The sequence below is a fragment of the Streptococcus mitis genome (assembly GCF_001579045.1).
GTDB classification, from domain to species: Bacteria; Bacillota; Bacilli; order Lactobacillales; family Streptococcaceae; genus Streptococcus; species Streptococcus mitis_D.
On sequence record NZ_KQ970261.1, the window covers coordinates 310218 to 367888 of the forward strand.

Consider the following 57671-nt stretch of genomic DNA (forward strand, 5'->3'; position numbering starts at 1 on the left):
CGTGATTGTTTTTGTTTCTGGAACATTTTCATACAAAGTATCATAAACATAAGTCACTGTAATTTCTTCACTGTTAATAACACCTTCAACCGGAGCCGAAGTTTCTTTGACTCGCATATATCTATACGCTATGCCATTATATGTAAATTCATCAGGACGATATTCTTCTGTATCTACATTATAATCTTTTGTATAAGCTCTTTTTTCAATAGCTGTTATTGTTGGTTTAATCGTATTTCCTTGCATATCTTCATATGCAATTTTAACAGCTCCATTTTTTATATTTTCTATTTTAATAGTAACAGAAGCTACATTCGCCTCATTAAATATTTCCTCTGCATTTGTTTTTGCTGCTGCTGAAATATAAGCTACCTGTGAATCTTTTGCATCTTTAGAAATTCTTGCTGGTACTAAAAATTCATTTGATAATCCCGGATTTAATGTAGTCCCTTGATTAGAAACAAACTTAACTGCTGTAACCTTGCTCCAATCTGTCACTTGATCAGCTGTTAAAGTTGTTGCTGTAGCAACTTCATTTGCATTTCCATTAATTGGAGAAGTTGAGTAGTATGCTGTCCATCCTGCAGGAGCTATTGCTTCTCCTGTAGCTTCCACATCAAATGCAGAATTACGAGCTATACTTGTATCAACAATATTCTTGTCCCCTTGTTTAGGTAATGTCACAAGCACTTCATTATTCGATAATTTTGAATTATCTGTATTTGATAATGTAAAACGATATGTCACATCTGTTTTTGGAGCTAAATTCTGTAACGAAGTTGTGTAACCTTCTCGTTGATCATTTTTATCGGTTACATCTACGTGTAATCGTGTCGCTGATGTATTACTTACAGGAATTTCATAAGTGAAAGTTGATGTATTGATAATTGTCTTATCTCCATCAAACTCATTATTAGGATTTAACCCATGTAGGAATCTATTTTCATCCCAAACTAATGTATATTTCAAACGATACCTACCTGTTTGAACCCATTGTGCTACATTAAACTCTAAATTCGGAGTTACATTCTCACGAGTATTTGAATCCTTCGGATCAATAATCAATACCCGTTTACCAGTATTTTGATAATTATCATCTTTAGTTACAAGTGGGCTATCTCCTGCATAACTAAAGCCATCCGGCAATTCCACAATAATTTTAGGATTCTTCGCTCCAAGATAATCTAATTTTTTATCAGTAGTAGCAAGGTGTGATGTCAATGTACTATATACACGATTCCCTAAACCTGAAGGTGAGTAATCATAAGCTTCTATTCCAGAACTTAATGATTGTGTTTTATTCCCTGCTAGAACCGTTTCTATTTTCCCAGTTCTCGATGTCAGTTTTAAAGCTGTTCTAGCATCTGCTAAAATCGTTTTAGAAATACTTGTATTGACTACATCTGTATCTTGAGTTGAAACTTTTGCAGTAACAATACTCTTAGCTTCTTTGCCTTCTAAAACCATTTGTTTAGCTTTTTCTAAGCCTTTTAAGTTTTGATGTAAATAAATACCTGCCTGGCTTATTGTATTACTTGTAAAGTTCATCTCACCTTTTGGTTTTAATAAAACTCGGGTCGTACCTTCAGGTAAATCTATAGATGTTCCACCGTCTTTCTTAAAGGAAATTTCTCCAAGTTTTGTTTCTGATGTACCATTTACCGTATATACTTCAAACGTCTTACTAGTTCCTAGATTATCCGGTGCATACCAAGCTGCATATGCTCCATTATTGTTCCAGACACCATAAAATTCAATTGATCTCTTTTGATCAAAATCACTATCAATCGTTAATTCAACTTCCTTAACTTTTGTTGGAGTATCTACACTTCTCCAGAAAACAATAATTCTCTTATCATCTGTTTCCGTATTAATTCCAGGAATTGCTATATTCACTCTATTTTCATGATTTTGTTCATTAGTATAGTTATTAATTACTAATGGAGGTTGTGCTCCTGCTACATTTGGCGTTGCTCCATCTCCGTTATCTTTATATGGATTCACAGCCTTCACAACTAACGAAGTTGTCCCTTGACTTGTATTCGTTTCTCCTGATTTATCTGTATAAGTTACATTATCTGTAAAAGTAAATTCTTTTCCTTTAAGAAACTCTTCTAAGGTTCCTGTTTGACGCATGTTTAAGCTAAGTGTATCATCACTAGTATTATTTCCTTGATCAAATACAGGTTTCGCATCTGGTATTATTCTTGTATAACGAGCAATATTTCCTTCCTGTGTCCATCCTGCATTCTTAGATGTTTCTGATACTATAGCTCCTGTCGGTAAAGTAATAGCATGTTGTATTTTATTGACAGCAGCAACTTCTTTATTTAATGTCGTTAATTTTAAAACTAATTCTTTATTCTTTGTTTCATCAATAGAGTCGCCGGGTGCATTTGTGTTAAATAAAGCTAAATCTCTAGCACCACTTTCACTGTCCACATGAATACTAGCATATCCACTCTTATTTGTATTTGCTACCACTGACTTAGTAGTCTTTTCAGGTGAAATTGGATTCCCATTTTTATCCATCACTTGAGAAGTGATAGAAGTTTGAGAATTACGGCCAGTTCTATATTTATCAAATTTATAACTAATATTGAAATTACCATAAGAACCACTTGGAACTTCTCCAGTATAAATCTTATACTGTGTATCCGTTACTTTTTCCACTCTTAAAGCTGTACCAAATTGTACATCAGTAATAGGTTCATTCTCAGGTAAATTCACTAAAATATAAGAACCTTCTTCTAATTTTGAAGGAGCTGATACATCTAATCTAAATGTTGAGATGATCTGTTCTCCTACATTATATTCTGTTTGATTTCCTACTAAATGACCTTGTAAACTAACTTTATTTTCAGTTGTTGGTTGCGTTTGATTAGCAGTCGCTAATGTACTATTTGAAGTACCAGCCTCTCCTGTATTAGCTACAGATTCTGTTGTTGAACTCGGTGGATTTGTTGTAGTAACCGGTACATAAGTAATTTTATATTTATTTGTTCCAACAAGTTGTAAGCTTGTCGCAGTAAATCCAGGATAATCTTTCTTTAATTGATCAAGATTTTCTGAAAAATTTGATTTTAAAATAGCAACATCTTCTACTACTCCACCTGGTTTCTCATGAGTCACCATTACAAATTCTTGTGCGTCGACTACTCCTGAACTACCAGTTCCAGTTCTGTTGTAACCACTATCTGATACACTTGTAATCGGTATCATTTCATCAGCTTCAACATGATAACCAAAAAAGAAGCCAGCCCCGATTAAAACACTCGCAGCACCAACTTTTAATTTTTTGATCGAATATTTTTCGTATCTATTGCCACAAAAATATCGATGATCTTTTTGTTGTCTCGACAATTTAAACATTGTTTACCACCTTATATATATATATATATATGCACTCGCGAGTACAGATATATTCGTTTAATTGTATCATATTCCGACGTAATTTTTAAGTAATTTGTCTATTTTTTTCAAAATTATAAAGTTTTGTGTCCTAGGTACAGAAAAATAATATTATTAGGCTACTTCTAAGTACGCTTGAATATATATTGCATAAAAATGCAAATAAATAGGGTGATAAATCATCTTTTAAAAAATTATAATATTTTTCAATCTCGACATCAAAAAAAAGTAAAAGGCCGATAGAACCTTTTACTTTCATCTCATTATTTACGGTTTAATACGGTGCAACATACGTGGGAATGGAATGGCTTCACGGATGTGTTTTGTTCCTGCTGCGAAGGTTACCATACGCTCGATACCGATACCAAATCCTCCGTGTGGTACAGTACCGTATTTACGAAGGTCAAGGTAGAATTCGTACTCTGTACGATCCATGCCAAGTTCATCCATCTTAGCGACAAGGGCAGCGTAGTCTTCCTCACGCATAGACCCACCGATGATTTCTCCATAGCCTTCTGGAGCAAGCAAGTCTGCACAAAGCACGCGCTCTGGATTTCCAGGAACTGGTTTCATGTAGAAGGCCTTGATAGCTGCTGGATAGTTCATGACAAATGTTGGTACACCAAAGTGGTTTGAAATCCAAGTTTCGTGTGGTGAACCAAAGTCATCACCATGCTCAAGATGCTCGTAGTCAGCATCTTCATCATTTTCATGCTCTTGCAAGAGGTCGATGGCTTGATCATAAGTGATGCGTTTGAATGGCTCTGCAATATAGCGTTTCAAGAGCTCTGTATCACGTTCCAAAGTTTCCAAGGCTTGAGGCGCACGGTCAAGAACACCTTGTAAAAGAGCTTTCACATAAGCTTCTTGCAAGTCAAGTGACTCATCGTGTGTCAAGTAGGAGTACTCTGCATCCATCATCCAGAACTCAGTCAAGTGACGGCGCGTTTTTGATTTTTCAGCACGGAAAACTGGACCAAAGTCAAAGACACGACCAAGGGCCATAGCGCCTGCTTCTAGGTAAAGCTGACCTGATTGGCTCAAGTAGGCTGGCGTTCCGAAGTAATCAGTTTCAAAAAGTTCAGTTGAATCTTCTGCCGCGTTTCCTGAAAGAATTGGGCTATCAAATTTCATGAAGCCATTCTTGTCGAAGAACTCATAAGTTGCGTAGATGATAGCGTTACGGATTTGCATCACCGCTACTTGCTTACGAGAACGGAGCCACAAGTGACGGTTGTCCATCAAGAAGTCTGTTCCATGTTCTTTTGGTGTGATTGGGTAGTCTTGAGATTCACCGATCACTTCGATGTCTGTAATGTCCAACTCGTAGCCAAACTTAGAACGTTCGTCTTCTTTGACAATACCTGTCACATAGACAGACGTTTCTTGGCTCAAGCGTTTGATAACATCAAACTTTTCAAGTCCTACTTCTTCACCAAATTTTTCGACAAAGTTTGGTTTAAAGGCCACACCTTGGAAGAAGGCTGTTCCATCACGCAATTGCAAGAAGGCGATTTTCCCTTTTCCTGATTTGTTGGCAACCCAAGCGCCAATCGTCACTTCCTGACCAACATAGTCTTTTACATCAATAATCGTTACACGTTTTGTCATTATTTTTCCTTTTCTTTTTTTATTCTTTATGGCAAACCACTTCTATATTGTTCCCATCTGGATCAACCACAAAAGCAGCGTAGTAAATCGGTTGCTCACTGCGATAACCAGGAGCTCCATTGTCTCGCCCACCTGCCTCTAAACCAGCCTCATAACAAGCTTGAACCTCTTCCTTATTTTCTGCTAAAAAAGCAAAGTGAATAGGATTTTGCTTCCCCTGAGCCAGCCAAAAATCACCACCAGGATGAGGGCTGTTTGGGGCAAGAAAACTGATTAGAGAAGTGGTCTTAAAAGCCAATTTATAGCCCAAAGGAGCGAGAAAACTCCTATAAAATCCTTCTGAAATTTGTAAATCCTTTACCTTAATTTCAAAATGATCAATCATTCTCACTACCCATAAATGCTTTCAAGCGTTTAACTGCTTCTTTAAGCGTGTCTAGGTCTGTCGCATAGCTGAGGCGGACATTTTCTGGCGCTCCGAATCCTGCTCCTGTAATCAAGGCCACTTCAGCTTCTTCTAGGATAGCGGTTGTAAATTCTGTCACATCCGTATAGCCTTTCATCTCCATTGCCTTTTTAACATTTGGGAAGAGATAGAAGGCTCCTTGCGGTTTGACCACTTCAAATCCTGGCACCTCAGCAAGAAGGGGATAGATGGTGTTTAATCGTTCTTCAAAGGCCTGACGCATGTTTTCTACAGTATCTTGCTCACCTGATAGAGCCTCAACTGCTGCATACTGGGCTACTGCTGACGGGTTCGAAGTTGTTTGACCTGCAATCTTAGACATGGCAGCGATAATGTCTGCTTCTCCGACGGCATAGCCAATCCGCCAACCTGTCATAGCATAGGCCTTAGATACACCGTTGATAACAACGGTTTGCTTACGAATTGCTTCTGATAGACTTGATATTGGAACAAATTCATTTCCATTATAAACAAGGCGACCGTATATATCATCTGCTAGGATGAGAATGTCATGTTCAACTGCCCAATTTCCGATAGCCAAGAGTTCCTCGCGAGTGTAAATCATACCAGTCGGATTAGATGGCGAATTTAGCACCAAAACCTTTGTCTTATCTGTCCTAACTAGTTCTAGTTGATCCACCGTAACTTTAAAATCATTGTCTTCTTTAGCTTGAACAAAGACTGGCACACCTTCTGCCATCTTGACCTGATCTCCATAGCTGACCCAATATGGGGTTGGGATGATAACTTCATCACCTGGATTGACCACAGCCATAAAGAAAGTATAGAGTGAGAACTTAGCACCGGTAGCAAATGTGACTTCGTTGGCCGCTACGGAATAACCATAATAACGCTCAAAATAGGTATTGACTGCTGCTTTTAACTCAGGCAAACCTGAAGCTACCGTATAGAAAGAAGCACGTCCATCTCGAATGGCTACAACAGCTGCATCTTGAATATTTTTGGGAGTATGGAAATCGGGCTGACCTAAAGTTAAGAAAAGTACATCTTTTCCTTCAGCCTTTAACTTCTTTGCTCTCGCATCACTAGCTAGAGTGACACTTTCTTCCATTTCTAAAACACGGTTGGATAGTTTCATAGGCCCTCCTTATTGACCAATGCTCCTGTTTCAAAATCTACTAGATAAAAATCAGAGCCTGACTTGACTTCCCAGATTGGCTTGTCTTGATACCGACCAAAGGTAATCTTATCAATCTCGCCAGCTCCTTTTTCCTTAGAAACAGCTTCTGCTTTTTCTTGTGAAACACCTTGATTTAGCTGATAAACGTAAATCTTATGGTCATCTTTTCCAATCAGGACAGCAAGTGCTTCTTGTTTTTTATTACGACCAAGAACGCTATAATAGGATTCCAAGCCATTGTATAAGTCAACCTGATCAGCCTGCTCTAATCCTGCATACTGCTGAGCTAATTTTTCTCCTTCACTTTTAGCCGTTTGATAAGGTTTCATACTCAGAAACACTAGATACAGAAAGGAAGCACTGATAACCACAAACAAAATCGTCATCCCTAGACCATACTGCCACAGTAGATTATTTTTTGCTTTGTTTTGTCTTTTTTTCACTCGTCTATTTTACCATCTATTAAGCTTTATTACAAGTGAATGCAAGAATACTCTTCTAAAATCTCTTCAAACCACTTCAGCTTTATCTACAACCTCAAAGCTGTGCTTTGAGCAACCTGCAGCTAGCTTCCTAGTTTGCTCTTTGATTTTCATTGAGTATAAGCAACCAATTCTATTTCTCCCTCCAAAGTAAACCGATTTTTCTTAGTTAAAACCGAGCAAGAAAAGTTAAGCGAAATCAACCTATTAAAAAACCTGAGCTTGGCACTCAAGTTTTCGTAAATTTTTTTGATCTATGGAATCACTTTATCATCCATTCTTTTAGCCAATTTTCCTAAAAAGATAGGTAGTAGAAGGCCGATTATGACTAAAAAGAAGCCTAGATAAAGAAATGTTATTACAAAGCCTAAATGGTCAATCAACCAGCCTGTCAGTGGGAAGAACACAATCATACTGAGGCTAAACATCATAGAGTAGACACTCAGCATGGTTGCCCTTACTTCACTTGGGAGCCGATCTTGCAAATCGTTGTCAAAAATCGGCTGAAAAAGAGCATATAGAGCATTACTAATCAAATAAATCAAAATATAGATTAGAGGTGTTCCAAAGTAGGACAACATATAGGTGACGCCAGTCAGCAGCACAAGGATAGGGAAAAGCTTCAAAGCAGCATATTTCTTTCCAATCTTACTCGCTAGATAGACTGCGACGATATTTAAGAGACTACCAAGTAGCATAACTGCTGAAATTTGCCAACCACTTAAATCTGGTAACTGATTTTGATAGTAAAAATAAAACATGCACATGAGTGTTCCGACAATCTGAGACAAAATCATCCAGTTGAAAAGCATGGGATTTCGCTTCAACTCATCCTTAACAGTCCAAATAATCTGTTTCATGGTCACACTATCATCTTTTTCTAGCTTGACACTAGGTTCTTTCAGCATCCAAATCAGGAAAAGAACTATGATAGAAGTGACAATCATGATATAGTAGGTCAGGTGCAATTGACCATGGACAAAAAATCCCGCCAACACTGTCCCAAAAGACCGAGTTCCTTCCGACACCCCTGATAGGAAGCTTGAAATGGATAGATAACGCTCCTTTAGTCCAGCCTCTACAGCCGAGTCATAGACCATTGCTGCGCTTGTGCCTGAATCAAAATTATAAGACAAGGCACTTACCGCCATAGCCAGTGCATAAATCCAAAAATTTCCCTGCCCAGCCAACATAAGAATAGAAGACACAATCCCTGCTATACGACTTAAATAAAGGTTGGTCTTATAGGAATAGCGGTCAGCTAACATACCAGATGGAATTTCACAGAGAAGACTGGTCGCATGAAAGATACTCTCCAGAAGTCCAATCTGCCAAAGAGACATGCCGTTTTGACTGAGAAAGAGAATCCAAAAACTGGTAATCCCTAGAAATGCAAAAAACTCAACTCCAGCCATCAGGCCAATATTTTTCCGATAATTTCTTATTAACATTTTTTCTCCTTAACAAGTGTATTATTATTTCTTTTGTCCGTCACTTGTTAATCTTTGCCTTACATGATTTCCACCCCTTTTTAGAAGCATTCTTCAATGCCTTTATTGTTCCTTTAATGATTTATGAAATGATACCGGAAAATAGCTGTTCTGCGGTTTCTATTGCGAGTTTTCTTGTTTATTTTAGCACTTATGTCATCATATTACAAGAGAATATAGGAATACTCTGCGAAAACCAAATGCATTCCAGTCGCAAGTGATTAGATATTCTACAATTTTATAGTTTTAATTATCTTTGAGCAAATTTCTTGCAAGTCCTTTTCTTTTGTTGTAATATATTTCATAACAACGAGAAAGTTCTCGAAATTTAAGAAAAAGGAGACACATCATGTCTAAAAAAGTATTATTTATCGTCGGATCCCTACGTCAAGGTTCTTTTAACCACCAAATGGCTCTCGAAGCTGAGAAAGCACTTGCTGGTAAAGCGGAAGTTAGCTATCTTGATTACTCAGCCCTTCCTCTCTTCAGCCAAGATTTGGAAGTTCCAACTTATCCAGCTGTAGCTGCTGCTCGTGAAGCAGTTCTCGCTGCTGATGCCATCTGGATCTTCTCTCCAGTCTACAACTTCTCTATCCCTGGAACAGTGAAAAACTTGCTTGACTGGCTATCTCGTGCCCTTGACTTATCTGATACACGTGGCGCTTCTGCTCTTCAAGACAAGTTTGTCACCGTATCATCTGTAGCCAATGCAGGTCACGATCAACTCTTCGCTATCTATAAAGACCTCTTGCCATTTATCCGTACGCAAGTCGTTGGCGACTTTACCGCTGCACGTGTCAATGACTCTGCCTGGGCAGACGGAAAATTGGTTCTTGAAGAAACAGTCCTAAACTCCCTTGAAAAACAAGCTCAAGACTTGGTCAATGCTATCAAGTAACTAACATAATAAAAGCGAACAAGACTACTTCTCTGACACTCAGAAGACTAGCTTGTTCGCTTTTTCTCATTTATAAACTAAAATGTCTGATGATACATATTGTCAAATACAAAATATCTGATTTCTATACTTCCTTAACAAAAACCAATTCCTGTGGCTGTGACAGGTCTTCTCGGTAGTTAAATCCTGCAAAGCTTAAGCGACGAGCTTCTTCCACCGTCTGTACTTGATTTTCTATCAGGGCTGTCAGGAAGGCACCACGCGCTTTCTTGGAAATCGTTGAATGAATCTTCAACTGACCACCCCTATCTTCCATGAATTTGAAGGTCACCATTTTTTCTCTAATTTCCTTAGAAAATACAGTCTCAAACTCGGACGACAAGAGAGAGAAAATCACTTCTTCCTGCTTCAGAGCTTCATCATAGGCTACCTTCCAATGGCTCTTCAAAGTCTTACCAGCGACTTTTAATTTCATCAAAAAATCCAAACGGTGAGGGGCCATGGGTGACAAGGCTGGAACGACTCCGTACAAAGCCGAGGTAATGAAGACATGACTTTCAAGATAGGCTTGTTCTGTCTCGGTCAGTTTATCTCGCTTGATATGGCGGTACATGAGCCCATCAAAAAGTTTCAAGGCTGGATAGTGTTGGGCAGTTTGCCTTTTCAAAGCTTGGATATTTTGAAATTCTTCCGCAGACTTCTCGGCTGATACCTTGTAAAAACTCTCCAATTGACTAGCAGAATAGAGGGCCAAAGCATCCAGCACGGCCTGACTTTCTGATCTTAAAGGAGTTGCCTCGATACTTGGCAAGTCTGTGTTCATTTCTTTTGCTGTTGGGATTAAAATTTTCATATTGATAGTGTAGCATATTTTTTAGCCACAACCAAGAAATTCATCTGATACTCAATGAAAATCAAAAAGCAAACTAGGAAGCTAGCCGCAGGCTGTACTTGAGTACGGCAAGGTGAAGCTGGCGTGGTTTGAATTTGATTTTCGAAGAGTATGAAAAACCTCGGTTTAACCGAGGCTTCTCTATTTATTTGGGCCATCCTAACCAGACAGCTACGAGAACAAGGGCTATGCCAGCTAAACTTGTTAAGATAGATAAGAATTTATCTTTTTTCTCCTTGAACTGAGAAAAACCTATCTTCAAAGCGAGCAGTCCGAGTAGCATTGAAGCAAGCATCAAATAAAAACCCATTTGTTTGTCCTCCATTAGGCTTAATTTACCTTATTATAACATATATTTCTTAAATAAACCTTTTTTACTGCACTTTAAAAGTCTTGAGATAATTGTCTTTTCCTACTTGACCTTCGAAGGTTTTACCATTTTCAAGGTAAGGAAGGTCATCTGATACAGAGGCCTTGACCTTGTAAATCTTGCCATCAACTTTAAAGAAGTAGACGGTATCTCCCTTGATAACAGCTGATTTGAGGTCTGCTACTACTCCCTTGATGCTTTCTGTCGTTGCATTGTCAATTTCAAGGTCGTTTTTATTGGCATACTTGCTGAGTAGCTCTTCCACTGTCGTAGCTACGATAACGTTTTGGTACTCGACTGCGTCTACCAGAGCGTACTCTTTGACCAAGCCTGCATTGTCCTTCAAACCCATGATGTAGAGAGGCTTGTCATTGAGGTTGATGAGGATTGGGAAGGTTGCCTTGTAGGATTTCTCCTGAACAGCACCTTCGGCTGATTCACGGGCTGATTCTTCGGTCGCAGAAGCCAAGCTGTACTTAGTGATTTCTCCTGTTCGCATATTTTCAAGAATGAAACCAAGATTACTTTCATCTGCATTGGCCGATGTCACACCTGTGTAGAGGTAGATGTCATTACCGATAGACAAGTAATTATAGCCCTTGGTAGTCTGGGTCACGTTTTTCTTGGAAATCATGGCATTCCAGAAACCATCCTTGTACTTGCCGTTGTAGTTGATTTGCTCAATGGTTTCCTCAGCTGGATAAACTCTGTCCACCCATTCCGGAACATCTGCCAAGCTGTATTCCTTGGTTTCTCCATTTGTAGCATCCAAGATAATGACTGAAACAGGACGAGGAACCGCAAGTCCAAATTGCTTTTGGTAAACTGTAGCCACATAGAAAGGATTGCCCTCATCGTCCACCTCAAAAGATGGAGTCTTGAAGATTTTAGTTGGGTACTTCAAGCGTAGGTGACGTTTGACGTCACGGTTAAAATACTCCGAATCAGAATACTTGATTGGTGTCTTCAAGTCCACCAAGTCCGCATTACCAGTTACCATGTCTACCTTGATATACTCGCCGATTCCCTTGGCTTGATTGTTAAACCATTTGATAGGATCTGCGTATTCTAGTGGTGTAACCCGATAAGGTTTCCCATCAATCGTCAATTGGGTATAGGTATCTGCCGCTACGTACTGCGACACCTTATCCGTTAGGGAACCCAAGTAGCGGTCGCCAATTTTTTCAGCAGTACTTCTATCTAAGATAGGAACCTTACTAGTGTCAGTCTTAGGAAATTCAGTAAAGTCTTTTTCCGTAACCGTGACTACATTGGCATAATTTTTAGCCTGAAAAATGCTGGAAGTCACCAAGGAAACCAAGGCTGCTAAGAGAAGAATTCCTCCAATAGAAGCTAAAAGGATTTTCCCTAACCGATTGATTTTGAAACCCTCAAGATTTAAGGCAGCTTCTGCCTTGCCGTGGCGCACATGAACCGTTTTGACAAGGTTTATCCCCTTGCCAAAGCCAAATAAGATTGCTACAAGCAGCAAATGCCCACAGAGGAAAAAGAGAAATTCCCAGCTGGTTAAGTTAAGGGGCGGTAAAAAGATATACCAGGTCGTTGCGATAAAAATAAGTTCAAAGATTATCCGTTTCATTTGCTTTCCTCCTAAATGATTCGTCCTTTCAAGTGATCCAGTTCATGCTGACAAATCTGAGCTGGGAATCCTGTCAAGGTAATGGTCTGTTCCTGCCACTTGCTGTCACGATATGCAATCCTTATGGTTTCATAACGCTTAGTAGGTCTCACACCTGTCAAGGACAAACAACCTTCTTCCGTCTCATAAGGTCCTTCAGAGGACAGGAGCACTGGGTTAAACATGACCACAGGAACCAAACCAAGATTAAAGATAATCACGCGCTTCTGCACCCCAATCATATTGGCAGCCAGACCAACACAAGTTTCTCGATTTGCTAAGAGTGTATCCTGCAAATCTCTGGCAAGATACAGGTCTTCCTGACTTGCCGGCTGAGATACCTGAGATAAAAACAAAATATCCTTCACAATTTTCTTTTCCACTTCCTCACACTCCTCTTGCTTTTTACTATATTATAGCAATTATAGCACAAAAGCTGATAACTGCAAGCCCTTTCCCTCAACTGTAGCAAAAAGCCATCCGAAGATGACTTTTTTTAAATCGCATTCTTATCAAAACCGAGTTTGCGTTGAATAAACTTAACAATTTCGACGATAATAATCATTGAGAAGCTTCCGCCCATAACGATTCCCCATTGTGACAAGTCTAGTTTGGTTACGTGGAAGATTCCTTCAAGCGGTTCTACGACGATTGTTGCCATGAGAAGAATGAAGGATATCAAGATAGACCAGTTGAAGGTCTTAGACTTGAATGGGCCAACTGTCAAGATGGATTGGTAAACAGACTTGACATTGTAGGCATGGAAGAGCTGAATCAAACCAAGGGTTGCAAAGGCCATAGTAAGGGCATCTGCATGAATGGCATGATTGTCACCCACATGAACTGGGTAAGCAAGGGCAAGGCCATAAACACTCATAACAAGGGCTGCTTGGAGTACACCTTGATAGATGATAGAACTCAAAACACCACCTGAGAAGAAGCTTGCCTTGCGTCCACGTGGTTTATGGTTCATGACACCAGGCTCAGCAGGTTCAACACCTAGAGCAATTGCTGGGAAGGTATCTGTTACCAAGTTGATCCACAAAAGATGAACTGGTTGCAAAACATCCCAACCAAACAAGGTTGATAGGAAAATGGTTAATACTTCAGCAGTATTGGCAGAAAGTAGGTACTGAATAGTCTTTTGAATATTTGAGAAGACCTTACGTCCTTCTTCAACTGCAACGATAATAGTCGCAAAGTTATCATCTGCAAGAATCATGTCAGAAGCCCCCTTAGAAACCTCTGTACCAGTGATTCCCATACCGATACCGATGTCTGCTGTTTTCAGAGCTGGCGCATCATTGACACCGTCACCTGTCATGGCAACGACTTTACCTTGTTTTTGCCAAGCCTTGACGATACGAACCTTGTGTTCTGGAGACACACGGGCATAAACAGAGTATTGACCAACTACTTTTTCAAAGTCTTCATCTGACAGTTCATTGAGTTCAGCACCAGTTAAAACGTGGCCTTCTGTATCGTTTGCGTCAATGATTCCCAAACGTTTGGCAATAGCTTCTGCTGTGTCTTGATGGTCACCTGTAATCATGATTGGACGGATTCCAGCTTCCTTAGCCACACGCACAGCCTCAGCAGCTTCAGGACGTTCAGGGTCAATCATACCAATCAAACCAGTAAAGATTAAATCATTTTCAAGCTCTTCAGAAGTGAGATTTTCTGGAATGCTGTCAATAATCTTATAAGCACCTGCAAGGACACGCAAGGCTTGATGAGCCATTTCAGAGTTGTTTGTATGAATGAGATTTGTAACCTTCTCATCAATCGGAGCAATATCCCCAGCCTTATCACGAAGAAGACAACGTTTTAAGAGTTGGTCTGGCGCACCCTTGACTGCTACAAGGAAACGACCATCTGGCAATGGGTGAACTGTTGACATGAGCTTACGGTCAGAGTCAAATGGCAACTCAGCTACACGAGGATACTTCTCTAAGAAACCTTTGACATCGTAACCCTTGTCCAAGGCATATTGGATAAAGGCTGTTTCGGTTGGGTCACCAATCAGGTTGCCTTCCACATCGATTTTCGTATCATTGGCCAAGACAACTGAACGAAGAAGGGGCATTTCAAGACCTAGTTCAATATCATCAGCTGAGTCATGTAGAACCGCATCGTAGAAGACTTTTTCGACTGTCATCTTGTTCATAGTCAGCGTACCAGTCTTATCAGAAGCGATGATTTCAGTTGAACCAAGTGTTTCAACTGCTGGCAATTTACGAACGATGGAATGGCGTTTGGCCAAAACTTGAGTACCAAGGGAAAGAACGATGGTAACGATAGCAGGAAGTCCTTCTGGAATGGCTGCAACGGCAAGGGCAACAGAAGTCAACAACTCACCAAGTGGACTTTTCCCTTGAATGAAGACACCCACTACAAAAGTAACAAGGGCAATGACCAAGATAGCATAGGTCAAGACTTTAGAAAGGTTGTTCAAGTTTTGTTTAAGTGGTGTATCTGTCTCATCCGCATCTTGAAGCATACCAGCGATATGACCAACTTCAGTGTACATCCCTGTATTGACAACAACACCCATCCCACGACCATAGGTCACGTTAGAGTTTTGGAAGGCCATATTGACACGGTCACCAATACCAGCATCTACAGCAAGCTCGACTGACAAGTCTTTTTCGACTGGCACAGACTCACCTGTCAAAGCAGCTTCTTCGATTTTAAGAGAATTGGCTTCTAATAAACGAAGATCCGCTGGTACAACATCACCTGCTTCAAGAGCAACAATATCACCTGGTACCAATTCTTTAGAGTCAATCTCCGCCATATGCCCATCACGAAGAACGCGGGCAGCTGGACTAGACATGGATTTGAGGGCTTCGATCGCTTCTTCAGCTTTCCCTTCTTGGTAAACACCAAAGGCAGCATTGATGATTACCACGGCTAAGATGATAATGGCATCTGCAATATCTTCCCCACCAGAAGTCACGACTGACAAGATAGCTGCCGCAACTAGGATGATAATCATCAAATCCTTAAATTGCTCGATAAATTTGACCAAGATTGATCGTTTCTCGCCTTCTTCGAGTTCATTGTGGCCAAATTCGACAAGGCGCTTTTCCGCCTCACTTGATGACAAACCTTGCTCGGTCGCATCCACAGCCTTCAAGACCTCTTCAGGACTCTGAGTGTAAAACGCTTGGCGTTTTTGTTCTTTTGACATGTGTCTCCTCCTTGACATTGTGTGCAAAACAGACTCTCTTTTCCCCATCGTATCTTTTCACGACAAACAAAAAAGAGACCTGTTAATCATAACAAGTCTCGCTGTTTAAGATAGTGCCGGAAAGCATACTTTTCAGTATAAAATTCGGAATGACGACACTATCACAGGTTTCTGCCAGCTACTCCCTTGAGTAGTACTATTATACCAAAATTTGAAAAACTTTCAAGGATTAAAAATCCGATGAGATGCTACTCTTATCAAAAGTACGTTCACTGATAATATATCTAGGACGACGTTTCGTTTCTAGGTAAATCTTTCCAATATACTCACCAATTACTCCCAAACTAATCAATTGTACTCCACCAAGTAAACTGACTATTGCATAGGTGCTTGCCCAGCCTGCCACAACCGTACCAGCAAACTTACTCCATATGCCCCAAATAATCAATAAAAAACTAAAGAGTGACGTCAAAACACCAAGACTTGTAATCAAACGAATCGGTTTGATTGATAAACTGGTAATACCATCCATAGCCAAACCAAGCATTTTAGATAGTGGATAATGGCTCTCACCAGCAATTCGTTCATGGCGCTTATACGAAACATAAGAATATTTAAAGCCAACTAAAGGCATTAAACCACGAAGAAAAAGATTAACTTCTTGGAACCTCTCTAACTCCCGCAAAAATCTTTTTGATACCAATCTATAGTCGGCATGATTGAAAATAACTTCTGCTCCAAATAGGCGTAGCACTTTATAAAAACCTTCGGCTGTAATTCGTTTAAAAGCAGAGTCCGTATCACGATTATCACGGACACCATATACAATTTCAGAACCACTTTTATATTCTTCAACCATTTTGTCCATACAATTGATATCATCTTGTCCATCAGCATCAATGGTAATGACAATATCAGCAAACTGAATAGCCTCATACATACCGGCAAGGACACTACTTTGATGACCCCTATTACGACTTTGTGACACGCCAACTACAGAAGGGATGGTTTTAGCATAACTTTCTATCAGTTCCCAAGTCTGATCCTTACTACCATCATTTACATACATGATTTTACTAAGAGGATGGATTTCTTCTTTCTTTACTAATTGTTCAATTTTTTCAACAAACATTGGATTAGTATGTGGTAAGACTTGCTCTTCGTTATAACACGGAATAACGATATATAAAATTGGCTTTTTCCTGCTCATGCTATTCTCCTCCTTTTCTATAAATCATAGCTGTATCAATCTGTTTTTCTAAGTGATAATTTACTTTAATATAATCCTTAATAAAAGAGTCAGTCCTCTTACCATAATCCCATTCAGTATCAAATACAATATAGATAGGAGGATTTTCTTGTATAGATTTTTTAAACTCATCAATAATAACTCGATCATCTGTCACAGCTGGGATGAAGAAAAATTTTGTACTAGCTAGCCGTTCACTATACAAATAAATTGTTCCATTTTGACGGTGTGTATAAATTCGGTCATCCATCGACGTATTTTTCTCTATATAGCTAGCAACGCGTTGCTGTTTCTCAGATCTATTCAGATATCTTGTATTCATACTTTTCATGATGGATTTTACATCATTCTGGTATACAATAATAAATCCTAAGAATAAGACAAAAAATACTTGAAAAGACATTTTCTTGGATATGCTATGAAATAAATAGGAAATATATGGAATCAAAATCGGGAGCATTACTAAAATGTAATGACCATAGCTTCTTTTTGAGATAAGAGCCAGAAGTAAACAAACAATAAAAACAAAATGATAGAAGATTGATTTTATTCCAAATTTCTTCCACAGTGGTATCAAGGAAAATAACATCAATAAATTAAGACTTAAGAGATTTGTTTGAGAAATGTACCATCTGATAATCTCATACATCGAAACGTTATTAGACTCTGTAGTATAAATAAAATTAATTCCAATCGACTGGTATACCATTTCAATAAAGATGCCCTTTGATAACAGATATAGGCACAAAGGGATAGTTGGTATTAATACTCCAACGAAAAATAATCCTATCAAAGAAAACAATTCCCTATATGCTTTCTTTAGTATAAAATCAATCAATACATAAATACAAAATACTAGCCAAATCCCTATCATATTTGCTTTCGTAAAAAATACAATAGCGAAAAACGCACCTGATACTACGATGTCATTTTTACTGAAATCATTTTGTATAAATAATTTTAAAAAAATGTATAATGAATAAGACAAAAAAGGTAAAATAAAACCTTCTAAACTCCAACCGCCATCAAAAAAATACTCATAAATTATAAAGATAATTGCTAAAGTTAAAATTGTTTGCTTATTCCCAGTAAATAATCTTGAGATCTTATAGCTAGCTATAAAGAATAGAAATGTACAAAATAGGTATAAAAATTTAATTCCTAACGCACCACCAATAAGATATCCTAGGTAGTTCAGTAAAAAAACAACTGGCCCCTTATGATCAAATAAGGCTGCATACATCAATTCTCCTCGATTCATTGCATACCCAAAATATTCAAAAATACTAGCATCTGAAAACGGTATTCCTTGTTTGACATTTGTTACCATCGAGAACCAGACTAAAACAGTAAAGAGCAAAGAAATACTCATCGCTAAAATACTCATTTTTTTCAATTTTATTTACCTCAACTTTTCACTTTATCAGTCTATCATATTTCCTAAAAAAAAAAGCATTTTCTGCTTTGTATTTTCTTAGTTTTATCTGTCCTATTTGAATTTTCCCTTGAAAACCAGTATAATGGTAGAATGCTATGTGACTAGAAAGGAAGTTGAATGAAGCAATCTATCTCAAATCTCAAGTTAGCTGAGCGTGGGGCCATTATCAGCATTTCAACCTATTTGATCTTGTCTGCAGCCAAATTGGCTACTGGGCACCTCCTCCATTCATCCAGTTTGGTGGCAGATGGTTTTAATAACATATCCGATATCATCGGAAATATTGCCCTCTTGATTGGGATTCGAATGGCGCGCCAACCTGCAGACCGGGACCACCGTTTTGGTCACTGGAAGATTGAAGATTTGGCTAGCTTGATCACTTCTATCATCATGTTCTATGTCGGTTTCGATGTTCTAAGGGACACCATTCAAAAGATTCTCAGTCGGGAAGAAACGGTCATTGATCCTCTGGGTGCACTTCTAGGAATCATTTCTGCAGCGGTTATGTTTGTGGTTTATCTCTACAACACCCGTCTCAGTAAACATTCCAAATCAAAAGCACTGAAGGCAGCTGCCAAGGATAATCTTTCTGACGCTGTTACATCACTTGGCACTACCATTGCTATCCTAGCCAGTAGTTTCAATTATCCCATTGTGGATAAACTGGTTGCCATCATCATCACTTTCTTTATCTTAAAGACTGCCTATGATATCTTCATCGAGTCTTCTTTTAGTCTATCAGATGGCTTCGACGACCGTCTGCTTGAGGATTATCAAAAGGCTATCATGGAAATTCCCAAAATCAGCAAGGTTAAGTCCCAAAGAGGTCGCACCTACGGTAGCAATATTTACCTGGATATCACGCTGGAGATGAATCCCGACTTATCCGTTTATGAAAGTCACGAGATTGCGGATCAGGTCGAGTCTATGCTGGAAGAACGTTTTGGGGTTTTTGATATCGATGTCCATATTGAACCAGCGCCTATCCCTGAGGATGAAATTTTAGACAATGTCTACAAAAAATTGCTTATGCGCGAGCAATTGATTGATCAAGGAAATCAACTGGAGGAACTCTTGGCTGACGATTTTGTCTATATTCGTCAAGATGGAGAGCAGATGGATAAAGAGGCCTATAAAGCCGAAAAAGACTTGAATTCCGCTATCAAGGATATTCAGATCACTTCCATCAGTCAGAAGACCAAACTCATCTGCTATGAGTTAGATGGCATCGTCCATACCAGTATCTGGCGCCGCCACGAAACCTGGCAAAATATTTTTCATCAAGAAACCAAAAAAGAATAGAAAAATCCTGTCATGAGACGGGATTTTTCCATTCTTCTAGCTATCAAATTCACTGAGATACTCATAGCGGTCGTATTTTTCAAGGAGTGCTTCGTTTTTCTCATCTAGCTCTTTTTGGAGAGTAGCCAGCTTACCAAAGTCAGAGCCATTTGCCTGCATTTCCTCTTCAATAGCAGCGATACGATTTTCCAAGGCTTCAATATCACCTTCAATGCTTGCCCACTCCTGCTTTTCTTGGTAGGTCATGCGTTTCTTGTCTTCACGAACCTTGACCACTTTCTCCTTTTCAGCCTTTTGCACTTGATTGGCCATCTCTGTTTCAAAGGCTTTCTCATCAAGATAGTCGGTGTAATGACCAAAGAAAGGACGAATCTTGCCATCCTCAAAAGCGAGAATCTTAGTCGCTACCTTATCCAAGAAGTAGCGGTCGTGACTAACCGTCAAAACAGGTCCCGCAAAGCCTTGCAAGAAATTCTCCAAAACTGTCAAGGTTGCAATATCCAAATCATTTGTCGGTTCATCCAAGAGAAGAACATTTGGTTTTTCCAAGAGCAGTTTGAGAAGATAAAGACGTTTTTTCTCTCCCCCTGACAATTTCTCAATCAAGGTTCCATGAGTCGAACGTGGGAAGAGGAACTGCTCCAGCAACTCTGCAATCGAAGTCGTAGAACCACCGCTGGTCTTGACCTCTTCTGCCACTTCCTGCAAGTAATTGATCACTCGCTTGCTTTCATCCAAGCCCTCAATTTGTTGAGAGAAATAGGCGATGCGAACAGTTTCCCCAATCACAACTTGTCCTGCTGTCGGCTCAAGAATGCCTGCAATCAAGTTAAGGAGAGTTGATTTCCCAACACCGTTGTCCCCAACGATTCCGATACGGTCTTTAGCCTGTACCAAGAGATTAAAATCTTGCAAAATGGGCTTGTTTTCATAGGCAAAGGAAACATCCTGAAACTCGATGACTTTCTTCCCAATCCGACTGGTTTCAAAGTTCATGGTCAAGTCTGTCTCAGCACTACTGCCTGAAACTTCCTTTTTCAAGTCATGGAAGCGATTGATACGAGCCTGCTGCTTGGTCGCACGCGCCTGCGGTTGTCTGCGCATCCAGGCCAATTCTTGCTTATAAAGTTGTTCCTTTTTGTGGAGAAGAGCCGCATCGCGCTCGTCCTGTTCCGCCTTAAGGCGAACATAATCCTGATAATTTCCCTGATATTCGGTCAAGCCTGCTCGGTCCAACTCGAAAATCCGTGTTGACAAAGCGTCTAGGAAATAACGATCGTGGGTAATAAAAAGGACGGTCTTCTTGGAATTTTTCAAAAAGAGAGTCAACCACTCGATAGTCGCTATATCTAAGTGGTTGGTCGGTTCATCCAAAAGCAAGAGGTCGTGGTTGCCGAGTAAAACTTGCGCCAACTGGACCCGTCTTCTCAGACCACCTGACAATTCCCCAACAGGAGTAGATAAGTCCTGAATACCCAGCTTGCTAAGAACCGTCTTGACCTGACTCTCAATTTCCCAAGCTTGAAGAGAGTCCATTTCTGCCATGACACGTTCCAAACGCGCCTGCTTGTCCTCACTATAGTTGAGCATGATCAATTCGTACTCACGAATGAGCTGGATTTCCTTGAGGTCGCTAGATAGAACCGTATCCAAGACCGTCTTGTTATCATCAAAATCAGGATCCTGGGTCAAGTAACCAATCTGGTAATCATTTTTAGCTGAAAAAGGACTGACATCCCCATCAAAGCCAGAAACACCAGAAAGGACATCCAAAAGGGTAGTCTTGCCCGTTCCATTGACACCAATCAAACCGATTCTGTCTAGGTCATGGATGATAAAGGAAATATCCTTGAAAACGGTCTTGTCACCGACGGATTTACTTAGTTTTTCAACGATAAAATCACTCATTTTTTCTCCCTCAAGTAAGCATGGATGGCTTGTCGGTCATTTTCCAATGTTCCATCGACAATGGCATATTCAATCTCTGTTAAAATCTCTCCCAAATCTGGGCCCGGCTGATAGCCATATTCCTTAATCAAAATACCGCCATTGATCTGAATTTCTTTCTTATCATGTATAGTCAAGCTCTGGTAAGTTTCTTTGATAGCTTGTGGATTGACTTGTTTTCCTTGAGCCTGACGAAGATTTTCAGCCTGTAAAAGCAAATCCAAGTCAAAGCGGTAACAATCTCGCTTGCTCAATTCTCCTTTTTCACGCAGAGCCAAAATAGTCAGCAAATCCTGAACTTGCTTGGCAAACTGGCGTGAGGTCTTCCAAGCTTTCAAAAATGGCTGCGCATTTTCAATCTCCAAAGCCCACAGTAGAGCCGCCCAGGCTTGTTCAGAGGATTCAAAGGTAAAATCGGTCTCTAACTCAAACAGTCTGTTGAGCTTATCCTGGCTAGATGCCATATCAGGGAGATAATCATAAGCTTGGCTCTCAATCATGGAAGCCAAGCCCCTTCTCCAAAACGGAGCCAGCAAGAGTTTATCAAACTCAACAAAGGTACGCTCCACAGAAATTTTCTCCAAAAGCGGCGTCAAGGTCTTCATAGCCTTAAATGTTTCTGGCTCAAGTTCAAAACCAAGACTGGCCTGAAAACGGAAACCACGCATAATTCGCAGAGCGTCTTCGTTGAAACGTTCACTAGCCACTCCAACCGCTCGCAAAACTTGGTTTTCCAAATCCTCTAAACCATGAAACAAGTCAACAATTTCTCCTGTCTCGTCCAAGGCAAAGGCGTTGACTGTAAAATCACGGCGTTTGAGGTCTTCTTCTAGCGAACGCACAAAGGAGACTGCACTGGGTCTGCGATAGTCCACATAGACATCCTCTGTCCGAAAGGTGGTTACCTCATACTCCTCATCCCCATCTAAAACCAAGACGGTTCCATGCTCGATTCCGATATCAGCTGTTCGCGGAAAAATCTGCTTGGTCTCTTCTGGATAAGAAGACGTCGCAATATCCACATCATGGATAGGGCGATTGAGAAGGGCATCTCGAACAGAGCCCCCAACAAAATAGGCTTCAAAGCCTGCTTCTTTAATTTTTTCTAATACTGGTAAAGCCTTCTGAAATTCAGAAGGCATTTGCGTTAATCTCATAATAAGTGTTCTAATCCATAGACAAGCTCATGACGCTTGACAACTTCTTTAATTCCCAAATTGACCCCTGTCATGAAGGAGCTGCGATCATAGGAGTCATGACGGAGGGTCAATCCTTCTCCCTGATTGCCAAAGATGACTTCCTGATGAGCTACCAAGCCTGGCAAACGAACTGAGTGAATCCTCATGCCATCAAAGTCAGCACCACGAGCACCTGCAATCAATTCTTCCTCATCCGCTGCACCTTGCTGAATAGACTCTCGAACTTCTGCCATCAACTCAGCTGTTTTAATAGCTGTTCCACTCGGAGCATCCTTTTTCTTGTCATGATGGAGCTCGATAATCTCCACATTTGGGAAATATTTAGCAGCCTGCCTTGCAAATTGCATGAGTAAAACAGCACCCAAGGCAAAATTTGGAGCGATTAAACCACCCAAATCTTGGGCACGAGAAAATTCTTTTAGCTCTGCAATTTCTTCACTTGTGAAACCTGTTGTTCCAACTACTGGAGCAAAGCCATTTTCAAGAGCAAAGCGTGTATTTTCATAGGCAACGGCTGGTGTAGTAAAGTCTACCCAGACATCCGCTTCAAAGCCTGCTAAATCAGCCTTATCCTTGAAAACAGGAATACCCTGCCATTCTGACTCAGACTCAAAAGGATCCAAAACTGCTACCAAGTCCAAGTCTGGATCAGCCAAGACCATCTGGCAAGCAGCTTGGCCCATCTTGCCTTTAAAACCTGCAATAATTACTCGAATACTCATCTCTACTCCTGTCTAAGATACAAAGGACGTTAGCTGCCCATAAAAAATAGGGAATGGCGCTGACTTTCCACGAAAGGCAAGACAGACATCTTTTTTCAAGAGGCAGGTAGTCCGTGTTCAATTGCTATGATACAAAGCCTGTAGGAACACAAAGTGAAAATAGAAGTTCTAATCAAGGATTGTCTACTCCTTGGAAGAACTATCTTTTTCAAACAGGGTTCCAGGCGTGTTCATTTGCTAACTTCTTAACTAAGCTAAAAGTCCCAACTAAATCACTGGAATATAACCCAGAGCAATGCTTCCTGCTCCTAGGTGAGTTCCAATGACACTACCAAATGTAGCAAGTGAAATATCTGAACCCACTCCAGAATCAAGCAAGTGCTGACGTAATTCTTCAGCCTTTTCAGGAGCATTTCCGTGAATGACAATGACACGGTATTGGCCTGAAGCTGTGGTTTCCTTGATGATTTCAATCAAGCGCTTGGTTGCTTTCTTTTCCGTACGAACTTTTTCGTAAACCTCAATCACACCTTGGTCGTTGAAATAAAGGATTGGCTTAATGCTAAGCAAATTGCCCAAAATGGCAGCCCCATTTGAAAGACGCCCACCTTTCACCAAATGGTCCAAATCATCTACCATGATAAAGGCTGACGTACGACTGATTTGAATGGCTAGCTTATCCTGAATGATGTCAAAATCATCGCCCTGGCCACGCCAATTAAAGACGCTTTCAACCATGATACCCAGAGGAGCACTTGTAATCAAAGTGTCTGGAAAGGCAATGGTTAAACCCTCATATTCATCTATCATATACTGGATATTTTGGTAAAAACCTGAAATTCCAGAAGATAGGAAAAGCCCCAAGGCATGTGTATAACCTTGTTCTTTGAGCGAAGTTAAGATTTCATCTAACTTGGCAATACTTGGTTGACTAGTCTTAGGCAATTCAGAAGCCTGAGCCATTTTTTGGTAAAATTCCTCAGCAGTCAGATTGATACCTTCGACATACTCCTCACCATCAATATTGACAGGAATATCCAAGACATACAAATCTTCTCTTTGCAAGGTCTCTGCACTGAGATAGGCAGAAGAATCTGTGATAACAGCTAGTTTCATATTAGAACTCCAAATTGATTCCTGGTAAGTCTAATGCAATTTCAGTTACTTCGTAAGTCAAACGGTTGAGCATATTCAAACATGGACGAGCCAAAGTTTCCACTTCTTCTTGGCTCAATTCACTTGGTTCATTGACAATACGGCCATCGATGTGATTTACCTGTGAAATGGTTCCACTGATGACAAACTTATCAAATACAATCATAAAGGTCAAGATGACAATCAAGGAAGTCACTTGATTTTCTTGATCATGTTGGAGCAATTGGAAGTTCACATCCACCTTAGTTTCAGGAGCTCCATTTTCATTTTCCCATTCAAAATTACGCGCATCAAAATGATACTGACTAACAAATTCTTGTTCACGTTTAAGATTCATGTCTTTCTCCCTTGGCTACAATATTATAAGCTATTGTACCATAATTTTTTATTTTCATCTAGTTTTCTAGGATTTAGTCAATCCCGATTTCAGCTCGAACTACGTCTGCGATGGTATCAACATAGTAGTCTACTTCTTCTGTTGTAGGCGCTTCTGCCATAACACGCAAGAGGGGTTCTGTCCCACTTGGGCGAACAAGAATACGGCCGTTCCCTGCCATTTCTTCTTCCATCTTCTCGATGATAGCCTTGATAGCTGGAACTTCCATAGCCTTTTCCTTCATGGCGTTTTCCACTCGGATATTGACTAATTTTTGTGGATAGATGGTTACTTCTCCTGCCAACTCTGACAAGCTCTTACCAGTTTCCTTCATGATTTTGGTCAATTGAACAGCTGATAATTGACCATCACCTGTAGTATTGTAATCCATCAAGATAACGTGACCAGACTGTTCACCACCAAGGTTGTAGCCTGATTTTCGCATTTCTTCAACAACGTAACGATCGCCAACTGCAGTAACTGCCTTGTTAATACCTTCGCGGTCCAAGGCCTTGTGGAAACCAAGGTTAGACATAACAGTTGTCACAATTGTATTTTGGACCAATTGTCCTTTTTCAGAAAGGTATTTCCCGATGATGTACATAATCTTGTCACCATCGACGATGTCGCCATTCTCATCAACAGCAATCAAACGGTCACTGTCTCCGTCAAAGGCCAAACCGATAGCTGACCCGCTTTCTTTGACCACTTCTTGAAGGGCTTCTGGGTGGGTTGAACCAACATTAAGGTTGATGTTAAGACCATCTGGTGTTTCCCCGATAACCGTCAATTGGGCACCAAGGTCTGCAAAGATTTGACGGGCACTTGTAGAAGCTGCACCGTTTGCTGTGTCCAAGGCAACCTTCATTCCTTCAAGAGGAGTTCCAGTTGAAACAAGGTAGCCTTCATACTTACGCAAGCCTTCTGGGTAATCTACCAAGGTTCCCAAGCCTTCTGCACTTGGACGTGGCAGAGTGTCTTCTGCAGCGTCTAGCAAGGCTTCAATTTCTGCTTCTTTTTCGTCATCTAGTTTGAAGCCATCACCACCAAAGAACTTAATCCCATTATCAAGGGCTGGGTTGTGACTAGCAGAAATCATGACACCTGCACTGGCTCCCTCAGTTTTTACCAAGTAAGCTACTGCTGGTGTTGCAAGGACACCAAGTTTGTAGACGTGAATTCCCACAGACAGTAGACCTGCCACCAAGGCAGATTCTAGCATTTCCCCTGAAATACGTGTATCACGTCCTACAAAAACTTTCGGTGCTTCCGTTTCATGTTGGCTAAGAACATAGCCTCCAAAACGACCTAGTTTGAAGGCCAATTCTGGCGTTAGTTCTACGTTAGCTTCTCCACGGACTCCATCAGTCCCAAAATATTTACCCATTTTTATAAAATCCTTTTTCTATTTTTAATTCGTTTTTGAACTAGTTGCTTTCGTTGACGAAGATGTCTCCGACGAACTGCTTGTGCTTGAACTTGGTGCTACTGGTTTTGTAGTGACCTTCATTGTCGTATCAAAGGGAGTAATCACTACTGGTAAGACTACCCCGTTGCGGTCGATTGCCTGCAAAGGTACTGAGCCACTGTAATTACCTGTTATGCGTTCGCTGGTTGGTAAAAGCGCAATAACTTTGTCAATCTTCGCTAATGTTTCCTGATCTGTCGTAACCGAAACGCGTTCATTTGACACGGTTACACTATCAATTTGTAGCTTGGAATCAATCTGGCTTTGGTCAACTTGTGGCACAACAATCATCCCATCTCGCTTAACCTTCTTCCCCACTTTCACTGTGATCTTTTGAGGCGTTGCCACAGCGGTCAATCCACTTGGAAGATTTTCAATGTTCAAAGGAACTTCAATCGTTCCAATACTAGCATCTGTCAAATCCGCTGTCACCTTAAACTTACGAGTACTTTCCTGCATTTCACTGGCCAAGGTCACACGATTGGCACCTGTCAGTACAACTGAAACTTCTGATGCAAATCCGCTAATGAAATACTGGTCATCATCATAGTGAATATCGATAGGAACGTTCGTTATCGTATTGGTGTAGGTTTCTGATTTGACCTGCCTTGCGGTATTGCTATTTTGAAAGTTGGTTGACGTTGCATAAATGAATAAGACACAAGCAAAAAAGAGAGATGAAATGATATATAGACTATTTTTTCTCATATTTCCAACCTCCTAGCAAACGGTCCTTGAAACTGACTTTTTCCTCAACAGCTGGCAGAAGAATTGTTCGTAGCTCTGCTTCAAATTCTTCAATCGTCAAGTCGTGCTTGAAAACACCGTTATAGGTAATAGAAATACCACCTGTTTCCTCTGACACGATGAAGGTCAAGGCATCGGATACTTCTGATAAACCAATAGCCGCCCGGTGTCTGGTCCCAAATTCCTTGGAAATCCCTGTGCTTTCTGTCAAGGGCAGATAGGCAGAAGTTACCGCAATCCGATTTTCTCTGATAATCACAGCACCGTCATGTAGAGGAGTGTTGGGGATAAAGATATTGATGAGGAGTTCTGCCGAAATATTGGCATCCAAGTGAATCCCTGTCGCAATGTATTCTTGCAAGGTCCGAACTCGTTGGATGGCAACAAGAGCACCAATCTTACGAGGACTCATGTATTCAACTGACTTGACAAAGGCACGAATCATTTTCTCTTCTGCACTAATTTGAGTAGTAGAAAAGAAATCTGTCGCCCTTCCCAAGCGTTCCAAACCAGTCCGAATCTCTGGAGAGAAGATGACAACCGCAGCAATAACTCCATAGGTGATAATCTGATTAATCAACCAAGAAATCGTTGTTAAACCAAGGATATTGGCCACGACCTGGGCTAATACAAAAATCAAGACCCCCCGTACCAAAATCATAATCTTGGTACCAGCTATCGCTTTTGTAAAACGATATAAAATATAGGCCACAATCAAAATATCAAACAGATTGATGGCAATACTCCAAGGACTAGAAAACAAGCTAGTCCAATATTGCAGGTTGGATAATTGTTGAAAGTTCATCTGCTGTCTCCTCTCTGTCCAAACACGTTCCTTTCTATTATACCATTTTTCTGACATTTTTTTCCCTATCCTACTTCATTTTAAATTAAGGAAAAATATGATAAAATAAACTGACTAGAAAAAACAAAGGAGAAACCATGTCTCAACTCTATGATATTACCATTGTAGGTGGTGGTCCCGTCGGGCTTTTTGCAGCCTTCTATGCCCACCTACGCCAAGCCAAGGTCCAAATCATCGACTCCCTTCCCCAACTAGGTGGACAACCTGCTATTCTCTATCCTGAAAAGGAAATTTTAGACGTCCCAGGTTTCCCAAACCTGACTGGAGAAGAATTGACCAACCGTCTAATCGAGCAATTAAATGGCTTTGATACCCCTATTCATCTCAACGAAACGGTTCTTGAGATTGAAAAACAAGAAGATGGCTTTGCCATCACAACTTCTAAAGGAAGTCACCTGTCTAAAACAGTTATCATTGCTATGGGTGGCGGTGCCTTTAAACCACGTCCGCTGGAACTAGAAGGCGTTGAAGGCTATGAAAATATCCACTACCATGTTTCCAACATCCAGCAATACGCTGGTAAGAAAGTGACGATTCTTGGTGGTGGGGACTCAGCTGTGGATTGGGCTTTGGCTTTTGAAAAAATTGCGCCAACTACCCTTGTCCACCGCAGAGATAATTTCCGCGCCTTGGAACACAGTGTACAAGCCTTACAGGAATCTTCTGTAACCATCAAGACACCATTCGTCCCTAGCCAACTCCTTGGAGATGGAAAAAGGCTCGATAAACTTGAAATCACAAAAGTCAAATCTGATGAAACAGAAACGATTGACCTAGACCACCTCTTTGTCAACTATGGTTTCAAATCTTCTGTCGGTAACCTTAAAAACTGGGGTCTGGACCTCAACCGCCACAAGATTATCGTCAACAGCAAACAAGAATCTAGCCAAGCAGGTATCTATGCTATCGGTGACTGTTGCTACTATGACGGAAAAATTGATCTGATTGCGACAGGCCTCGGAGAAGCTCCAACCGCTATCAACAATGCCATCAACTATATCGACCCAGAGCAAAAAGTACAACCAAAACATTCAACCAGTTTATAAAAAAGAACCACGAGTCGCATAGGATTCGTGGTTTTATAGTTCACCGGCTATCTTGTTAGCTCATATTTCCCCCTTCTTTAACAAAAATAAAAATGCCTATCAAACTGATAAAACATGTGATATAATAGGGACGGCACTAACAATACGCCTTGGAAAAGGAGGTATTACAGATGCTAGAACTTCTCAAAATAATACTTATCGCAGTCATCGAGAGTATTATCTCATGGCTGGTGACTCGTTGGTTAGACGATCACTTCGACAAGTAACCTTCCTGGTTAGTGCTATCTAACCCAGAAAAAATCCCCTTGGTATTGCAGTACCGAGGGGATTTCTGATAGCACTAAAATGCTAGAACTTCTCAATTCCTCTTTATTATCTCACATGCTCTGTTCAATTGTCAAGAAAAAGGTGCTTTATAGCTTTATAATTCATCCGCTATTTTATTGATTTTTCTAAGTCTGTGGTTGACACCACTTTTGGTCAGAGGGGTACTGAGGCTATCTGCCAACTGTTGGATAGAGTAGTCTGGGTGATGAATCCGCAACTGCGCTACTTCCTGCAAATCCACTGGCAAATTTTCTAAACCCATGATATCTTTGATTTTACTGATATTGTTGATAGTCTTCATGCTTGCAGAAACTGTCCGAGCGATATTAGCTGTTTCGGCATTGTTGGCCCGATTGAGGTCGTTACGAGTTTCTCGTAAAATCTTAACCCGCTCAAAATCATCACGCGCCTGCATGGCCCCAATCACTATCAAGAAGTCCATAATGTCTTCTGCTCGCTGTAGATAGGTCACAGATCCCTTCTTACGCTCAAGTACCTTGGCATCCAGTAAAAACTGCTGAAGAAGGGAGGCAATTCCTTGCGCATGGTCCAAATAAACAGAACTGATTTCCAACTGGTACTTACCTGACTCAGGGTCACGAATGCTGCCATTTGCCAAGAAAGCACCACAGAGATAGGCACGACCTGCTTCCTCGTCTGATAAAATCGCCTCATCAATACCTGTTTCCAGGCCAAAGAAAGAGTCGGCCAAGTGTAAGTCACTCAATAAATCCTGCACCTTTTCATCTGTAAAAACAGTATAGACTCGATTCTTGCGAAGATTGCTCCTCTGGTGGTGGCGAATTTCCGATTTAATTTCATAGAAATGGAGAAAGGACTCATAGAGGTGACGAGCCAGCTTGGCATTTTCTGTCACTACAGATAAAGTCAAGCCTGAAGTTGAGAGACCGATACTGCCAGACATCTTGATAATGGCTGACAATTCATGCCGGCTCAGATGGTGCTGACCTAGGATTTCTTCTTTTACTGCTACTGTGAAACTCATTTTCTCACCTGTATAATCCGCATCAATTCATCCACAATCAAATCCCCATCGTGGAAGGCGCCTCCATTTTCCAGACGAAGGAAGTTGGATGAAATCACGCGCGGAACTTGCTTACAAAGACCAGTAAAATCATGTTCCACCTGCACCAAGTATTCATCAAAACGGTTGGAATTCATGTATTCCTGAGGCACTTTTTCAATATTCACCAAGACAGTATCGATAAAAGGTCGGCCAAGGTGACGATGCAAGACCTCCACATGGTCACTATCTGTAAAGTGTTCTGTCTCCCCACGTTGGGTCATGATATTGCAGACATAGGCGATTTCTGCCTTGGTTTCCAAAAGCGCCTGCCCGATTTCCTTAATCACGATATTGGGCAAAATAGATGTAAAGAGGGAACCAGGCCCGAGGACAATCATGTCACTTTCAAGAATGGTCTGCACTACTCGACGGCTAGCAAGAGGCGTATCATCGTTGAGGGTATTGGTCACATAGACATGGTCAATCATGCCTGGATGGTCTGCAATATGACTCTCTCCAGCCACTTCTGTCCCATCCTGAAAGACTGCATGAAGGGTCAAGGGATGGTCACTGGAAGGATAAATCTTCCCAGTTGTATGGAAAAATTTGCTCAATAACTGCATGGCATTATAGGTTGAACCCTGCATTTCTGACAGACCTGCAATAATGAGATTGCCCAATGGATGGCCAGCAAAGGCTCCGGAATCCTCAGAAAAACGATACTGAAAGACCTTCTCATAAAACTTAGGCATATCCGACATGGCCACAAGAACATTACGAAGATCACCTGGCGGTGTCAATTGTTGCATATTTTTTCGGAGTTCACCTGATGAACCACCATCATCTGCCACCGTTACGATAGCAGCGATTTCCACATCTTTTTCCCGCAGACTTTTTAGAATGACGGGGATTCCAGTTCCTCCACCAATCACCGTTATCTTTGGTTTTCTCATGAACGGTTTACCGTTTCCTTTCTTCGGTCTTTGTCGCGATGCCCTTCATTGACAGGCCAATTCTTGGATAAGTCCTGCGCCAAGCGTTTAGCAAAGGCCACACTACGGTGTTGTCCACCCGTACACCCCATGGCAATGGTTAGTACAGACTTCCCTTCCTTTTGGTAACTTGGCAAAATCGGCTCAATCAAGGCCAACAAATGTTGATAGAAGTCTTCTGACTCAGGATGGTTCATGACATAATCATAAACAGGTTCATCCACACCCGTTTGGTTTCGCAGCTCTGGCAGGTAATATGGATTTGGCAAGAAACGAACATCAAAGACCAAGTCCGCATCAATCGGAATTCCATATTTAAAGCCAAAAGACATGACTTCGATACGGAAAGACTGGGCTTGTTCTTGATCTGAAAACTGCTCTGCAAGGGTTTTACGCAGCTCACGAGGAGTGAGTTCAGTCGTATCCACCACATTTTGACTCATATTTTTCAAAGGTGCCAAGAGCTCACGTTCCAGCTTGATTCCATCCAAAATCCGTCCATCTGCTGCTAGTGGGTGACTCCGTCTGGTTTCCTTGTAACGCGCGACCAATTCCTTATCAGCTGCATCCAAAAAGAGAATTTTGAAGTCCAGTTCTTCCTTGTTTTCCAACTCATCCAAAACAGCTTGAATCTCTGAGAAGAAAGAACGGCTACGCATATCTACTACCAAGGCCAACTTATGGTCGTCTTCCTTTGTTTCCACCAACTGCAAAAACTTAGGCAAGAGAGCTGGAGGCATATTATCAATAGTAAAATAACCCAAATCTTCGAAGGACTGAATGGCTACAGTTTTGCCTGCCCCACTCATCCCTGTCACAATCACCAAGTGAAGTTGTTTCTTTGTCATCTTTTTCTCCTTATATCAAAAGAAGTTTGGCAGAACCAAACTTCAACTAGCTTATCCAATCTCTGCGATGACTTCAATTTCGACTTTTACATCACGAGGAAGACGAGCTACCTCTACTGCTGAACGAGCTGGAAATTCCTCTTTAAAGGCCGTTTGGTAAACCTCGTTAAAAGGAACAAAGTCGTTCATATCGCTCAAGAAACAAGTTGTTTTGACAACATGGTCAAAGTCTGTTCCTGCTTCTGCCAAAATAGCACCGATGTTTTTTAAGACTTGTTCTGTCTGTTCTTGGATAGTCTCTCCTACGATTTCCCCAGTTTCAGGAGATAGGGGAACTTGACCACTAGCAAACAAAAGGTTGCCAACGATTTTTCCTTGAACATAGGGTCCGATAGCCTTTGGAGCTTTGTCTGTATGAATTGTTTTTGCCATTTTCTTTTCCTCACAATTTTTCTAAGATTGCATCCCAAGCCTCATCCATCCCTGCCTTACTGACAGATGAAAAGAGGATAAAGTCGTCACTTGGGTCAAAGTTTAATTTCTTTTTTATTGCTGATTCATGCTTGTTCCATTTACCACGAGGAATCTTGTCCGCCTTGGTCGCCACAATGATAACCGGAATCTCATAGTATTTGAGAAATTCGTACATCTGTACATCATCTGCTGATGGGTCATGACGGAGGTCAACTAGACTAACAACTGCACGAAGATTTTCCCGAGTCGTTAGGTACTCCTCAATCATGCGCCCCCACTTTTCACGTTCCTTTTTAGAAACACGGGCATAGCCATAACCAGGCACATCCACAAAGCGCATCTTGTCGTCAATGTTAAAAAAGTTGAGAAGCTGGGTTTTCCCAGGTTTCCCTGACGTACGAGCCAGATTCTTACGATTCAGCATAGTATTGATAAAGCTAGACTTGCCAACATTTGAACGCCCTGCTAGGGCAATCTCTGGTAGTTCATCCTGCGGATAGTGGGACTTGTTAGCCGCACTGAGCAAGATTTCAGCATTGTGTATATTAAGTTCCATAGTCACCTCTAGGCTGTTTCTAGGATTGGTTTATCCGTTCCATCGACAGCTTCTTTAGTGATGCGGACCAATTTCACATTTTCCTGACTCGGTACTTCAAACATGACATCTAGCATGGTTTCTTCAATAATCGAGCGAAGACCACGCGCCCCTGTCTTGCGTTCGATAGCCTTGTTGGCAATCTCTTGAAGGGCTTCGTCGTCAAATTCCAACTCGACATCATCATAAGAAAGCAAGGTTTGGTACTGTTTGACCAAGGCATTTCTTGGTTCTTTCAAAATACGAACTAAGTCATCAACAGTCAATTGCTCAAGAGCTGCAAAGACAGGCAAGCGTCCAATCAACTCAGGGATAATCCCAAATTTTTGGATATCTTCTGCGATGATTTCTTGCATGTAAGAGCTATTTTCATCGATAGCCTTGTTATTTTGACCAAATCCGATGACTTTTTCACCCAGACGTTGTTTGACGATTTCTTCAATGCCATCAAAGGCACCACCCACGATGAAGAGGATGTTTTTGGTATCTACTTGAATCATCTCTTGTTGCGGATGTTTTCGTCCACCTTGAGGCGGCACGCTAGCAACAGTTCCCTCTATAATCTTGAGAAGGGCTTGTTGCACCCCTTCACCAGAAACGTCACGTGTGATCGAGACGTTCTCGCTCTTCTTAGCAATCTTGTCAATTTCATCCACGTAGATAATGCCACGCTCTGCGCGCTCAATGTTAAAGTCAGCAGCCTGCAGGAGTTTGAGGAGGATATTTTCCACATCCTCACCAACATAACCAGCCTCAGTAAGAGCTGTTGCATCCGCAATCGCAAAAGGCACATTCAAGCTCTTAGCCAAGGTCTGGGCAAGGAAAGTTTTCCCTGAACCAGTTGGGCCAATCATCAAGATATTTGACTTCTGCAAATCCACATCTTCTGACTCTTCACGCGTATCGTGGAAATTGATGCGTTTGTAGTGGTTGTAAACTGCCACTGCCAAGGCACGTTTGGCACGATCTTGACCAATTACATAGTGGTTCAAGATATGGAGGAGTTCGATTGGTTTTGGAACTTCAGACAAGTCTGCCAAGACTTCTTCCGCCAACTCCTCACGAATGATTTCCTGAGCTAACTCCACACATTCATTACAGATAAAGGCGTTGTTACCTGCGATTATTTTTTGTACTTCTTCTTGGCTTTTGCCACAAAATGAGCAATAAACCATCATATCATTATTCCTATTTGCAGGCATGATTTCCTTCCGTTCTATTCTATACTGTCATTCTATCTAAAATAAGGTCATGTAAAAAGCATGGATACTATTGACCAAATTGGTAAAGGCATTTAACCAGAGCAGGACAGAAAGTCCATAGCGCTTTTTACGAAAAGCCTGTGCTCCTGCAAGCAAGCAGACCAAACACAGCATGGCTGTGAAAAAACCAAATATACTACGTTCCATTAGACTTCCTTTCTCTTGCGGTATTGGATGGTAAAATCATAAGGATTTTTCTCATCTTTGGTATAGGATTTGCTTGAAACTGTCTCAAAAAGAGACAAATCAAACTCCTCAGGGAAATAGGTATCTCCCTCCACCCGAGCATGAATTTGAGTCACAATCACTTCGTCAAGGTAGGGTTCAAAAGCCTGATAAATTTGCTTCCCACCGATAATATAAAGATTCTTTTCTTGAGCCTGATACCAGTCCAAGACAGACTGGATATCGTGAAAAGTAACAACCCCGTCTAGCTTTTCTTCCAAGTTACGTGTTAAAATCAAGGTCTCCCGTTTTGGAAGCAGGCGACGCCCTATCCCATCAAAGGTCACACGCCCCATCAAGATAGCATGATTCAGAGTTGTTTCTTTGAAGTGTTGCATTTCTGCTGGCAAATGCCAAGGCAGACGATTGTCCTTACCAATCACACCCTCTTCATCCTGGGCCCAAATAGCTACGATTTTCTTAGTCATGCTTCCCTCCTTTTTACTGATAGTACTATTTTATCAAAAAAGTCAAAAAAAGACTGGTTTGGAATAGCTTACAGAATAGAAAAAATCTGTAAGATTCATCCTACAGATTTTTATATGATTATTCTATTTCTTACAAACCAGGTGCTTGTCCAAGTTCTGCCGCAATCATCCAAACTGTTTTCTCAAGTTCAGCCTTAGCACCAACAAAGATATCGTTTGTAACATCATCGCCTTCTTCGTCAGTCACATCCAAGGCTTTTTGGAAAAGAGTGATGAGATAACGATAAACATCTAGGACACGTTCCAAGCTTTCTTCAACATTACGGTATTCACCAGCTTCTTCTTCGATTTCACTATTTTGAAGGAATTCTGTCAAAGTAGAGAATGGGCTACCTCCAAGTGTAATCAAACGTTCACTGATTTCATCCAATTGACCATCAAGAGCATCCATGTACTCATCCATTTTTGGATGCCATACAAGGAAACCACGACCACGCATGTACCAGTGTACTTGGTGCAAAGCAATGTGAGCTACATACAAATCAGCAACAGCTTGGTTCAATACTTCCTTTGTTTTTGCCAATGCTACTGGCGCTGCTTTTGTCAATGATGTTACGTCTTTTACTGCTTCTTTTTTCAATTCTACCATTTTAATTACCTCGTTCATTATTTTTTTGTAAGCACCTCTTAGTGATTACCCTATTAGTATACTACTAAGAAAAACCAATAGCAAGCCAAATGTCTCATATGAGAAAAGTTGCAATAGACTGATAATTTAAGAATTATTTAGAAGACGAAAAGAGGCTTGGATGCTTATAGTCAATGGAAATCCATCAGCAAACTAGGAAACTAAACCCAGCTTGACCAAAACACTGTTTTGAGCAGCCTGCGGCTAGTTTCCTAGTTTGCTCTTTGATTTTCATTGAGTATAAGATTCATTTCCGAGCAAGTTCTTGAATTTACTCGAGGATAAACTATCATAAAACAAAGAAAAAGAGGGTGCTACTATCACATCCCTCTTTCAAATCATCGCTTAATACCAAACGCTGACATCTACGCGCCCTTGGATTCCTTTCATGTATTCAGAAGAGGTATATTGCCAACCTTTTTCTCCTGAATAATGAGGGTTTTCCCATTCTAAAGCATTCGTATAGGCCGCTACCCAGTTTACATGTTTTAAAATATCTGGGTGTTTTAAACGCGTCTGTAATAAACTACGATAGCTATAGACATACACATTTTGATAACCCGCCTGCTTCATCGTCTCCATGTACTTGTTGATGATCTTAACCCAAGTACCTGTATCACTCGGAGCACGCTTACTTTTATTCACATACTCCCAGTTCTCAACATCATAGTAGATAGGGTAAGACAAGTTCATATTGTATTTCTTCAGAAGTTCGATGGTCTGTTCAGCGTCATTCTCAGCATCGGTCTCATTTTCAGCATAGGTATAGAGATAGACACCATAAGGAATGCCCAGACGGTTTAACTCCTTAATGTTATGCGCCAATTCCTTGTCTTCTTTACCGCTATAACCTAGACGAACAATGACACCATCTACTTCATTTTCGTCAATAACCTTTTTCCAATCATTGATACGACCATTGTGTTCACTAATATCAATAATTTTCTTAGCATGTTCGGTTCCTACTTGTTCTTCTCTATTATTAAAGAAATAGCGTTTACCATCTTTGTGAACCCAGCCGACATTCAAATCTTTCTTTTCTTTGAGCTCACCAGAAGCCGCAAAGATATAGCGAGCACCATCCATAATCACTTCGTCAGTCGCCATGGCACCACTTCCAGTCAAATAGTAGTTACCTTGCCACTCATTCCGAGCCATATAGCCCCACTTCTTGAAATAGTACCATTTGCCGCCCACTTTTTGCCACTCTTGGTTGGCATAAGTTCCATCGGATTTTAGATAAAAATAAGCAGAATAAGCCGGATCATAAAGCCATTCATTTTGCATCATGGCACCTTGACCATTCAAGAAATAACTTCCTTGCCATTGGCTTTTAGCCATGTAACCCCACTCCTTGAAGTAATACCACTTATTTCCAATCAATTGCCATTCTTGATGGGCATAAGCCCCATCTGACTTGAGATAAAACCAACTCTTGTAATTATTGTCATAGATCCACTCGTTTTGGGCCATATATCCACCTGATTTCAGGTAGTAATTTCCATGCCATTCATTCTGCGCATAACGACCATCTGAATTAATATAAAACCAAGCCTTATAGTAGTTGTCAAAAATCCATTCACTTTGAGCTTTAGAACCATCAGCCTTTACATAATAATCCCCATCCCAGTGGGCAGAGACACTGTTTCTCTGTTCATTGCTACTAGTTGATGAAGTTCCTGTTGATAGACTAGATTTTTCTGAAACTGTGCTTCCACTTGTTTCATCTGCCGCAATTCCTGAAACTCTTGCGCCAAGTAAGCAAAGACTTGCTAGCCCTATACATACAATTTTTGTTTTCAATCTTTCCTCTCCTATAAAAAATGGAACAGGCACCTGAATGCTGTTCCACCTAGCTTTTGCTACTTACTGATTATTTTACAAAGTCAAGCAAAGCCAAGAAGCTTTCAGCTTCAAGTGACGCACCACCTACAAGGGCACCGTCAACGTCTGGACAAGCCATGTATGAAGCAACGTTCTCAGGTTTAACAGAACCACCGTATTGAACACGAACTTTGTCTGCCACTTCTTGACCAAAGTCAGCAGCTACAACGTCACGAACAACTTTACACATTTTTTGTGCATCGTCTTGTGAAGCTGATTTACCAGTACCGATAGCCCAGATTGGCTCATAAGCGATAACTGATGCAGCAACTTGTTCAGCAGTCAATCCAGCCAATGCAGCAGATACTTGAGCACCTACAAACTCAGCAGCTTTACCAGCTTCGTAAGTTTCAAGTGACTCACCACAACAGATAATTGGAAGCATACCATTTGCAAAGATTGCTTTTGCTTTTTTGTTGATATCTTCGTCAGTTTCATGGAAGTAGTCACGGCGTTCTGAGTGCCCGATAACAACATAATCAGTACCGATTTCTTTCAAAACTTGTGGGCTTGTTTCACCAGTGAAGGCACCTGCATTTTCAAAGTAGCAGTTTTGAGCAGCAACTTTAAGGTTTGAACCTTTTGCAGCAGCAAGAACAGTTGTCAAATCAAGAGCTGGAGCTGCGATACCTGCTTCAACAAGATCTGACGAAGGAAGTTTTGATGCAACTGCTTCAACAAATGCTTTAGCTTCTTCTGGATTTTTGTTCATTTTCCAGTTACCAGCGATAAATGGTTTACGTGACATTTCACATACCTCGTTTTTCAATTTATTTTCTATTTATTTTATCACAATTATACACAGCTTGCAAATCTTACTCGGATTTCAAGCCTGCTTCCAACGATTAATCCTTCCAGAGATCCATGGCATTTCTGAAATCTACAGACACCTGTGTCAACTGAGAATTGCTTGCTTCTCTTTCTGCCCGCTTGGCCTCGATTTGAGCCACACTTTTGATGCCTTCATGGCGCCAATTTCTCAAAATCGCCTGGATGTACTTCCAGTTTGCTTTTCCATTTAAAACAGCTTCACGAAGAGCTTCCTTAATCAGATCAGCACTGGTTCCATCGTCCTTTAGTGTCTTAGTCAAATCCTCAATTTCAAAAGGTGTCAACAAGCGTCCCAATTCCTGCTGGAAGGTTTCTACCAAATCCTTGAGCTGATTTTGAGGTGTCAACTGGTCTGAACTTGAATGAGCGACTCCAAGCAAGGTATCTAAGCGTTCCAAGGCCAAACTAGCATCAAAGAGCAATTCAATTTCGCCATTCAATTCGATAGTACGATACTGGAGCAGTCCCCTTTCCGTCAGATTAGAAATGGACTGGTTGACATCCGAAATTTCCTTGCCAATCCTTTCGGCAATCTGGCTTGGGGACATTTCATCTAAGCCTGTCGTATTTTGCAAATAGAAAAATTGCCAAACCAGAAAATCGTCGCTAGAAGGAAAGAGTTCCTTAAAATGCAAGAGCAGGGCACTCGGTAAAACCAAGTTCCCTGATTTAAAAGCGTCTAAATATGTCATAATTCCTCTTATAAATACCCATATGCAGATGCATCATCTTCTATCTTTCTCCAGTCAAAAGGCGTCTCCTGATAGACCGCATAGTTCACCCAGTTACTGAAAAAGAGAGCTGCCGATGAAGACCAACAAAGACAAGGTGTCTGATTAACATCATCATCCTTAAAGTAATTTTCTGGAACATGTGGGTCTAAACCTGCATCACAATCCCTAAAATACTCTTTTGCCAAGGTATCACGGTCATACTCCAAATGCCCAAAACTATAAATTTCACGTAAATCACGGCTAGCCAAAATCGAAACCCCAACCTGAGGTCCTTCTGATAAAATCTCGAGATTGGTTTTGTTTAAGACCTCTTCCTTAGAAATCTCCGTGTGCCGTGAATGAGGAGATACATAGCTATCGTCAAAGCCTCTAAAGAGAAGGTGCCCTTCTTTTAAAGTGTCCTGAGGATAAATACCTGATAACTTACTGTCCATCTGGTATTTTTCTACACCATAGCGCAGATAAAGACCAGCCTGAGCACCCCAACAGATATGAAGAGTCGAATAGACATGGGTCTTGGACCACTCAAGCACCTGACTGAATTCCTCCCAATAGTCCACTTCCTCAAATGGTAAATGCTCAACTGGAGCACCCGTGATGATCATCCCATCAAAATACTCATCCTTGACTTCAGGAAAAGTTTTATAGAAGGTCTCCATATGCTCTGAACGAGTTGTTTTAGAACGGTGGCTCTCCATATAGAGAAAATCAATATCCAGTTGTAGGGGGGTATTAGCCAAGTGGCGCAACAACTGGGTCTCTGTGACCATTTTCTGTGGCATGAGATTTAAAATTAAAATCTTCAAGGGACGAATATCTTGGTGGGCAGCACGTTGATCATCCATGACAAAGATATTCTCTGTCCGCAAAATCTCAACAGCTGGTAATTTTTTATCAATTCGAATCGGCATAACCCTCTCCTAACTGTACTCTTTCAGGAATCATTGCATATGTTTGAAATTAAAACTCAAACACTTGTTCCCTTTATTATACTGTAAGAAGATATAGTTTTCAATTATAGTTTTTCTCTAACTAGCTATAGTCTATTTTTATATCCTAATGTAGAGAAAACAGCCCTAGGGACTGTTTTTCATTAATAATGCATGAGAACTTTGTAATCGTAGTCACCGATTTTTTCACGGCCATTCAATTCATCCAATTCAACAAGGAAGGCACAACCTGCTACAACACCACCAAGTTTTTCAATCATTTCGATAGTTGCCTTAACAGTTCCACCTGTTGCCAAGAGGTCATCTACGATAAGAACACGTTGACCTGGCTTAATGGCGTCAGCATGCATAGTCAAGGTATCAACACCGTACTCTTTTTCATAGTCAGCAGAAATAACTTCACGTGGCAGTTTACCTGGCTTACGAACAGGCGCGAAACCAATTCCCAACTCAAAGGCAACTGGACAGCCCACGATAAAACCACGAGCCTCAGGTCCCACGATCATGTCGATTTTCTTGTCAGTAGCGTACTGAACAATTTCACGAACAGCGTAACTATAAGCATTTCCATCAGCCATCAAAGGACTGATATCACGGAAGGTAATCCCTTCCTTTGGATAATTTTCAATTGTTGCAATGTAATCTTTTAAATTCATCTTTTTCTTTCTTTCAAAGTTTTTACTCTCTATTATAGCATATTTTTTAAGAAAGAAAAAAGGAAAAGTTAACTTCAATGATTATCTAACGATTTGACGGTTTATGACTAGCCACAGCAATAAAGCCCAAGTTCTTTTTATTCTTATTAAACATTTTATACATCGTTAAAAACTGCTTTCTATTCTCCTTTTTACAAGCATTTACACAAATTTTCAAGGTTCCTAGCCAACCTTCGTCATAAATCATACCCGATAATTTCATTAATGTCATTTCACCAGTCAATACTTTCACATCACAATAACCTGATTCTATCATCACCTGTTCCCAACCATCTTGAGTTAAAGGACCTACATTTACATGAATTGCTTGTGATAATTCCTGTCTGACAGACTCTTTAGCTTCCTTAAGAAGCACATCATGTGTCAGGAGAAGACCTTCAGGTTTTAAAACCCTTAGATATTCCATTACACATTTTTTCTTAGCTTGATCGGCTTGCATAGTCAGCATAGCTTCATTTATAACAATATCAAAACTAGCATCTTCATAAGGAAGTTTCATTGCATTTGCTCTTTCAAACCTGATCAAATGACCAACACCTGCCGTTTCAGCAGATTTTTTAGCCACTTCTAAAGCTTGAGCATCCATATCAACAGCAGTTATCTTACAACCAAAACGCTGTGCCAACTCAATTGCTGTAGTTCCCCTATTACACGCAACCTCTAGTATTCTCTTTTCTTTTGAAAATCCTCCTTCCGCAATTAACCAATCTGTGGCACGTTTTCCACCTGGGCGTAAGCGTTTTTTCCCCAGTTTTGCTAAAAACTTATGACCTGCTTCTGACATTTGAACACCTCTGTTTTTTCTTCATTATAACATAAAATGATATTATCTGACAATTCTAATCTATTATTTGATAAACTAGAATCAAAAGCATACAAACCACCATGACTATAGCATAAATTTATTATTACCTCTCTAGTTCGAATTCAACTCCTCCCATCATTTACACATTCAGGTTACGACTATTTTTGTACTTTGGAATCGCTCTCATCTTCATCCACTCTACGAACCTCCACCTTTCTGTTCGTAGAGCCACGATTTCGCTATCCCTTCTTCTGCCGATTCTTATTTCCAGCGTCAGACTGAGAATCGCTAAAAGCTTCATTAGTAAGTGGTATCCACAAATAATACTCAATGGAAATCAAAGAGCAAACTAGGAAGCTAGCTGCATACTGTACTTGAGTACGGCAAGGCAAAGCTAACGTGGTTTGAAGAGTATTACAAATCCAGATATACGACATACCCGTCGTACATCAAAAAACGAGTACTTTCGTACTCGCTTCTCTTTTATAAACTACTGATTAAAGTGAGTTTACGTCAACTTTGATACCAACACCTTGAGTAGTTGTGATAGTCAAGTTTGTTACGTAAGTTCCTTTAGCTGTAGCTGGTTTTGCTTTTTGGATTGTTTCGTTGAAAGCTTTGAAGTTTTCAACCAATTTTTTAGCTTCAAATGATACTTTACCGATGATTGCTTGAACGTTACCTGCACGGTCAGCACGGTAAGTGATTTTACCACCTTTAGACTCTTCAACTGCTTTAGCAACATCCATTGTTACAGTACCAGTTTTAGGGTTTGGCATCAAGTTACGTGGTCCAAGGACACGTCCAAGACGTCCAACAAGAGCCATCATGTCAGGTGTAGCGATAACTACGTCGAAGTCCAACCAACCGTCGTTGATTTTAGCAACAAGGTCATCTTCACCAACAAAGTCTGCACCTGCAGCTTTTGCTTCTTCAGCTTTTGCACCACGTGCGAAAACAAGAACGCGTGAAGTTTTACCAGTACCGTTTGGCAATACCATTGCTCCACGGATTTGTTGGTCAGCTTTTTTAACATCGATGTTCAAGTTGTAAGCAACTTCTACAGTTGCGTCAAATTTTGCAAAGTTAGTTTCTTTTGCAAGTGCTACAGCTTCTTCTACGCTGTATGCTTTTGTGCTGTCGATTTTCTCAAGAGCAGCACGAAGTTGTTTGCTTTTTTTAGCCATTTTCTATTCTCCTTGTAAGTGGTTCAATCGATTTTCATCTCCCACGTCACTTCTCGAAATGATGAAGTCTTGCGGGTTTTCAGTCTATTACTTTCCTTTTCCTACGGCCTTAAGTTCCCTTGCTGTACCCAAGTACAAGCATCAGTCACTTGCCTAGTATGAAAAGCAACTAATAGACTGCTGTGAGATTTTCTACTGTGTTATTGATTAGTCAACAACAGTGAATCCCATAGAACGAGCAGTACCTTCGATCATACGCATTGCAGACTCTACGTTTGCTGCGTTCAAATCTGGCATCTTAGTTTCTGCAATTTCTTGTACTTGCGCACGAGTAACTGTAGCAACTTTAGTTTTGTTAGGTGTACCTGATCCTTTTTCAACACCTGCAGCTTTTTTCAAAAGAACAGCAGCTGGTGGTGTTTTAGTGATGAAAGTAAATGATTTATCTTCGTAAACTGAGATAACAACTGGAATGATCATACCAGCTTGGTCAGCTGTACGAGCGTTGAACTCTTTTGTGAATCCCATGATGTTGATACCAGCTTGACCAAGAGCAGGTCCAACCGGTGGAGCTGGTGTAGCTTTACCAGCAGGGATTTGCAATTTTACAAGTTTTTCGACTTTTTTAGCCATTTTTAAATCCTCCTTTGTGGTTTTGGCGGTAATTAGAGATTTTTACCTCCCACAAGTATGCTTTTCACATACTCATCTATTATACACTATTTATCTGGAATTGCAAGAGAAAAGTTTATTTTTTAATCGACGTAATCTCCGCCTTCAAAGCCATAGTATTCTTCCAAACTGAGACCACTCTCAGCAATTTCTTTTGCTTCTTTTCCTACATAACGTAGGTGCCATTCCTCAGCCATATAGCCTGTTTCCTTTTCCTTACCTTTGAGATAACGGACAACAAAGCCATAATCAGCCGCATGGTCCAAGAGCCATTGGGCCGCTTTTTCTTCTGTCACCAAATCACCATTTGTCCCAATCACATCAAAGGCCAAGCCAGTTTGGTGCTCGCTATAGCCAGGACGGGCAGAATAACGGTCGGCAGCTTCTTTCCCATCTTGATTGACATAATCTTGATAGAGCTTGGTCTGAGTTTCATAACTTCTAAAGCCACTGTAATGATCGCTGATTGGGAAACCTGCCTCTTGCATGGCTTTGATGAGCTTGACCAACTCTGCCTTGGCTGTTGGATTTTCCCCTGGATTGTAGTCTTTCGACAATGGATAGTGTTTATTGGCTACGATGATTTCATCGTATTTCCCTTGAATGCTGTAATAGTCTCCTTTGTTAACCACTTCTGCTTTCTTCTGGGCAGTTCCTTGAGACTTACTTCCGACTGTTCCATCAGCTTTTGCTGTCTGTTCTGTCTTAGCTTCTCCAGCTTCATTTTTTGCTTTTTCTTGTGAACAAGCTGCTAGACTCAAGGCTAGCAAAGCTGTCAAGACAAGGTATCTTTTTTTCATTTCTACTCCTTTATTTCTAATAGTTTATCTACTTCTGACGATAAACATTCGACTAATCTTTCAATTTCATCCGATTTTGCTTGGCAGGTTTCTGCTGTCATTTCTTCAAAGGGAACCCACCAGACTGGACCACGTCCATTGAAACCATAACCATTCATATCACCTCTTCGTCTAGGAAACAGATGCCAGTGGAGATGGGCATCGCCATTTCCTAGCAGTTCGATATTCATTTTCTCAGCAGCAAAGGCCTTAGCAACCGCCTCTTGGACCACACTCATTTCTTCTAGAAAACGGAGTCTTGTCTCCTTTTTCAAATGGTGCAATTCGGTAACGTGTTCCTTGGCTAGAAAAAGACTATAGCCTGCAAAATACTGGTGATCTCCAATTACAAGATAGCCTGTTTCCAGTTCTCTCACAAAGTAGGGATTTTCCCCAGCCTTGATGAGCTCAATTCTCTGGCAAATCATGCACATATTAGTCTACCAATGCGCTCTTAAGATAAGCATCAACCATACGCTCCGTTGCGACAACTGAGTCAATATGGGTACGCTCATAAGAATGACTAGACTCGATACCCGCACCAAGAAGGGCATGCTTGACCTCTGCCCCTGCAGACATGGCTGCTGAAGCGTCCGAACCATAAAATGGATAGATATCCAGATTAAATGGAATATCTTGCTCTTTCGCTAAAGCAACCAAATGTTGACGGAAATCATAGTGATAAGGACCTGAAGCATCCTTGACACAGATAGACACTGTATATTCATCTGTCTGCTGGTCATCGCCCATGGCTCCCATGTCCACAGCCAGATATTCCACTACCTGAGCAGGGATATTAGAATTAGCACCATGCCCCACTTCTTCAAAGACTGAAAAGGCAAAATGGGTTGTTACTGGCAACTCAATCTTCTCTTCCATATAAATACGAAGCAGGTTAAGCAAAATCGCTGCGCTGACCTTGTCATCCAAATGACGAGACTTGATAAAACCTGTCTCTGTCACGACAGTTCGTGGATCAAAACTGATAAAATCACCGACCTCAATCCCCAAGGCACGAGTTTCTTTTTCATTGGTTACTTTGGCGTCCAAACGCACTTCCATATTGTCCTGGGTACGTTCTGCAGTTCCTGCATCCTTGTAGACATGGCAAGAAGTTTGGTGGATGAGGATGGTGCCTGATACTTTTTCACCTGTGCTAGCCACATGAACGATACAGTTTTCTCCTTCGATCATGTTCCAAGGGAAACCACCGATACGATCCAATTTAAGACGGCCGTCTGGTTTGACAGCACGGACAATAGCACCCAGCGTATCTACATGGGCAGTCACATAGCGGTGTTGTTCATCATTTTGACCTTTAATGGTCACATTGACACCGCCCTTGGCTGTACGAACTGGCTGATACCCAAAACCTTCTAGAGTCTTGACTAAATAGTCCGAAATCTCACGAGTGAAGCCTGTTGGCGATGCGATGGCTGTTAGTTCTTTGATATATTCTACTGTTTGATTCATTTCTTCACCTCTTTTGCTACCTATTATAACACATTTATCATCGGATAAAAAAAGAAAATCACTCCTGTAGACTTGGCTACAAAAGTGATTTTATACTCAATGAAAATCAAAGAGCAAACTAGGAAACTAGCCGCAGGTTGCTCAAAACACTGTTTTGAGGTTGTAGATGGAACTGACGTAGTCAGTATCCTATACATACGACAAGGCGACGTTGACGCGGTTTGAAGAGATTTTCGAAGAGTATTAGTGATTATTCCATTTCAAAAACATCACTTTCTTGCTTGTTTGGTAGAACCAATGAGAGCAAGATTCCGACAATGGCTGGTACCAACCATGGGAGAGATGCCTTGGCAAAAGGAAGAGCGTTGACAAGGTTTGCAAGAAACTCAACCTTAAACGAGCTTCCTAGTACGCTTGCAATGGCAATAGCTGTAACCACAGCAATTGTCAACTGCATACCTGGTTTTGAAAGGGCAACAAATTTGTTGACAATGACAATCATAACGATGGCAATCGTGATTGGGTACAAGATAACCAGTACAGGGATTGAGTACTTGATAATCGCATCAAGACCCAAATTAGCAATGGCAAATCCAATCAAGGTAAAGGCTGTCGCATAAACCTTGTAGCTGATTTGTGGGAAGCGTTCATTAAAGAACTCAGCTGTAGACACAATCAAACCAACCGTTGTTGTGAAGCAGGTTACGGTAACCATAGCTGCAAGGAAGAGTTGAGCTGTTGAGCCAAAGATTTCTTGAGTGGCTTGTGACAAGATGTAAACACCTGGTGTTCCACCCTTCATCGCTTCAGCTGGTACTGGGAAATGATTTCCAAGGAAACCTAAACCGATGTAAAGGGCGCTGAAAGCAAGGGCAACAACGATACCCACCACCCAAATAGTTGAAATATATTCTTTCTTACTTGAAAATCCAAGTTGTTTCAAGGTTTGTACTGCGATTACACTGAAGGCAACTGAGGCAAGGGCATCCAAAGTATTATAACCTTCTAGGAAACCTGTACCAAAGGCAGAAGCTTGATAAGTAGCTGACGCAGCTTGAGGACTTGTTCCGCCGTATTTGATAGCTCCTAGAACAACCAAGATAACAATCAAAATCGCAAAGACTGGTGTTAAAATACGGCCGATACGGTCTAAGATTTTTGATGGATTAAGCGAAATTAGATAAGCTGCTGCAAAGTAAAGAACCGTAAAAACAATCAAACCAAGACCTTTATTTGCATCCGACAAAAGGGGGCTAATCCCTACTTCGTAAGCTGTTGTAGCTGTACGTGGGATGGCAAAGAATGGACCAATTGACAAGTAAAGAACTGAGAGGTAAAGAGTCGCAAACCAAGGCGCTATCTTTGTAGAAATCTCGTAGATATATCCTTTAGGATTTAGCGTTCCAATAATAAGAGTCAAGACGGCAATACCGACACCTGAAAAGACAAAACCTGCGATGGCAGGAAGAAAATGTTCTCCAGATAGAGCACCTAGAGAAGGCGGAAAAATCAAGTTCCCCGCACCAAAAAATATTCCAAACAGGAGCAAACCTGTTAGGGCACCTTTTTTAGCCATGAAAATCTCCTTTATATTTATAAAATACTGACCTAGTATATCATGAATAGGAGTATGAAAAAAGCTTCACGAAGTAAATATTGAATGTTTTCAAGATTCTTAAAAATGAGAATTATCTAAAAATAAAATCTCCTACCTAGTCCACACCAAGTAGGAGAAAATTCTAATGTTTACAGTTCTTCAAAGGCCGTCATGCCACCTTGTACATTGATAACCTCATAACCTTGTTCAGCTAGAAACTGACAAGCACGCGCCGATCTCATTCCAGATTTACAAATAACATAATGTAACTGGTCCTTATCCAACTGATCATAGGTATCAGCCAATTGACTAAGTGGCAGGTTGTGGGCGCCTTCTAAATGAAGAGCTTCAAACTCATCCATTTCTCTCACGTCCACTAGAGAAAGTTGGTCGTTTTGGTAAAGCTGGTAAAATGCGTCAAAGGTTATTTCTTTCATTCTTTTTCTCCTAATACTCTTCGAAAATCAAATTCAAACCACGTCAGCTTCGCCTTACCGTAGGTATGGTTACTGACTTCGTCAGTTCTATCCACAACCTCAAAGCAGTGCTTTGAGCTGACTTCATCAGTTCTATCCACAACCTCAAAGCAGTGCTTTGAGCTGACTTCGTCAGTTCTATCCACAACCTCAAAACAGTGTTTTGAGCTGACTTCGTCAGTTCTATCCACAACCTCAAAGCTGTACTTTGAGCAGCCTGCGGCTAGCTTCCTAGTTTGCTCTTTGATTTTCATTGACTATAAAATGGTTTTAATTCTTTTTTTCAAATCTGGCACCACTTCTGACTCAAACCAAGGATTTTTGGCCATCCAGATTTGATTTCGCGGTGAGGGGTGAACTAACGGAAAATAGGTTGGCAAGTAGTTCTGGTAGTGTTTTACCCGTTCTGTCACCTTGCCACTGACTTTCTCCTGTAAATAGTAGGCTTGGGCATATTGCCCAATCAAGAGGGTCAACTGAATATCGGGCAATTCTTGCAAGAGCTGCGGATGCCATTTTTCGGCAAAGCCAGCTCGAGGCGGTAAATCACCTGACTTGCCATGCCCTGGAAAGTAGAAATCCATGGGCAACACCGCAAAATAACCTGAATTGTAAAAGGTATCTTCATCCACACCTAGCCAGGCTCTCAGGCGGTCACCACTCTTATCTTTCCAGTAAAGGCCCGCTTCTTGGGTTTTAAGTCCCGGAGCCTGACCGATGATATTGATGCGAGCAGTCTTTGGCGCTGCAAAGAGAGGCTCGATGCCACGCTTTGTATAGGTAGCATTCTGCGGATCTGCCATAATAGCCTGCTTGATTCTTTCAATTTGAGACATCTACTTTCCCTCCAAAAAGAAGTCTAAGCATACAATCTCAGACTTCTATCGTTTTATTTGATCAATTCATAAATAGCTTCGGCGTAGATTGCTGCTGCTCGGAAGAGATCATCCAAGGCGATAAATTCATTGGCTTGGTGCATGGTGTCAATTGAGTCTGGGAACATAGCACCATAGGCAACTCCGCGTTCTAGCAAGCGACCAAAGGTTCCACCACCGATGACTTGCTCGTGACCTTGAAGACCAGTTTGTTTTTCATAAACATTCAACAAGGTTTGCACAAGTGGATCTTCCATTGGCACATAGTGAGGGGTATGACCGTGCTCAGAAAGGCTAACAGAAGCAACTGGCAAGTTTTCAAGGATTGACTTGATTTGCTCTGGACTTGTTCCTTTTGGATAGCGGATGTTGAGGGCAATGGTATTATCAGCACTTGTTTCATCAAAGCGGAAGACACCAGCATTCATAGAAAGGGCACCCATCTTTTCATCCACATGAGCAATCTTGAGATTTTCACCCTCATGATCGTTCAAGAGAATCTTACCAGCGATGTCAAGGTAGTCTTTGGCTGGTCCTGCAAAGTCAAACTGGCTGAGGAAAAGGGCAAGGTAAGTCGCACCATTGACACCTGAAGCAGGCATAGCACCGTGGGCTGATTTACCAATAATCGTCACCTTGTATTGACCGTTTTCTTCTTGGAGTTCTCCTCTAAGTTTGTGTTCTACAACAAAGGCATCTAGTTTAGCTTGCAAGTCAGCCAAACCACCTGAAACGACAGCTGTTGCTGATTCTGGTACCATGTTTTCACGCAAACCACCTGTGAAGCTGTGAAGACGGGCAACACCTGCATTTTCACCTGCAAAGTGAAGGTATTCCGTGATATTTCCTTTTTCACCATTGATGATAGGGAATTCAGCGTCTGGAGAGAAACCAAAGTCTGGCTTGGCAAGTCCTACGTGCTCAAAGTAGTAGTCCATATCTGCCCAACCTGATTCTTCATCTGTTCCAACGATGAAACGAACTTTCTTAGAAGTTGGAAGGCCCAATTCTTTGATGATTTTCAAGCCATAGTAACAAGCTGTTGTAGGTCCCTTATCATCAGAAGCCCCACGCGCATAAAGGCGACCGTCTTTGATAGTTGGTGTGTAAGGGTCTGTGTCCCAACCGCTACCAGCCGGCACCACGTCCATGTGGGCAAAGATTCCGAGAACTTCTTCTCCATCACCAAACTCGAAGTGTCCTGCATAATTGTCGACATTCTTAGTTGGATAGCCATCACGGTCTGCGATTTCAAGGAATTTTTCCAAGGCTTTGACAGGCCCAGGCCCAAATGGATGCTCAGCATCAACCTTGCTATCATCACGTTCTGAGTTGATTTCCAAAAGGCTAAACAAGTCAGCCAAGAGGTCTTCTTTGCGTTTTTCTACTTCTGCTGTAAAATCAATTGCTGTCATTTTTTTCTTCTTTCTATCTTTTCTCGATGATTTCATCCACTGGCAAGCGGTAGCTTGGTTCCAATTTTTCGTCTGTGTAACCCACTGTAATCAAGAGTTCTGGGCGGAAGCGGTCTTCGATATCCAAAACTTCGTTGACTTTTGATTTGTCAAATCCAAGAGTCATATTTGATCCAATTCCTTGGTCTGTAAGAGCGAGAATCAAGTTCATGGCAACTAAACCTGCATTGAGTGCTAGGTAGTCGCTGACTTGTTGTTCATTGTAGCGGGCAAATTCAGCTGGCAAATTTTTCATGAAGTATTGAAGTTGTTCTTCTGAGAAATTGTTAGCACCGCCAACTCGGGCAATCTTACGAGCACGTTTAGCCAAATCTGTGTCTGTAAACAAGGCAATAGTTACAGGCGCTGATGATACCTGTTCAAAGTTTGAACCGTAAGCCAATTTTGCCAGTTCAGCATTTTTCTCACGAACGACCACAAATTTCCAAGGCTGGCTGTTGTGGGCACTTGGTGCCAAGGTTGCAATTTCGATAGCCGTACGCACATCTTTTGGATCAACAGGCTTGTCAGTGAAATGCTTAGTCGCATGACGTTTTTTATTTAATTCAAGAAATTTCATAATCGATTTCCTTTTCTAATTCTACTGCTTCCATTCTACCATAATTTGAAAGAGCTTGCAGGGATTTTTCATAGAAATAAACTGGAACAAGGATAAGCAACCAAATGAAGAAAAGCATTTAAATCAGGAATCCCCTCATCCAGTTCCAATTAATTTTCAGTTACTTAAAGAAACTAGTCTATCTTATATTCTGACTTTATAATCTCCAAGAAATCTTTCACATCCTCTACATACCCATGCTTTTCTATTAAGCTGGCTAAGAGTTCCAGATTGTGCCCCTGATAGTTATCGTCACGACGCAGTTCTTCATACATTTCGATAAAGGGAAGTCCCTTGGATTTAGCCAATTCCAACTCCGCTTCATAATCATAAGCGACTTTACGAAATAGGATATTTACCAATTCCCCATCTTCAACTTCTATCACGGCATACTGGGCACGGTGATTTTTTAACGCATCCCAATTAAAATAGGGCATGCCAATCGACCCTGGATTGATGATTTGTTGCCCTTGACTGCCGTAACGAAGCAACTGCTTGTGGACATGACCATAGACTGCCACGTCGGTTTCCGCATCTAGCAGTTGGTCAAATTTATCTGTATTATTCCCAACCAGTAGATCCCCACCATAGTTTTTGTCAGGTAAATTATGAGAGATAGAAAAGCGCAGCCCCTCAACTTCTTTCTTTTCCAGCAAAGGCAAGCTTCGTAGCCAGACAATCGTTGCAGGATCCATTCGCTCCATCAAAAACTGGGTCATGCGCATTGACTGAATTTCTTTCGGATCTTCCAAACCATATTCGCCATCCAAGACCTCAAGGACACGATCATCCCAATTGCCTCGAACACTTGCTGTGATAGGAAGGTCCTTTAGCAGGGCGACTAAGTCATTTGCGCCTGGACCAGGAAGAAAAATATCTCCCAGAAGCCAGTATTCACTGACTCCTTGATTTTTAGCATCTGCAATCACTGCTTCTAGCGCCGTCGCATTGCCATGAATATCTGATAAAATTGCGATTTTATGGTTCATTGTGGTTTCCTTCCGTTTGATAATCTACTCTTTCTTCCGCTACCTGAGCCAATTCCACTTCTTCCTGCGGGTTCAACTTCCTCTGCACAGCTTCTGCGACCGCTCTAGGCACACCAACTTCGACAATCTCATCCACACTGGCTTCCTTGATTTTTGTCAGAGACTTGAAATGCTTCATAAGATTTTGCTTGCGTTTAGGTCCCAGACCGTCAATTCCATCCAGTTGTGATGAAAAGGAATTTTTGGAGCGCAGTTGGCGGTGGAAAGTAATGGCAAAGCGGTGCACCTCATCCTGAATGCGTTGGAGGAGGAAAAATTCCTGAGAATTGCGAGACAACTCCACCACCTCAAGCGGATCTCCAAAGAGCAATTCATGGGTTTGGTGCTTGTCATTTTTTTGCAGACCTGCAATTGGAATATCCAAGCCCAGCTCCTCTTGGATGACTTGCTTGGCGATATTGACTTGACCTTGTCCTCCATCAATGACAATCAAATCTGGAGGAGTCAAACCGTCACGCTGTACTCGACCATAGCGCCTACGAATGACTTCTCGCATACTGGCATAATCGTCTGGTCCAACGACAGTCTTGATTTTATACTTACGATAATCCTTCTTACTTGGTTTGCCGTTGACAAAGACCACCATGGCTGAAACAGGACTGGTCCCCATGATGTTGGAGTTATCGAAAGATTCGATACGAACTGGGGTTGGGATTTGGAGCAAGCGTCCTAGATTTTCAATAGCACCTTGGGTCTTTTCGACAGATTTCTCTAGCAGATTGAACTTCTGCTCCAGACTAACACGAGCATTTTTTATGGCTAGATTGACCAGTTGTTTTTTCTCACCACGCTGGGGCTTAAGAATCTTGGTGTCTACCAAAGCCTTGACAGCTTCTTCGTCAATATCCTGCGGAATCAGCACCTCATTGGGAACTAGATGGGATTTTTCTTGATAAAATTGTCCTACATAGGTCAAGAAATCCTCATCCGGATCGTTGTAGTAGGGAAAAAGATTGACATCGCGCTCAATGAGCTTACCCTGACGAACAAAGAAAACCTGAACACACATCCAGCCCTTGTCCACATAGTAGCCAAAGACATCGCGATTTTGGAGATCCTTGGCCATAACCCGTTGCTTGGTTCGAAGCGTTCCAATGGCCTGAATTAGGTCACGGTATTCCGCCGCACGTTCAAATTCCATAGTCTGAGCTGCCGCTACCATTTTTCCCTTGAGATCATCAATGATTTTGTCATCCTGCCCTTTTAGGAAATCAGAAACCTCCTGGGCCATGGACTTGAAGTAGGCCTCATCCTTCTTACAGATGGTGTGAGCCATACATTGGCCGATATGGTAGTAAAAACAGACCTTAGACGGTGGATTGGTGCACTTGCGAAAAGGGAAAATCCGATCCAGTAGTCGCTTGATTTCATTGGCCGCCCCCACATCTGGATAAGGTCCAAAGTAGAGACCTCCGTCCTTCTTGACCTGACGAGTGATAATCAAGCGAGGATAGCGCTCATTGGTGATTTTGATGAAAGGATAGGACTTATCGTCCTTGAGCATGATATTGTACTTGGGCTTGTTTTCCTTGATCAGGTTGATTTCTAGGAGAAGTGCCTCAATATTGGACTCCGTAACGATAAATTCAAAATCCACAATTTCAGACACCAGAGCTTCCGTCTTGGTATCATGACTTCCACGGAAATAGGACCGCACGCGGTTACGCAGATTTTTAGCCTTTCCTACATAGATAATGGTGCCGTTTTTATCCTTGTGAATGTAGCAACCAGGGCTGGTCGGCAAGAGCTCTAGTTTTGATTTAATCAAGTTGTTCATAGTTCCATTATAGCAAAAAAGTAGGGAAAGATTGGTCCTTACTCACTAGTCTCATATATTTTTCGAAGGTTTGCAACATCCTCTTCCTGGATACCATAAAAAGAACCTGCAGGTTGCATCACAGACTTCTCATCTGTATGGTCCAAGCCAATCGCATGCCCCAACTCATGTTCTGCCGTATGGACAAGGCGCTCATATGAATAGCCATAGTCAGGATTGGACAGATAGTAGTGATTCAACCGCACCGTGACAAACAAGAATTGCCCCGTTAAGAGATTGGTCTGACTTTCCGCCTCTCCTGCCACAGGAGTGCTTCCGTCATTCATCTCCGTAGCCAAGATATCCGCCTTGCTGGACTCAGTCACAAGTTTAAAGTTAAAAGCACCAGTTTGATTCCAGTTCTGGATTGCTTCTACATAAGCTTCTTGAAAGCGTGAATCCATCTGCGGATCCAAGTAAATACGAGCAGAAGCCTGTGGCCATCTTCCTTCAGAATGCTGGTGGCTATCTGTCTGGTTCAACTTAGGCAGTTGCCCTGTTCTTTCCCATTGGTCGATACTTTGTTGACCAATCTTAACTGACCGTTCTGCTTGCTTTAGCGCTCCTTGAAAATCCCCGTTCAGATACCAGAGAAGACCGAAAGCAAGCGCACATAAGAGCACAACTATCCAAACCAGGCGCCAAAACAAACGCCACACAAAAGAAAAGAAAGCCCCTATCAAACGAAAAATCCAGCGCATGTCTCTCCACCTTTCTAGCAAATAAACTTTATTTTACTAAAACAAGCTGAAAGAAAGCTAAATACTGGCTTTTTCATCTTATCGTCCTAATATTTTTTTGAATAACTGAATAGCTTTGTATTTTAAAGGCGATGGATGATAACGGAAAGTTCCTGCTTTACGTACAATATAGCCATTAAAATTTTGTTTAAAACGCAAAACACCATCACTACCATCAAAAATCCCTTGAATGCCTAGGAAGTTGTATTTAGGTATTCCACGTTCTATACTTTCCAACATAACATATTTTTGAAGCAGTGCAGGGGCATAGAACTTATTAAATTCAGTGTAGGAACCACTAAAGAGGTAAGTCGTTTCCTGAGGCATATAAACAAATAAACTCCCGGCTAAAACAATATCTTCTTCTCCATATTTTTCAATCAAGTCTCGCGCTTCTGCTTTGCGAACTTCAAACGTTTCAAATTGACTAGAATATTCTCTCAGTTGATTTTGTTTTTTCTCAGAATGAGGATTTTTACTCAAATCAAGTCGCAACTTGTCCAAGATTTCTTCTAGTTTACTTTGTTCACCTTGCAATTTGCTCATATAGTCCGAAAAATTCAAGCTTGCTATGAGAAACTCCGCTTGTTCTCCAAAAGCATCATAAAAATGCTCATAATATTCTAAACTTTTATCACTATATTCTCTACGTTCAGAGGTCTCTTTTGTGATATTCTTAAAAATCGATAGTTCTTCACGTTTTAACTTTTTCAACCGAATGCCAAAAGTTTCAGCCTTTTTCACCAAGGGTTTACCCTTTTTACTAAAACTTTTAAGCAAATTCTTTTCAGTTAATTCAGTCAAATCTTTATAGTATAACCAATCTGGTTCTCCACCTGGATAACCTCTTGTCAATCCATCAAATTGATAACCTAAATCAGTTAAACCTTGAATCATACTTTTTTTCTCAGTATCTATTGGATTACCTTGGCTATCAAAAGTTTGATAAGTTTCATAAGGTTTTACAAGCAACTCTAATACACCATTTTGCTTGGCATATTCTTTTAACTCTTCATAAAAAACTGGAAGAGCATCTTGTTGGGTATAAATCGGCCCCGAATTGATCTCCATATGCAGACCACCCAGCATGGGTAAGCTATAAACCAGAGCTGCAACTTGAATTTCTCCTTCTTGTTTCAAAGCAAGATAAACAATTCGAGCCCCTCTTTTTTCTAGCAAATCCCCCATCTGGACAGATTGCATAAAGGAACGAGAAGAAACCTGATCAGAATAAGCCTGAAACTCTTCTTTCGTGAGTGTAATTAGTGCCATATACTTACTTTCTATGTTTTTTTCTTAATGTTTTACGGAAATCAAGAGCAAGTCTTAACAGAGGATAGAGAGGATGGGTAGGCATTGTAAATTCACCCAAGTATTCTTCAATCGTTGGATTAAATTTTTCCTTAAAATGATACAGTCCACCATTGAGAGAGTTTTCAACACCACCTAAATTTTGCCAGACCATACCTCGCTCAAAGGCATAGCGAGTCGTTTCATACCAAGTTAAAATTGGTGCATTGTAACGTTTAAAATCATCATCCATACCAGCATATAGATTGACAGAGGTAGTACCAAATTCCAAACTCAAAGTAGCCGCTAACGGAATGTTTGATTTTCCCATATTCATATATCCCTGCAAGAAATCTATTTCCTCTTCTAAACGTTCTTTTTCCTTCTTCTGCGCTTCTACTTTTGAAGTTCGAGTCGACTCAGTAAAGGTCTTTTCCAAGGCTCTGTTTTTCGCTAACTGTTCTTCTAATTCTTGCGAACGTTTAGAGACATCCAAGGTTGCCAAGGTGATATAGGCCTTGTCCTTAAAATTATCTAATAACTTTTTATAATAGGCTTCATTCCTCAAATGAATCTCTTTCCGCTTCTCGGTTTTTTTCATCAAAAAGGAAAAAGACTCCAATAATTCAGTTCCACCAAATTGAATCTCTACCCCCTTATTCCGTGCTGTTCGAATAGCCTGTTTTGTTGACTTGGAAAGTTTATCTTCTTCAAAATTTTCCTTGTATATTTTCGCCTGAATACGAGGTTGAATGGTGTCTCCCATTTCCTCTGTTTTTCCTGACCACCTTACTCCCATTTGTTGCAAACTATCAATAATAGCCAGATTTTCAGGAAATTCTGTTTTTTCCTGATTGATTAAACTTTGAGATAGGCAAATACTTGGATCAAAAGTCACAAAAACCGCTCTCTTGCTACGAGCATAGGACTTAATAGACTGAATGACAAAATTCAAGAGTTCTGTATCCCCATAATCCAATATAGGTCCTCTTGGGATGTAAAACATTTTATAGCCTAGCGGAAGAGTTCTAATCAAAATACTAGCTGTCGCCAGTAATTTTTCTTCCCTGTAAACACCAAACTTCTCATGTTCCCAGTCAGACTTAACTTCTTCCCAAGCACTACTTTGTAATACATTGGCTAATTCATGGTCTTTGACAAACTGATCATATTCTAATGCGGGAATGCCAATTTGATAACGGTACATTTCCTACTCTCTTTCCTCCAGTATCTTATTACTATTCTACTACTTTCGTTTAAAAAGTCTAGTGAAAACATATTTTATTTTAGTTCTACTCCCCCTATACTGAAGTTCAAACTAAGTCAATCTCTCTTCTAATTTGAAATCAATCGGTAGGGTTGCTAGAAACCGTTCCAATTGTTTTTCCCAGTAATACCATTCGTGATTTCCAGCACTATGGCTATAGGTCACATCAAAGCCCAGCTTTTTGAGGTTTTTCACTGCGAGATTATTGGCTTTATACAAGAAATCCTGCTCGCCACACCAAGCCCACAGCTTGGTCTTTTTATCCGATTTTTTAGCCAAACTTTCAAGAGAATAAGGACTAGCTGTCCAATCTTTAATTTCCCCAAACACGCCTCTCCAATAAGCTGGTGTTCCCAAATCTTGGCTTTCGGGAGAAAAATCTTGAAAACTAAGGGCGCCTGAAAAACTAGCTGCGTGAGAAAAA

The 57671-nt window shown here is 40.9% G+C and carries 57 protein-coding genes (1 of these 57 only partly in view); 4 read left to right on the forward strand and 53 right to left on the reverse strand.

Features of this window, described 5'->3' with window-relative positions:
- The 6 genes from SMIDD28_RS01440 to SMIDD28_RS01465 all read right to left on the reverse strand — a co-directional run.
- Positions 1-3372 (reverse strand): YSIRK-type signal peptide-containing protein (locus SMIDD28_RS01440; RefSeq protein ID WP_061424165.1); only part of this gene is annotated, 3372 nt, incomplete at its 3' end.
- Between the two features lie 306 nt (positions 3373-3678).
- Positions 3679-5022: an asparagine--tRNA ligase gene (asnS, locus tag SMIDD28_RS01445; protein ID WP_061424167.1), complete on the reverse strand. Its 1344-nt coding sequence runs from the start codon at positions 5020-5022 to the stop codon at positions 3679-3681.
- A gap of 19 nt (positions 5023-5041) precedes the next feature.
- Positions 5042-5407 (reverse strand): VOC family protein, encoded by a 366-nt coding sequence (locus SMIDD28_RS01450; RefSeq protein ID WP_061424169.1) that lies wholly within the window; start codon positions 5405-5407, stop codon positions 5042-5044.
- Entirely contained in the window at positions 5400-6587 is a 1188-nt protein-coding gene (locus SMIDD28_RS01455) for a pyridoxal phosphate-dependent aminotransferase (protein ID WP_061424171.1), read from the reverse strand. Before SMIDD28_RS01455 ends, SMIDD28_RS01450 begins: the two co-directional genes overlap by 8 nt.
- Positions 6584-7072: a cell wall elongation regulator TseB-like domain-containing protein gene (locus SMIDD28_RS01460; protein WP_049512551.1), complete on the reverse strand. Its 489-nt coding sequence runs from the start codon at positions 7070-7072 to the stop codon at positions 6584-6586. Before SMIDD28_RS01460 ends, SMIDD28_RS01455 begins: the two co-directional genes overlap by 4 nt.
- A 293-nt stretch (positions 7073-7365) precedes the next feature.
- Entirely contained in the window at positions 7366-8562 is a 1197-nt protein-coding gene (locus SMIDD28_RS01465) for an MFS transporter (protein WP_061424173.1), read from the reverse strand.
- Between the two features lie 388 nt (positions 8563-8950).
- Here SMIDD28_RS01465 and SMIDD28_RS01470 point away from each other — a divergent pair, with 388 nt between their 5' ends.
- Positions 8951-9499 carry an NADPH-dependent FMN reductase gene (locus tag SMIDD28_RS01470; protein WP_061424175.1) on the forward strand — a complete coding sequence of 183 codons (549 nt, stop codon included), beginning with the start codon at positions 8951-8953 and terminating at the stop codon, positions 9497-9499.
- A gap of 124 nt (positions 9500-9623) precedes the next feature.
- Here SMIDD28_RS01470 and yaaA read toward each other — a convergent pair whose 3' ends face one another.
- From yaaA to SMIDD28_RS12010, 7 genes are all read right to left on the reverse strand, one after another.
- A complete protein-coding gene (gene yaaA / locus SMIDD28_RS01475) occupies positions 9624-10352 on the reverse strand; it encodes a peroxide stress protein YaaA (protein ID WP_061424178.1) in 729 nt (242 codons plus the stop codon).
- Between the two features lie 184 nt (positions 10353-10536).
- Positions 10537-10701 carry a YczI family protein gene (locus SMIDD28_RS01480; RefSeq protein ID WP_061424181.1) on the reverse strand — a complete coding sequence of 55 codons (165 nt, stop codon included), beginning with the start codon at positions 10699-10701 and terminating at the stop codon, positions 10537-10539.
- Between the two features lie 64 nt (positions 10702-10765).
- A complete protein-coding gene (locus SMIDD28_RS01485; RefSeq protein WP_061424183.1) occupies positions 10766-12361 on the reverse strand; it encodes a hypothetical protein in 1596 nt (531 codons plus the stop codon).
- An 11-nt stretch (positions 12362-12372) separates the two neighbouring features.
- A complete protein-coding gene (locus tag SMIDD28_RS01490) occupies positions 12373-12783 on the reverse strand; it encodes a peptide deformylase (protein WP_000412228.1) in 411 nt (136 codons plus the stop codon).
- A gap of 113 nt (positions 12784-12896) precedes the next feature.
- Complete coding sequence (locus SMIDD28_RS01495; RefSeq protein WP_061424185.1) at positions 12897-15593, reverse strand: cation-translocating P-type ATPase; 2697 nt, start codon at positions 15591-15593, stop codon at positions 12897-12899.
- Positions 15594-15822: 229 nt separating this feature from the next.
- Positions 15823-16803 carry a glycosyltransferase family 2 protein gene (locus tag SMIDD28_RS01500; RefSeq protein WP_061424187.1) on the reverse strand — a complete coding sequence of 327 codons (981 nt, stop codon included), beginning with the start codon at positions 16801-16803 and terminating at the stop codon, positions 15823-15825.
- Position 16804: 1 nt separating this feature from the next.
- Complete coding sequence (locus SMIDD28_RS12010) at positions 16805-18238, reverse strand: hypothetical protein (RefSeq protein ID WP_231075103.1); 1434 nt, start codon at positions 18236-18238, stop codon at positions 16805-16807.
- A gap of 159 nt (positions 18239-18397) precedes the next feature.
- On the opposite strand from SMIDD28_RS12010, the gene mntE reads away from it, so the two are divergent.
- Entirely contained in the window at positions 18398-19582 is a 1185-nt protein-coding gene (mntE, locus tag SMIDD28_RS01510; protein ID WP_061424189.1) for a CDF family manganese efflux transporter MntE, read from the forward strand.
- Between the two features lie 36 nt (positions 19583-19618).
- On the opposite strand, the gene SMIDD28_RS01515 is transcribed toward mntE, so the two are convergent.
- From SMIDD28_RS01515 to cdaA, 8 genes are all read right to left on the reverse strand, one after another.
- Positions 19619-21490 carry an ABC-F family ATP-binding cassette domain-containing protein gene (locus tag SMIDD28_RS01515; RefSeq protein ID WP_061424191.1) on the reverse strand — a complete coding sequence of 624 codons (1872 nt, stop codon included), beginning with the start codon at positions 21488-21490 and terminating at the stop codon, positions 19619-19621.
- On the reverse strand, positions 21487-22686 hold the full coding sequence (locus SMIDD28_RS01520; protein WP_081103171.1) for a CCA tRNA nucleotidyltransferase: 1200 nt from the start codon (positions 22684-22686) through the stop codon (positions 21487-21489). Before SMIDD28_RS01520 ends, SMIDD28_RS01515 begins: the two co-directional genes overlap by 4 nt.
- The gene (dapB, locus tag SMIDD28_RS01525) at positions 22683-23450 is read right to left on the reverse strand and encodes a 4-hydroxy-tetrahydrodipicolinate reductase (protein ID WP_061424194.1); all 768 of its coding nucleotides are present in this window, start codon (positions 23448-23450) and stop codon (positions 22683-22685) included. The genes SMIDD28_RS01520 and dapB overlap by 4 nt, the downstream gene beginning before the upstream one ends.
- Positions 23451-23717: 267 nt before the next feature.
- Entirely contained in the window at positions 23718-24566 is an 849-nt protein-coding gene (locus SMIDD28_RS01530; protein WP_061424195.1) for a DegV family protein, read from the reverse strand.
- Position 24567: 1 nt separating this feature from the next.
- Positions 24568-24942: a DUF1149 family protein gene (locus SMIDD28_RS01535; protein ID WP_001050087.1), complete on the reverse strand. Its 375-nt coding sequence runs from the start codon at positions 24940-24942 to the stop codon at positions 24568-24570.
- Between the two features lie 73 nt (positions 24943-25015).
- The gene (glmM, locus tag SMIDD28_RS01540) at positions 25016-26368 is read right to left on the reverse strand and encodes a phosphoglucosamine mutase (protein ID WP_061424197.1); all 1353 of its coding nucleotides are present in this window, start codon (positions 26366-26368) and stop codon (positions 25016-25018) included.
- Between the two features lie 24 nt (positions 26369-26392).
- Positions 26393-27157 (reverse strand): CdaR family protein, encoded by a 765-nt coding sequence (locus SMIDD28_RS01545; protein ID WP_061424199.1) that lies wholly within the window; start codon positions 27155-27157, stop codon positions 26393-26395.
- Positions 27144-28001, reverse strand: coding sequence for a diadenylate cyclase CdaA (gene cdaA, locus SMIDD28_RS01550; protein WP_061424201.1), 858 nt, complete (start codon positions 27999-28001; stop codon positions 27144-27146). The genes SMIDD28_RS01545 and cdaA overlap by 14 nt, the downstream gene beginning before the upstream one ends.
- Before the next feature lie 137 nt (positions 28002-28138).
- Here cdaA and SMIDD28_RS01555 point away from each other — a divergent pair, with 137 nt between their 5' ends.
- Positions 28139-29107 (forward strand): NAD(P)/FAD-dependent oxidoreductase, encoded by a 969-nt coding sequence (locus SMIDD28_RS01555; protein WP_061424205.1) that lies wholly within the window; start codon positions 28139-28141, stop codon positions 29105-29107.
- Between the two features lie 421 nt (positions 29108-29528).
- On the opposite strand, the gene whiA is transcribed toward SMIDD28_RS01555, so the two are convergent.
- The 20 genes from whiA to SMIDD28_RS01655 all read right to left on the reverse strand — a co-directional run bounded on the left by whiA (position 29529) and on the right by SMIDD28_RS01655 (position 46064).
- The gene (gene whiA / locus SMIDD28_RS01560) at positions 29529-30440 is read right to left on the reverse strand and encodes a DNA-binding protein WhiA (protein ID WP_061424207.1); all 912 of its coding nucleotides are present in this window, start codon (positions 30438-30440) and stop codon (positions 29529-29531) included.
- Positions 30437-31414, reverse strand: coding sequence for a YvcK family protein (locus SMIDD28_RS01565; protein ID WP_061424209.1), 978 nt, complete (start codon positions 31412-31414; stop codon positions 30437-30439). The genes whiA and SMIDD28_RS01565 overlap by 4 nt, the downstream gene beginning before the upstream one ends.
- On the reverse strand, positions 31411-32301 hold the full coding sequence (gene rapZ, locus SMIDD28_RS01570) for an RNase adapter RapZ (RefSeq protein WP_000163055.1): 891 nt from the start codon (positions 32299-32301) through the stop codon (positions 31411-31413). Before rapZ ends, SMIDD28_RS01565 begins: the two co-directional genes overlap by 4 nt.
- A gap of 51 nt (positions 32302-32352) precedes the next feature.
- The gene (locus tag SMIDD28_RS01575; protein WP_001140420.1) at positions 32353-32733 is read right to left on the reverse strand and encodes a RidA family protein; all 381 of its coding nucleotides are present in this window, start codon (positions 32731-32733) and stop codon (positions 32353-32355) included.
- Positions 32734-32743: 10 nt separating this feature from the next.
- On the reverse strand, positions 32744-33331 hold the full coding sequence (gene yihA, locus SMIDD28_RS01580) for a ribosome biogenesis GTP-binding protein YihA/YsxC (RefSeq protein ID WP_000422410.1): 588 nt from the start codon (positions 33329-33331) through the stop codon (positions 32744-32746).
- Between the two features lie 8 nt (positions 33332-33339).
- Positions 33340-34572: an ATP-dependent Clp protease ATP-binding subunit ClpX gene (gene clpX, locus SMIDD28_RS01585; protein ID WP_061424211.1), complete on the reverse strand. Its 1233-nt coding sequence runs from the start codon at positions 34570-34572 to the stop codon at positions 33340-33342.
- A gap of 36 nt (positions 34573-34608) precedes the next feature.
- Entirely contained in the window at positions 34609-34779 is a 171-nt protein-coding gene (locus SMIDD28_RS01590; protein ID WP_000442260.1) for a hypothetical protein, read from the reverse strand.
- A complete protein-coding gene (locus SMIDD28_RS01595) occupies positions 34779-35285 on the reverse strand; it encodes a dihydrofolate reductase (protein ID WP_061424213.1) in 507 nt (168 codons plus the stop codon). Before SMIDD28_RS01595 ends, SMIDD28_RS01590 begins: the two co-directional genes overlap by 1 nt.
- 130 nt (positions 35286-35415) lie before the next feature.
- A complete protein-coding gene (locus SMIDD28_RS01600) occupies positions 35416-35934 on the reverse strand; it encodes a Dps family protein (protein ID WP_061424214.1) in 519 nt (172 codons plus the stop codon).
- Positions 35935-36318: 384 nt separating this feature from the next.
- The gene (gene lytC / locus SMIDD28_RS01605; RefSeq protein WP_081103173.1) at positions 36319-37809 is read right to left on the reverse strand and encodes a choline binding-anchored murein hydrolase LytC; all 1491 of its coding nucleotides are present in this window, start codon (positions 37807-37809) and stop codon (positions 36319-36321) included.
- Positions 37810-37846: 37 nt separating this feature from the next.
- Positions 37847-38605: a triose-phosphate isomerase gene (gene tpiA / locus SMIDD28_RS01610; RefSeq protein ID WP_000087893.1), complete on the reverse strand. Its 759-nt coding sequence runs from the start codon at positions 38603-38605 to the stop codon at positions 37847-37849.
- A gap of 97 nt (positions 38606-38702) precedes the next feature.
- Positions 38703-39380, reverse strand: coding sequence for a DnaD domain-containing protein (locus SMIDD28_RS01615; protein WP_061424216.1), 678 nt, complete (start codon positions 39378-39380; stop codon positions 38703-38705).
- Between the two features lie 8 nt (positions 39381-39388).
- A complete protein-coding gene (gene metA, locus SMIDD28_RS01620; protein ID WP_061424220.1) occupies positions 39389-40333 on the reverse strand; it encodes a homoserine O-acetyltransferase MetA in 945 nt (314 codons plus the stop codon).
- Positions 40334-40515: 182 nt separating this feature from the next.
- Positions 40516-41028: an adenine phosphoribosyltransferase gene (locus SMIDD28_RS01625; protein ID WP_001049318.1), complete on the reverse strand. Its 513-nt coding sequence runs from the start codon at positions 41026-41028 to the stop codon at positions 40516-40518.
- An 85-nt stretch (positions 41029-41113) separates the two neighbouring features.
- The gene (locus SMIDD28_RS01630) at positions 41114-41872 is read right to left on the reverse strand and encodes a class I SAM-dependent methyltransferase (protein WP_061424221.1); all 759 of its coding nucleotides are present in this window, start codon (positions 41870-41872) and stop codon (positions 41114-41116) included.
- 518 nt (positions 41873-42390) lie between these two features.
- A complete protein-coding gene (rplA, locus tag SMIDD28_RS01635; protein ID WP_061424223.1) occupies positions 42391-43080 on the reverse strand; it encodes a 50S ribosomal protein L1 in 690 nt (229 codons plus the stop codon).
- A 207-nt stretch (positions 43081-43287) separates the two neighbouring features.
- The gene (gene rplK, locus SMIDD28_RS01640; RefSeq protein WP_001085807.1) at positions 43288-43713 is read right to left on the reverse strand and encodes a 50S ribosomal protein L11; all 426 of its coding nucleotides are present in this window, start codon (positions 43711-43713) and stop codon (positions 43288-43290) included.
- Between the two features lie 122 nt (positions 43714-43835).
- Positions 43836-44552, reverse strand: coding sequence for an LD-carboxypeptidase LdcB/DacB (gene ldcB, locus SMIDD28_RS01645; RefSeq protein ID WP_061424224.1), 717 nt, complete (start codon positions 44550-44552; stop codon positions 43836-43838).
- Positions 44553-44554: 2 nt separating this feature from the next.
- Positions 44555-45025 (reverse strand): HIT family protein, encoded by a 471-nt coding sequence (locus SMIDD28_RS01650; RefSeq protein WP_061424226.1) that lies wholly within the window; start codon positions 45023-45025, stop codon positions 44555-44557.
- Between the two features lies 1 nt (position 45026).
- Positions 45027-46064 carry a M42 family metallopeptidase gene (locus SMIDD28_RS01655; RefSeq protein WP_061424227.1) on the reverse strand — a complete coding sequence of 346 codons (1038 nt, stop codon included), beginning with the start codon at positions 46062-46064 and terminating at the stop codon, positions 45027-45029.
- Between the two features lie 99 nt (positions 46065-46163).
- Here SMIDD28_RS01655 and SMIDD28_RS12375 point away from each other — a divergent pair, with 99 nt between their 5' ends.
- A complete protein-coding gene (locus SMIDD28_RS12375; protein ID WP_268810471.1) occupies positions 46164-46289 on the forward strand; it encodes a hypothetical protein in 126 nt (41 codons plus the stop codon).
- Positions 46290-46314: 25 nt separating this feature from the next.
- Here the strand turns inward: SMIDD28_RS12375 and brnQ are convergent, their stop codons facing one another.
- From brnQ to SMIDD28_RS01715, 12 genes are all read right to left on the reverse strand, one after another.
- Entirely contained in the window at positions 46315-47640 is a 1326-nt protein-coding gene (brnQ, locus tag SMIDD28_RS01660) for a branched-chain amino acid transport system II carrier protein (protein WP_061424228.1), read from the reverse strand.
- 170 nt (positions 47641-47810) lie between these two features.
- Complete coding sequence (locus tag SMIDD28_RS01665; protein WP_061424229.1) at positions 47811-48098, reverse strand: rhodanese-like domain-containing protein; 288 nt, start codon at positions 48096-48098, stop codon at positions 47811-47813.
- Positions 48095-48391, reverse strand: coding sequence for a hypothetical protein (locus tag SMIDD28_RS12015; protein ID WP_061424231.1), 297 nt, complete (start codon positions 48389-48391; stop codon positions 48095-48097). The genes SMIDD28_RS01665 and SMIDD28_RS12015 overlap by 4 nt, the downstream gene beginning before the upstream one ends.
- Before the next feature lie 3 nt (positions 48392-48394).
- Entirely contained in the window at positions 48395-48973 is a 579-nt protein-coding gene (locus SMIDD28_RS01675) for a uracil-DNA glycosylase family protein (RefSeq protein ID WP_061424232.1), read from the reverse strand.
- Positions 48974-49026: 53 nt separating this feature from the next.
- On the reverse strand, positions 49027-50427 hold the full coding sequence (gene pepV / locus SMIDD28_RS01680; RefSeq protein WP_061424233.1) for a dipeptidase PepV: 1401 nt from the start codon (positions 50425-50427) through the stop codon (positions 49027-49029).
- Between the two features lie 13 nt (positions 50428-50440).
- Positions 50441-51046, reverse strand: coding sequence for a nitroreductase family protein (locus tag SMIDD28_RS01685; protein ID WP_061424234.1), 606 nt, complete (start codon positions 51044-51046; stop codon positions 50441-50443).
- Positions 51047-51219: 173 nt separating this feature from the next.
- Complete coding sequence (locus SMIDD28_RS01690) at positions 51220-52074, reverse strand: metallophosphoesterase family protein (protein WP_061424235.1); 855 nt, start codon at positions 52072-52074, stop codon at positions 51220-51222.
- Entirely contained in the window at positions 52064-53911 is a 1848-nt protein-coding gene (uvrC, locus tag SMIDD28_RS01695) for an excinuclease ABC subunit UvrC (protein ID WP_061424237.1), read from the reverse strand. Before uvrC ends, SMIDD28_RS01690 begins: the two co-directional genes overlap by 11 nt.
- A 38-nt stretch (positions 53912-53949) precedes the next feature.
- A complete protein-coding gene (locus SMIDD28_RS01700) occupies positions 53950-54651 on the reverse strand; it encodes a M57 family metalloprotease (RefSeq protein WP_061424239.1) in 702 nt (233 codons plus the stop codon).
- A gap of 78 nt (positions 54652-54729) precedes the next feature.
- Positions 54730-55962: a peptidoglycan bridge formation alanyltransferase MurN gene (gene murN, locus SMIDD28_RS01705; protein ID WP_061424241.1), complete on the reverse strand. Its 1233-nt coding sequence runs from the start codon at positions 55960-55962 to the stop codon at positions 54730-54732.
- A gap of 4 nt (positions 55963-55966) precedes the next feature.
- Positions 55967-57187: a peptidoglycan bridge formation alanyltransferase MurM gene (locus SMIDD28_RS01710; protein WP_061424243.1), complete on the reverse strand. Its 1221-nt coding sequence runs from the start codon at positions 57185-57187 to the stop codon at positions 55967-55969.
- 111 nt (positions 57188-57298) lie between these two features.
- Positions 57299-57671, reverse strand: partial view of an alpha/beta hydrolase gene (locus tag SMIDD28_RS01715; protein ID WP_061424244.1) — the final stretch only. Its footprint extends 407 nt past the window's final position; 373 of the gene's 780 nt are visible here — the last part of the coding sequence; its start codon lies beyond the right edge, outside the window; its stop codon occupies positions 57299-57301.

What these genes read in the sequence shown, in the direction of transcription:
- asnS (WP_061424167.1), bottom strand. Translation starts at nt 5,022, where the DNA reads ATGACAAAACGTGTAACGATTATTGATGTAAAAGACTATGTTGGTCAG.
- SMIDD28_RS01450 (WP_061424169.1), bottom strand. Translation starts at nt 5,407, where the DNA reads ATGATTGATCATTTTGAAATTAAGGTAAAGGATTTACAAATTTCAGAA.
- SMIDD28_RS01455 (WP_061424171.1), bottom strand. Translation starts at nt 6,587, where the DNA reads ATGAAACTATCCAACCGTGTTTTAGAAATGGAAGAAAGTGTCACTCTA.
- SMIDD28_RS01465 (WP_061424173.1), bottom strand. Translation starts at nt 8,562, where the DNA reads ATGTTAATAAGAAATTATCGGAAAAATATTGGCCTGATGGCTGGAGTT.
- SMIDD28_RS01470 (WP_061424175.1), top strand. Translation starts at nt 8,951, where the DNA reads ATGTCTAAAAAAGTATTATTTATCGTCGGATCCCTACGTCAAGGTTCT.
- yaaA (WP_061424178.1), bottom strand. Translation starts at nt 10,352, where the DNA reads ATGAAAATTTTAATCCCAACAGCAAAAGAAATGAACACAGACTTGCCA.
- SMIDD28_RS01480 (WP_061424181.1), bottom strand. Translation starts at nt 10,701, where the DNA reads ATGGGTTTTTATTTGATGCTTGCTTCAATGCTACTCGGACTGCTCGCT.
- SMIDD28_RS01485 (WP_061424183.1), bottom strand. Translation starts at nt 12,361, where the DNA reads ATGAAACGGATAATCTTTGAACTTATTTTTATCGCAACGACCTGGTAT.
- SMIDD28_RS01495 (WP_061424185.1), bottom strand. Translation starts at nt 15,593, where the DNA reads ATGTCAAAAGAACAAAAACGCCAAGCGTTTTACACTCAGAGTCCTGAA.
- SMIDD28_RS01500 (WP_061424187.1), bottom strand. Translation starts at nt 16,803, where the DNA reads ATGAGCAGGAAAAAGCCAATTTTATATATCGTTATTCCGTGTTATAAC.
- mntE (WP_061424189.1), top strand. Translation starts at nt 18,398, where the DNA reads ATGAAGCAATCTATCTCAAATCTCAAGTTAGCTGAGCGTGGGGCCATT.
- SMIDD28_RS01515 (WP_061424191.1), bottom strand. Translation starts at nt 21,490, where the DNA reads ATGAGTGATTTTATCGTTGAAAAACTAAGTAAATCCGTCGGTGACAAG.
- SMIDD28_RS01520 (WP_081103171.1), bottom strand. Translation starts at nt 22,686, where the DNA reads ATGAGATTAACGCAAATGCCTTCTGAATTTCAGAAGGCTTTACCAGTA.
- dapB (WP_061424194.1), bottom strand. Translation starts at nt 23,450, where the DNA reads ATGAGTATTCGAGTAATTATTGCAGGTTTTAAAGGCAAGATGGGCCAA.
- SMIDD28_RS01530 (WP_061424195.1), bottom strand. Translation starts at nt 24,566, where the DNA reads ATGAAACTAGCTGTTATCACAGATTCTTCTGCCTATCTCAGTGCAGAG.
- SMIDD28_RS01535 (WP_001050087.1), bottom strand. Translation starts at nt 24,942, where the DNA reads ATGAATCTTAAACGTGAACAAGAATTTGTTAGTCAGTATCATTTTGAT.
- glmM (WP_061424197.1), bottom strand. Translation starts at nt 26,368, where the DNA reads ATGGGTAAATATTTTGGGACTGATGGAGTCCGTGGAGAAGCTAACGTA.
- SMIDD28_RS01545 (WP_061424199.1), bottom strand. Translation starts at nt 27,157, where the DNA reads ATGAGAAAAAATAGTCTATATATCATTTCATCTCTCTTTTTTGCTTGT.
- cdaA (WP_061424201.1), bottom strand. Translation starts at nt 28,001, where the DNA reads ATGAACTTTCAACAATTATCCAACCTGCAATATTGGACTAGCTTGTTT.
- SMIDD28_RS01555 (WP_061424205.1), top strand. Translation starts at nt 28,139, where the DNA reads ATGTCTCAACTCTATGATATTACCATTGTAGGTGGTGGTCCCGTCGGG.
- whiA (WP_061424207.1), bottom strand. Translation starts at nt 30,440, where the DNA reads ATGAGTTTCACAGTAGCAGTAAAAGAAGAAATCCTAGGTCAGCACCAT.
- SMIDD28_RS01565 (WP_061424209.1), bottom strand. Translation starts at nt 31,414, where the DNA reads ATGAGAAAACCAAAGATAACGGTGATTGGTGGAGGAACTGGAATCCCC.
- rapZ (WP_000163055.1), bottom strand. Translation starts at nt 32,301, where the DNA reads ATGACAAAGAAACAACTTCACTTGGTGATTGTGACAGGGATGAGTGGG.
- SMIDD28_RS01575 (WP_001140420.1), bottom strand. Translation starts at nt 32,733, where the DNA reads ATGGCAAAAACAATTCATACAGACAAAGCTCCAAAGGCTATCGGACCC.
- yihA (WP_000422410.1), bottom strand. Translation starts at nt 33,331, where the DNA reads ATGGAACTTAATATACACAATGCTGAAATCTTGCTCAGTGCGGCTAAC.
- clpX (WP_061424211.1), bottom strand. Translation starts at nt 34,572, where the DNA reads ATGCCTGCAAATAGGAATAATGATATGATGGTTTATTGCTCATTTTGT.
- SMIDD28_RS01590 (WP_000442260.1), bottom strand. Translation starts at nt 34,779, where the DNA reads ATGGAACGTAGTATATTTGGTTTTTTCACAGCCATGCTGTGTTTGGTC.
- SMIDD28_RS01595 (WP_061424213.1), bottom strand. Translation starts at nt 35,285, where the DNA reads ATGACTAAGAAAATCGTAGCTATTTGGGCCCAGGATGAAGAGGGTGTG.
- SMIDD28_RS01600 (WP_061424214.1), bottom strand. Translation starts at nt 35,934, where the DNA reads ATGGTAGAATTGAAAAAAGAAGCAGTAAAAGACGTAACATCATTGACA.
- tpiA (WP_000087893.1), bottom strand. Translation starts at nt 38,605, where the DNA reads ATGTCACGTAAACCATTTATCGCTGGTAACTGGAAAATGAACAAAAAT.
- SMIDD28_RS01615 (WP_061424216.1), bottom strand. Translation starts at nt 39,380, where the DNA reads ATGACATATTTAGACGCTTTTAAATCAGGGAACTTGGTTTTACCGAGT.
- metA (WP_061424220.1), bottom strand. Translation starts at nt 40,333, where the DNA reads ATGCCGATTCGAATTGATAAAAAATTACCAGCTGTTGAGATTTTGCGG.
- SMIDD28_RS01625 (WP_001049318.1), bottom strand. Translation starts at nt 41,028, where the DNA reads ATGAATTTAAAAGATTACATTGCAACAATTGAAAATTATCCAAAGGAA.
- SMIDD28_RS01630 (WP_061424221.1), bottom strand. Translation starts at nt 41,872, where the DNA reads ATGTCAGAAGCAGGTCATAAGTTTTTAGCAAAACTGGGGAAAAAACGC.
- rplA (WP_061424223.1), bottom strand. Translation starts at nt 43,080, where the DNA reads ATGGCTAAAAAAAGCAAACAACTTCGTGCTGCTCTTGAGAAAATCGAC.
- rplK (WP_001085807.1), bottom strand. Translation starts at nt 43,713, where the DNA reads ATGGCTAAAAAAGTCGAAAAACTTGTAAAATTGCAAATCCCTGCTGGT.
- ldcB (WP_061424224.1), bottom strand. Translation starts at nt 44,552, where the DNA reads ATGAAAAAAAGATACCTTGTCTTGACAGCTTTGCTAGCCTTGAGTCTA.
- SMIDD28_RS01650 (WP_061424226.1), bottom strand. Translation starts at nt 45,025, where the DNA reads ATGTGCATGATTTGCCAGAGAATTGAGCTCATCAAGGCTGGGGAAAAT.
- SMIDD28_RS01655 (WP_061424227.1), bottom strand. Translation starts at nt 46,064, where the DNA reads ATGAATCAAACAGTAGAATATATCAAAGAACTAACAGCCATCGCATCG.
- SMIDD28_RS12375 (WP_268810471.1), top strand. Translation starts at nt 46,164, where the DNA reads ATGAAAATCAAAGAGCAAACTAGGAAACTAGCCGCAGGTTGCTCAAAA.
- brnQ (WP_061424228.1), bottom strand. Translation starts at nt 47,640, where the DNA reads ATGGCTAAAAAAGGTGCCCTAACAGGTTTGCTCCTGTTTGGAATATTT.
- SMIDD28_RS01665 (WP_061424229.1), bottom strand. Translation starts at nt 48,098, where the DNA reads ATGAAAGAAATAACCTTTGACGCATTTTACCAGCTTTACCAAAACGAC.
- SMIDD28_RS12015 (WP_061424231.1), bottom strand. Translation starts at nt 48,391, where the DNA reads ATGAAAATCAAAGAGCAAACTAGGAAGCTAGCCGCAGGCTGCTCAAAG.
- SMIDD28_RS01675 (WP_061424232.1), bottom strand. Translation starts at nt 48,973, where the DNA reads ATGTCTCAAATTGAAAGAATCAAGCAGGCTATTATGGCAGATCCGCAG.
- pepV (WP_061424233.1), bottom strand. Translation starts at nt 50,427, where the DNA reads ATGACAGCAATTGATTTTACAGCAGAAGTAGAAAAACGCAAAGAAGAC.
- SMIDD28_RS01685 (WP_061424234.1), bottom strand. Translation starts at nt 51,046, where the DNA reads ATGAAATTTCTTGAATTAAATAAAAAACGTCATGCGACTAAGCATTTC.
- SMIDD28_RS01690 (WP_061424235.1), bottom strand. Translation starts at nt 52,074, where the DNA reads ATGAACCATAAAATCGCAATTTTATCAGATATTCATGGCAATGCGACG.
- uvrC (WP_061424237.1), bottom strand. Translation starts at nt 53,911, where the DNA reads ATGAACAACTTGATTAAATCAAAACTAGAGCTCTTGCCGACCAGCCCT.
- SMIDD28_RS01700 (WP_061424239.1), bottom strand. Translation starts at nt 54,651, where the DNA reads ATGCGCTGGATTTTTCGTTTGATAGGGGCTTTCTTTTCTTTTGTGTGG.
- murN (WP_061424241.1), bottom strand. Translation starts at nt 55,962, where the DNA reads ATGGCACTAATTACACTCACGAAAGAAGAGTTTCAGGCTTATTCTGAT.
- SMIDD28_RS01710 (WP_061424243.1), bottom strand. Translation starts at nt 57,187, where the DNA reads ATGTACCGTTATCAAATTGGCATTCCCGCATTAGAATATGATCAGTTT.